This is a genomic window from Azospirillum sp. TSH58 (genome assembly GCF_003119115.1).
Lineage (GTDB): Bacteria > Pseudomonadota > Alphaproteobacteria > Azospirillales > Azospirillaceae > Azospirillum.
The window spans coordinates 442672-500179 of record NZ_CP022367.1 but is presented as its reverse complement, the minus strand read 5'-3'; the positions used below and the strand labels follow the sequence as shown (position 1 = coordinate 500179).

Below are 57508 nucleotides of genomic sequence, written 5' to 3'. Positions count from 1 at the left end.
TGCCTGGAGCGGTGGTGCCGTTCTGACCGAATAGCGCGCTTCGGCTCCGGCGGGCGGAATGGTGTCGACGAGTTCGAGGATGCGCCGGTCATTGAAACAGTCGACCCATTCCAAGTTCGCGGCCGGCTCACCTTTGGCCGGCCCGTAGTAGCTGGATCGGCTGATGGAAACCAGCTTGCACTGCCGGGTGATCGACAGCTGCGGATGCTCCGGCTCGATCAACTCCCGCCTCCGGTCGACGCTCATCGACCGGAGGCCTTGCGCAAAAAATCGCGCTCCACGACCAGCTGGCCGATCATCACGTGCAGCTTTTCCACCTCGCCCTGATGGCTGGCTTCGGCGACCTCCGCCTTGGCGGAGAACACTCCGGACATCCCCTCGATGGCCTGCTTCTTCCAAGCGTTGATCAGCGTCTGGTGCACCCCGTGCTTCGCGACAAGCTGTGACACCGTCAACTCGCCCCGGGATCGCCTCCAGCGCCACCTTCGCCTTGAACTCCGCCGAATACCGTTTCCGTTTCCCCGTCATCGGGCCCGTCCTTCCTGATGGGCGAACCAAGCTTATCCGACTGTCCGAGAAACGGGGACCAGCTCACCTGCAACCGCGCGCCAGGATCGGTAGCCAGGATGCTGGGCGGCTGTGAAACAGCATCCGATGGACAATTTTTCTAGTGAAATATGATGCGCCTTCTGCGTGTTGTGGCCGCTTGGCCGTCGGCTCAGTGTCGCCGGCAAAGGTCGTGTCCCGAGGCGTGGTGTAGGAGCCGGGGCGCTCATCTGGTCTCCGGCGTGTCTGGCCGGGACAGTCACGCGGTCGCAGCGGGCAACGTGAGGGCGAGATCATCGCGCAAGGGGGCGATGGTTTCCAGGGTCATGTAGCGTGCCCGCTGGACCGCCCATTCGTCGTTCTGTTCGAGCAGGATGGCGCCGATGAGCCGGGTGATCGCCGCCTCGTTGGGGAAGATGCCCACCACCTCGGTGCGCCGCTTGATCTCGCCGTTCAGCCGCTCCAGCGGGTTCGTGCTGTGGATCTTGGCGCGGTGCTCCTTGGGAAAGGTCATGAAGGCCAGCACGTCCTCCTCGGCCTCGTCGAGCAGGGTGGCCAACTTGGGCAGCTTGGGGCGGACCTGATCGGCCACCTGGCGCCACTGCGCCTTGGCGGCGCCGGCGTCATCCTGGGCGAACGCGGTGGCGATGAAGGCCGACACCACGCGCCGGCCGCTCCGCCCGGCATGCGCCAGGGCGTTGCGCATGAAGTGCACCCGACAGCGCTGCCACGTGGCGCGGAACACCTTGGACACGGCGGCCTTGATGCCTTCGTGGGCGTCGGAGATCACCAGCTTCACCCCGGCCAGCCCACGGCGCTTGAGCTTGCGCAGGAACTCGATCCAGAAGGTCTCGGCTTCCGAGGCGCCGATGTCCATGCCCAGCACCTCGCGCCGGCCGTCGGTGTTCACGGCCACCGCGATGGTCACGGCGACCGAGACGATGCGCCCGTTCTGGCGAACCTTCACGTAGGTGGCGTCGATCCACAGTACGGCCAATCGCCTTCGATGGGGCGCTCCAGGAAGGTCTTCACCCGCTCGTCGATCTCCTCGCACAGCCGGCTGACCTGGCTCTTGGAGATGCCGCTCATGCCGAGCGCCTTCACCAGATCATCCACCGAGCGCGTCGAGATGCCGTGGACGTAGGCTTCCTGGATCACGGCGGTCAGCGCCTTCTCGGCCATGCGGCGCGGCTCCAGGAAGCCGGGGAAGTAGCTGCCCTTGCGCAGCTTGGGGATGCGCAGCTCGACGGTGCCGGCGCGGGTCTCCCAATCACGCTCGCGGTAGCCGTTGCGCTGAACCAGCCGCTCGGCGGAGCGCTCACCGTGGGCGGCGCCGGTCAGGCCTTGCACCTCCAGTTCCATCAGCCGCTCGGCTGCGAAGCCGATCATCTCGCGCAAGACGTCAGCGTCAGGGCTCTTCTCCAGCAGCGCGCGAAGCGCCATCATCTCGTCGGTCATCGTGGTCACCCTTCGGTCGGGTTGAGGTGTGGTGACCAGACTCTACCGAAGACCCACGATGACCGCCCCGCTGTGGAAAACCGGCCCGCCTACGCCAGCTCTGGGGGCGCTTCGGCGGGCCGGCTCCCCACAGCTCCTACACCACGTTCAGGGACGTGACCCCGGCAAAAACGACGTTTGGTCGGCACGCTTCTCTCATCAGTGCGCATCGGGTGATGTCCAGCCGCCGATATGTGCGTAAACGGAATCCCGCAGTTGCGCGATCTCGCGGTTGAGCTTTCCCAAAGCGGCGGGTGACTCGCCGGAGGCGTGGAGCAATGCATCGCCCAGGCAACCGGCCTTGGGGCGCAAAGCCACTCCTTTGGCCGTCAGCGACACGATCACCTGCCTCTCATTGGTCGGATTGCGGGTGCGATGGATCAGCTCCGCAGCCTCGAGGCGTTTGAGCAATGGCGTCAGCGTGCTGGATTCAAGAGCAAGCTGCTGGGCGATGCTCCCCACCGTTTGTCCGTCTTCCCGCCACAGGATGTTGAGGACGAGATATTGCGGATAGGTGAGGCCAAGGGCATCCAGCAGCGGCTTGTAGGCCCGCTGGATGGCGATGCCGGCCGAGTAGATCGCGAAACAGAGCTGCTCCTCCAATGGCACCGGCGGGTTGTTCTCATTCGACATGGGTTGGCTCCCTTCGCAGTGCATCTTCCGTCGACATATATCGCGATAAATTTCCCTGGACAAGAGGAGGCGCCAGCGATACAAACAGTTATCGCGATAATCGTTATCGCAGTTTAAATGGAGGCGCACATGAAGAGCACGCTTCAAGCCCTGATCCTGGCCGCTTCGGTCGTCACCCTGCCGCAGTCGGCCGCGCAGGCGCAGCCGACAGGCCAGTCCGTCGATCAGACGGCTGTCAAGAATGTCGTCCTTGTCCATGGCGCCTTTGCCGACGGATCGGGATGGCGGAAGGTCTATCAGGACCTGACCACCCGCGGATACCGGGTCACGATCGTCCAGAATCCGCTCACCTCTTTCGACGATGATGTGGCGGCCACACGGCGCGCGCTCGATCGGCAGGATGGGCCCGCCGTTCTGGTCGGCCACAGCTGGGGCGGCACCATCATCACCGAAGCCGGTGTCCATCCCAAGGTGCGTGGTCTGGTCTATGTGTCTGCCCTGTCGCCCGACGCCGGCGAGACCACCGCGCAGCAATACAGCGGCTACACGACACCGCCCGAGTTCGTCATCGAGACGAGCGAGGACGGCTTCGGCTTCATCAAGCCCGATAATTTCGCCGCCGGCTTCGCGGCGGATGCGACGAAGGCCGACGTCGATTTCCTGACGGCGTCGCAGGTTCCGATCAATATGGCGAGCTTCGGCGTGACGCTCCGGCAGGCCGCCTGGCGGACCAAGCCCAGTTGGGCGGTGATCGCGACGGAGGACAAGGCATTCGATCAGCGGATGCTCCAGGACATGGCGAAACGCATCGGCGCGAAGGTCACGAACGTCCCGGCCAGCCATGCCGTCTACTTCACGCAGTCGGAGGTCGTCGCGACGGTGATCGACGAAGCGGCCCGGCAGTCGGGCGCGGTTTCGCCCTGAGGCACCGGCTTCGTCGGACCAATCTCTCCGCTCACCAATGGATCGAGGACATGAACCATTCCACCTCCGACGGCTTCGAGGAGTTCAACCGACCCATCCGCGACAATCAGACGCAAAGACTCTCCGACCTCAAGCCTGCCTATGACTTCATCGTCTGCGGTGCGGGCGCATCGGGATCCGTGATCGCGCGCCGTCTGGCTGACAGCGCCGACTGCTCCGTGCTCCTCATCGAAGCGGGGGGCAGCGACGAGGACGAGGCGGTGCTGAATCCGGCATTATGGCCCACGAATCTCGGCGGTCAGCGCGACTGGGGCTTCCAGGCCGAGCCAAACCCGCATCTGGACGGCCGCGCGCTTCCCATGTCCATGGGCAAGGTGCTCGGCGGTGGGTCGAGCATCAATGTCATGGTGTGGGCAAGGGGTCATCGCGCCGACTGGGATTACTTCGCGGAACAATCCGGCGATGCCGGCTGGAACTATGAGGCGGTTCTCGGCATCTACCGACGCATCGAGAACTGGCAGGGTGCGCCGGACCCGCATCACCGCGGCAGTTCCGGGCCGGTGTGGGTGCAGCCCGCACAGAATCCGAGTCCGATCGCCGACGCTTTCCTCGGCGCGGCCGGGTCCCTCGGCATTCCGCGCTATGACAGCCCCAATGGCAGGATGATGGAGACCGCGGGAGGCGTGGCCTACACCGACATGCTGGTGCGGGACGGACGGCGGAACTCGCTCTACCGCGCCTATGTCCATCCTGTGGCCGACAGACCGAACCTCACGATCCTGACCGATACGCTCGTGCGCCGCGTGCTCCTCGACGGGACGACGGCGACCGGCGTCGAGGTCGAACGAGGCGGCCGGACTCTGTCGATCATGGCAGGCTCGGAGGTCATCCTGTCCACCGGCGCCATCAACACGCCCAAACTGCTCATGCTGTCGGGGATCGGCGACAGGAGCCAACTCGACCGGCACGGCATTCCGGTCGTACGTCACCTGCCCGGCGTCGGCCGCGGCCTGCAGGATCATGTGTCGTTCGGCTGCACCTGGGAGTATCGGGAGCCGATTGCTCCACGCGCCAGCGGGAGCGAGGCGACCCTCTACTGGAAAAGCCGCCCCGAACTGGAGGCGCCGGACCTTCTGTTCTGCCAGGTCGAGTTCCCCGTTCCCAGCGAGCGCACGGCGGCGCGCGGCGTCCCCGATCATGGGTGGACGATGTTCGCCGGGCTGGCGCAGCCCTACAGCCGTGGCGAGGTGCGGCTGCGGTCGGCGGACCCGGCCGCGGCGCCTTTGGTCGATCCCAACATGCTGTCCGATCCGCGGGACTTGGAGACGGCGCGCGCCTGCGTGCGGCTATGCCGCGAGATCGGGAACGATGCGGCTTTCGCGCCCTATGTCCGGCGCGAGATCATCCCCGGGGTGGGAGCGGCGGTCGACGATCAATTCCTCCGCGACGCGGCGGTGACCTATTGGCACCAATGTGGGACGGCTCGGATGGGCATGGATGACTTGTCGGTCGTCGACGCGTCGCTGGCGGTTCACGGTATCGACCGGCTGCGCGTCGCGGACGGCTCGATACTCCCAAGGGTGACGACGGGCAACACGCAAGCACCGTGCGCGATCGTGGGCGAGCGTGCGGCTGACATCCTGCAGCGGCGGCACAGGTTGTAGACGCTTTTTCATCAAACCCTGGGCCATACGCTGCATGTCAAGCGTCCGACGGGCTGACGTGGCGGGCCCAGGTCCAAGCGCTACACCTGGACCCGGCACCCGTAAGCTGGAGTCGGAGTTTGGGGCGGGAGCCGAGAACAGGGAAACGATGACGGCTCACTCCGGAGCCCGCTGCGCCGGCTGCCAGCGCCGGATCAGCGGAACCTCAGACGTCGTTGCGGTCGTGGGCGACACGGAACCAATGCTCCGCATGTTGGCGACAGGTCTCGGCTTCGACGGCATCGCCGGACCGTTCGGCGTCGCTGGCGCGGGCAAGCCACTGGGCGTGCTTCTGCTGGGCGGAACCGTTCACCTTGGGTTGCGAGGGCGCCGGGGTCCCCTGCGCGGCGTGCCGTTGGGCTGACTTGCCGAACCGTGCTTGCCGACGGGCCCGATCACCCGCCGGATTGTCAAAAGGCATGGACATCGATCCTTGGATGGTCGGCGGACCGTGATCAGGAGCGGGGGATCATTCCCGGACGCTCAATCCCGGCCTTCTTTCGTCACGCCGGAAAACGCTCGGAAAGCTTCGGTCACATCATTCATGACCTGCGGGAAGAACGCAACGCGGCCGGCGAGCGGGCCTTCGCTGATCGGTGTGGGGCGGGGGAGGGGGCGCTGCAAGGGAAGCGGCTTGCCGGGGTCCCGCTCGTCGGCACGGGGCGGCTCGTAGAAGTGAAGGGCGAGCTGGCCGTTGGGTTCCGCGGCGTAGGGGAGGCCGGGCTCGGTCCGGCGTTCGGCGCCGGGAAGGACATATTGATCGCCCTGGGCGGTCCTTTCCGTCAGCGGCATCCAAGACACCCCCTTCACCGGTTGAAGCCTCGCTCAACCTATCAGCTTTCCGCCGCTCCGCTCCAGCGAATACGGCGGATTGCCGATGGCACGGCGGCGTCGGGCACCGGTGGCGCGGCTGTCCGTCCGGCCGTCGCCGCGGGACGGGGACGGGTCAGACCGTCGGGATCGTCCCGCCGTCGATGACGTGCTCCGCGCCGTGGATCGCGGAGGCGCGATCCGAGGCCAGGAAGGCGATGAGGTCCGCCACCTCCTCGGGCCGGGCCGGGCGTCCCAGCGGGATGCCTCCAAGAGCGTCGAGGATGCTTTGGCGCGCCGTCTCCGTCGTACCGCCGGTGCTGGCCGCGATGCGGGCCATCAGGTCGTCGGCGGCCTCCGTGTGGATCCAGCCCGGCGAGACGACGTTGACCCGCACCCCCTTCGGGCCGAGTTCCTTCGACAACGCCTTGCTGTAGGTCGTCAACGCCGCCTTGGCGGCCGCATAGGCGGTCGTGGAGTCGTGGAGTCGTGGAGCGGCAGCCGGCGCTGGATGGAGGAGACGTGGATGACCGCGCCGCTGCCGCGGGCGATCATCCCCGGCAGCAGAGCCCGGTCGAGCCGCACCGCGGCGAACAGGTTCAGGTCGAGCTCGGCGCGCCAATGATCGTCCGTCAGGGCGGCAAATCCGCCGCCGGGCGAGGCGGAGCCCCCCAGGACATGGACGAGCACGTCGACGCCGCCAAGGATCTCCATGGCCGCCTCGGCGAGTGTCAGGGCTCCCTCCGGCGCGCTCAGGTCCGCCACCACGAACCGGGCGCCCGCCGGATCGTCGGCGCCCTTGCGCGCGGCCGTCAGGACCTGGGCGCCGCCCGCCAGGAACCTCTGGACGGTCGCCCGGCCGGTGCCCTTGGTGCCGCCGGTGACGACGACGCGGCGCCCCTCGAACTCGATGGGATCGATGCGGGCGGCCATCAGGCGATCTCCAGAGCGGCAATCGCCCCGTCATCGAGCCGGAAGCGGAAGGTGAAGCGGATCGGGCTGCCGGTGAAATCGCCTGTGGTCAAGCCGTCCACCACGATACGGCCGTCCTCGTCGCGCCAGGCCTCGGGGGTGAAGATCGCCCGGCTGTCGAGCGTCGCCGCCCGGATCCAGGCCTTGATCGCCTCGCGTCCTTCGTGTCGTCCGCCATCGTCGAGGACGACCGCGCGTGGTGCGAACGCCGCGAGCATGCCGTCGGCGTCGAGCCGGGCGTTGGCCGCGACATAGGCGGCGATCGCGGGAGGAAGGTCGTGGGCCATGGGCTCTCTCCGGGAAGTGTTGCGCCGGAGAGAGGGTGCTATTAGGCTTTCCAGATGACAAGAACCGACGAAAAAGTAAGGTACTTACCGGAAGGTAAGCGTGCCTCCTACACGGCGCGATCGGCGGCCCAGAGTGTGCAGAACGTGCTCCGGGTCCTGGAGGGCCGGTGGAAGCTCGTGATCCTGTTCCAGCTGTTCGGCGGTCAGGTGCGGCGCTTCTCCGATCTTGAGCGGGCCATCCCCGGCATTTCCCAGAAGATGCTGATCCAGCAACTTCGCCAGCTCGAGAGCGACGGCGTGGTCGGGCGCATCGTCCACCACCAGGTTCCGCCGAAGGTCGAGTATCACCTGACGGAATGGGGCCAGTCCCTGTGCCCGGCTCTTGACGCCCTGCTGATCTGGGCGGAGGGCGCGCCCGCCGACCTCCGGTCGCAACTCATCCTGGAGGGTCGGGAGGGCGATGCGCATAAGCCGGAGGCCGACGCCACGTAGCCGGTGCCGGCCAGGAGCGGCCACGAACGTCGGCTCCTCCGGCCGAAGTCCCGGCGGGGCTGCGTCCTCAGACGCTCGATGCCGTCCAGGCGGTGCTGCCGTGCGGGGCGGTTTTCTGGCCTCCGGTCGCCACGGCCCGGCTGACGACCTCACCGTCGAAATTGACGAAGTACGCCGCGGTGCGGGCGAGCTGCTCCGGTGCCAGGCCGTTGGCCCTCAGTTCGTCCCACATCCTCTCCATCTCGTGCCCCGGCCGGCCAAGATAGGAATCGGTGATGCGGTCCATCAGCTTCTGCTGGTCGGCCGTCACGTAGGGCATGTAGCCGCGGTCGTTGACGGGCAGCGCTATCTGAAAGGCCGGCGGGTCGATCGTCCGGTTCTGGACGACCTTTTCCCGTTCGCGCCTGTACGCGTCCAGGTCCTTCTGCATGCGGGCAATCTCGTCGCTCTCGGACCGCTCGGCCGAGACGGGCGCCGCCGTGGGGGGCGGCGATGCGGAAGCGTTCGCCGACAACAGATCCGAGAAGTTGGGCGAGCCCGCGGATTGGCCGGCGCCCGGTATCCTGCCGCGATCCGAGACGGCGGTCTGGCCGGCGGCCCCATGGTAGCCAAGGACTTGCACGTTCCCCTCCACTGCGGTTCGTGGCCCTTGCCACGTGCCGCCGAGGAATAGCAAAGGTTGTGCCACGGCCGTGCTGGGCCGAACAACGCGGCAACGGGCTTCCGTCGGGTGCCTGTCGGACACCCATGACGCCGATGCGCTCGCCTTCCGCTTGGTCGGACTTTGCCCATGGGCACAAATTGCCCGGTCCGGTCGTGAAGCCGGACGATCGGCAACGTTCCGGTGCGGCCCAAATTGCCAGGACCGCCTCGACTTGCTATAGGAATCGACCTCATCCCGCTGGGGTCGGTCGTCCGCGATGCACACGTTCAGCACCACCGTGACCCGGCGTGCCCTTCTGATGCTGCTCGCCGCCGCGTTGACCCTTCTGGGGATCGTCGCGATGTCGGGATGGCTGGCCGACAGCACGCGGCAGTTTTCGAGGTCCGTCGGCCGCACGACCGCTTTGCGGGTCGCCGCCGGGACGCTGCTCAGCCAGTTGCAGGACGCCGAGATCGGCCAGCGTGGGTATCTGCTCACCGAGGACCGCCACTATCTCAAGCCCTACGAGGCGGCCATCACCGCGGTCGACGCCACGATCGCCCGGCTGCGCGACCTCGGCGACGGGAGTGCCGGCGAGTTGCGCATCGTCGACCGCCTTGCCGTCCTCGCCGCCGCCAAACGCGAGGAGTTGGCGCAGACCATCGCGCTGATGGAGGCCGGGCGCCGGGACGAGGCCATGGCCGTCGTGCGCACCGACCGCGGCATGATGCTGATGGACGAAGCCCGACGCTCGCTCGCCGACCTGATCACCCCCGCCGACGCGCAGCTCGACACCCAGCTCGCCGCCCTGATCGGGCAGGCCAGAGCGTCGGGCTGGGTGGCCAACCTGGGCGGCCTGTTCATCGTGCTGGTCGTCGGCGGCGCCGTTTGGATCGCGCTCCGCTACACGCGCGACCTCATGCGGGCGCAGCACGCGATCCAGGCGCTCAACGATTCCCTGGAGCAGCGCGTCTCGGAGCGCACGATGGAACTGCGGCGGGCCAACGACGAGATCCAGCGCTTCGCCTACATCGTCAGCCATGACCTGCGCGCGCCGCTGGTGAACGTGATGGGTTTCACAGGTGAATTCGAGGCGGGACTGGCGAGCGTGCGCGCCCATCTCGACCGCCTGCCGCCGGACGGCGGCGACGGCGTGGCGTCGGAGGCGCGCCGGGCGGTGGAGGAGGACCTGCCGGAGGCCATCGGCTTCATCCGCGCATCGACGACGAAGATGGACCGGCTGATCAACGCCATCCTCGCCCTGGCGCGCCAGGGCGGCCGGGCGCTGAACCCGGAACCCGTCTCCATGCAGGCTCTTCTGGAAAGCGTGGCCGCCAGCCTCCGCCATCAGGCCGGCGAACAGCGCTGCGCCATCGACATCGAGGGTCCCCTGCCGTTCCTGGTGGCGGACCGGCTTGCTCTGGAACAGGTGTTCGGAAACCTGCTCGACAACGCGATCAAGTATCTCGATCCGGCGAGGGCAGGGCGGATCGCCGTCCGCGGACGGGCCGAGGGGGACCGCCTGGTCTTCGAAGTCGCCGATAACGGGCGCGGAATCGCGCCGCAGGATCACGAACGGATCTTCGAGCTGTTCCGCCGTTCCGGCGTTCAGGACCGACCCGGAGAGGGCATCGGGCTGGCCTATGTCCGGACATTGGTCCGGCGCCTGCAGGGCGAGGTCACCGTCGAATCGGTTCCTGGACAGGGCAGCGTCTTTCGCATAAGCCTTCCCGGAACCCTTGCCCTGCCATCGGAGACGCTCGCTCATGGCGCGTGACACTGAGCCGGTGCGCATCGTCATGATCGAGGATGACGAGGGACACGCCCGGCTGATCGAGAAGAACATCCGGCGGACCGGCGTCACCAACGACATCGTTCCCTTCGTCGACGGCACGAGCGCGCTCGCCTACCTGTTCGGTCCGGACGGAACCGGGCGGGCAAGCATGAGGCGGGCGCTTCTCATCCTTCTGGATTTAAACCTTCCCGACATGACGGGGATCGATATCCTGGCGAGGCTCAAGGCCAACCCCCACACCAGACGCTTTCCCGTCGTGGTGCTGACGACCACCGACGACCGGCAGGAAATCCGGCGCTGCTACGATATCGGGGCCAATGTCTACGTCACCAAACCGGTGAACTACGACAGCTTCGCCGCCGCGATCCGGAAGTTGGAGCTGCTCTTTTCCGTCATGCAGATCCCGGAGGCCGAGGCATGACCGAGCCGGCCGTCCGCATCCTCTACATCGACGACGATGTCGCCATGGCGCGGCTGGTGCAGCGGAAGCTCGAAAGGCGCGGCTACGCCGTGGAGTGCGCCAAGGACGGCCAGGAGGGGTTGGAGCGGCTGGAACGGGGCGGCATCGCGGTGGTCGGCTTGGATCACGAGATGCCGGGGGCGACCGGGCTGGACATCCTGCCCCACCTGCTGTCGCGCGAGAACGCGCCGCCGGTCGTCTATGTCACCGGCGCCGGCGACACGCGGGTGGCCGTCGCGGCGCTGAAGGCCGGCGCGGACGACTACGTCCCCAAGGAGGTCGGCGACGGATTCTTCGACCTTCTGGTGGCGGCCATCGAGCAGGCCCGGGAGAAGGCGCATCTGCGCCGGGAGCGGCAACGGGCGGAGCGGGAGGTCCGTGCCGCGCGCGACCGTGCGGAGCTGCTGCTGCGGGAAGTCAACCACCGCGTCGCCAACAGCCTGGCCCTGGTCGGCGCCTTCATACAGATGCAGCAATCCGACCTGTCCGACCCCGAGGCCCGCGCCGCGCTGGGGGAGACCCAGGCGCGCATCATCGCCATCGCCGGCATCCACCGAAGCCTCTACACCTCCGACGACGTGCGCTCCGTCCGCATCGACCTGTATCTGGAAACGCTGCTCGCCGGGATGCACACCGCGATGGCATCACGGCGCCCGGACCGCTTCACCGTCGTCGCCGACGCGGTGTCGGTGCCCACAGACCAAGCCGTGTCCCTGGCGGTGATCGTGACCGAGCTGGTCACGAACGCCTGCAAATACGCCTATCCGGACGGCCGGACCGGCAGCATCCGTGTCCGGGCCAAGTCCGCCGACGGGGCTCTGTCGGTGAGCGTGGAGGATGACGGCGTCGGCTTCTCCCGCGACGACGCTCCGCGGGGAACCGGTCTGGGAACCCGGATCGTCCAGGCGATGGCGACCAGCCTGGGAGCGCGGTTGACGTACGACCGTCGGCAGGCCGGCACCTGGGTGACGCTGACGATGCCGCTGCAGCCGCTGTGACGGCGCCCACCGGGGTCCCGGCCTCACGGGCGGCCGGCACGGTTGTCCGGACCTCGCCCGCGACGTTTTCCCTCACCTTGATCCCTACGCGGCCCGGATGCCGGCGAGGAAGCGGTTGATCTCCTGATGGAGGTCGCCCGCCTGCCGCGCGAGATCGTTGGAGGCGTCCAAAACCTCCCCGGCCGCGGTCTTGGTGGTGTCGGCCGAACGCGCCACCCCGTCGATGATCGTGGTGACGGATTGGGTGGCCTTGGCGGCCTGGGCGGCGTTGGCGGCGATCTCGGCGGTCGCCGTTTCCTGTTCCCCCACCGCTTCGGCGACGACGCCGGAGATGCGGCCCATGTCCTGGATCACCGCGACGATCTGGGCGATGGCGGCGGCGGCGCCGTCGGTCACGGACTGCATGGTCCCGATCTGGCTGCCGATCTCGTCGGTCGCCTTGGCGGTCTGCGCCGCCAGATGCTTCACCTCGCCGGCGACGACGGCGAAGCCCTTGCCGGCCTCTCCCGCCCGTGCCGCCTCGATGGTGGCGTTCAGCGCCAGCAGGTTGGTCTGGGCCGCGATGTCATGGATCAGCTGGACCACCGTGCCGATGCGGCCGGCGGTCTCCACGACCACGCGCATCGTCTCGCCGGCTTCGGCCGTCGCTCCGACGGCCGCCCGGGTGATGCGGCCGGATTCGTCGATGTAGCGGCTGATGTCGGTGATCGAGGCGCTGAGCTGGTTGGCCGCCGACGCCACCGTGCCGACGCTGCTCGCCGTCTCGTCGGCCGCGGCGGTGACGCCGGTCGCCTCGCTCAAGGTGCGGTCGGCACCGACGCTCATCGCGCGCGCGGTCGCCTCCAGCCCTTCCGCCGCCGCGGTCACGGCCCGGACGATGCCGCCGACGCGCTGGTCGAACCCCTGCGTCATCCGTTCCAGCTCGCGCGCCCTCTCGTCGCGCAGCGCGCGGACCCGCTCCTGTTCGGCATGGAGCGCGTCGGCACGGATCAGCGCCTCCTGGAAGACCTGCATGGCCCCGGCCATCCGCCCGATCTCGTCGCTCCGCTCCCGCGCCGGGATCGTCAGCGCGCGGTCGCCCTCGGCGAGGCGCTGCATCGCCGCGCACATGGCGGTCAGCGGCCGGACGATGCCGCGGGCCAGCAGGATTCCGGCCACGCTGACGATCAGGAGAAGGGCCGCTCCCACACCGATCATCTGGTCGCGCATGGCGCGGACCGGAGCCAGGATTTCATCGACCGACGCCTCGGCGACCACCAGCCAGCGCAGCCCGCCATGGCTCATCGGGCGGTAGGCGGCCAGCGCCGGAGCGGCTCCCCCGAAGCGGGCGGCCTCCATGACGCCGATGTGGTCGGGGTCGGCCTTCGCCGCCGCGACGACCGGACCGTCATAGGACGCCAGGATGGTCCGGCCGCCGGAGAAGCGCGGCGTGCTGCGCAGACGGCCGTCCTCCCCGACCAGGAAGGTGTCTCCGGTTTCGCCCATGCCGTCGCTCGCCTGCATGATGCGGTCGAGCCTGCCCGCCTCGATGCGGAACACCAGAGTCGCCAGCAGGGTCTGGCGACCGTCCGGGAGGCGCATGGCGACCGGCGCCGCCAGGAAGGCGGAAGCGGCTTTGCCGGCGGCATAGGGCGAGAAATCGGCGATCGCCGCCTCGCCGTCCAGCCCGTCGGTCTTCACGCCGTCCACCAGACGGCGCAGCGCGCCGTCGGCCACAGGCTTGGCGAAGTCGTCGCCCTTGGCGGCGCTGTAGAGGATGGTGCCCTCCGGCGCCACCAGAAGCACGTCCTCCAGGCCGCGCCGCTGCATCAGATCGCTCATCCAGCCATGCAGGCGCAGATGCGCCGTGTCGTACATGGCGGTGTCGGCCGACTTCTCCAGCCTGTGGCGCTCGCCGGCCGGGTGAGGGTTGTCGTCGACGTAGCGTTTGCGCAGCAGGGCGGTGGGATCGCCCCGGTCGGATTCGATCCGCCAGCCGTTGGCGAGGGCCACGACGGCGTCGCGCATCGACCGCGTGTTGGCGGTCAGCACGACATCGTCCTCCAGTCCGTTGATGTAGGACCGCACGCTGGCGGCGCGGGCGTCGGCCAGCGCCACCAGTTTCTCGCCGGCCGCCACGCGCAGGCGGCTCGATGCGGCGGCGTAGGCGAACCCGCCGAGCAGGATCGCCGTGACCACCACCGCGCCGACCAGCGCGCCGGGGATCTTGTGGCGCAGCGGCAGATGGCGTCCGTTGCGGCGGGACATCAGCGATTTCCCTTCCCAGGCAGGCGGTGCAGCAGTTCCCCGACGATGCCGCGGCGGAACAGCAGCACGCAGACCACGAAGATCGCGCCGATCACCACCGGAACCGGCAGGCTGGTCGAGGCGAGGTAGCTTTCCAGCGTCACCACCAGCGCCGCGCCCACCACCGGGCCGAGCAGCGTGCCCATGCCGCCGAGCAGGGTCATCAGCACCACCTCGCCCGACATCTGCCACGTCACGTCGGTCAGCGAGGCGAGCTGGAAGACCAGCGCCTTGGTGCCGCCGGCCAGACCGGCGAGGCTCGCCGACAGCACGAAGGCCAGCAGTTTGTAGCGCTCCGTCCGGTAGCCGAGCGAGACGGCGCGCGGCTCGTTCTCGCGGATCGCCTTCAGCACCTGCCCGAAGGGCGAGTGGACCGCGCGCCAGATCAGGGCGAAGCCGCCGAGGAAGATCGCCAGCACCGTGTAGTACATGGTCAGCGGCTGGCTGAGGTCGATCATCCCGAACAGATGCCCGCGCGGCACGGCCTGGATGCCGTCCTCGCCATGGGTGAAGGGCAGTTGCAGGGCCAGGAAGAAGATCATCTGGCTCAGCGCCAGCGTGATCATGGCGAAGTAGATGCCCTGCCGGCGGATGGCGAGCAGGCCGAAGACCAGCCCCATCGCCCCGGCCGCCGCGGTGGCGGCGAGCAGGCCGGCCTCCGGCGCCCAGCCCCATTCCTTGACCGTGTGGGCGGCGACATAGGCCGCCCCGCCGAAGAAGGCCGCGTGGCCGAAGCTCAAGAGGCCGGCGAAGCCGATCAGCAGGTTGAAGGCGCAGGCGAACAGCGCGAAGCACAGCACCTTCATCAGGAAGACCGGGTACAGGGCGTAGGGCGCCAGGACCGCCAGAAGCAGCAGGGCTCCGGTCAGCAGGACCTTCGGCGAGCCGCTGCGCATGGCGAGGCCTTCGTGCAGCGTGTCCCTGGTTTGCAGGCTCATGGCTTATCTCTCCCGCCCGAACAGGCCGGCGGGCTTGACCATCAGCACCACAGCCATGATGACGAAGACGACGATGTTGGAGGCCTCCGGGTAGAAGACCTTGGTCAGGCCCTCCAGCAGCCCCAGGCCCAACCCCGTCACGATGGCGCCCAGGATCGAGCCCATGCCGCCGATCACCACCACCGCGAAGACGACGATAATCAGGTTCGATCCCATCATCGGCGAGACCTGATAGATCGGCGCCGCCAGCACCCCGGCCAGACCGGCCAGGGCCACCCCGAAGCCGTAGGTCAGCGACACCATCACCGGCACGTTGATGCCGAAGGCCTGGACCAGGGTCGGATTCTCGGTGGCGGCCCGCAGATAGGCGCCGAGCCGCGTCCGCTCGATGGCGAACCAGGTGCCCAGGCAGATCACCAGCGAAGCCGCGACCACCCAGCCGCGGTATGTGGGCAGATACATGAAACCGAGGTTGGTGCCGCCCTTCAGCAGGTCCGGGATCGGGTAGGGTTGGCCCGACACGCCGTACTGGTGGCGGAAGGCGCCCTCGAAGATCAGCGCGAGACCGAAGGTCAGCAGCAGGCCGTAGAGATGGTCGACCTTGTAGAGCCGGCGCAGCAGCGTGCGCTCCAGCGCCAGCCCGACCAGCCCGACCACCAGCGGCGCCAGCAGCAGCGCCCCCCAGTAGCTGACACCGGCGTAGGTCAGCAGCAGCCACGCCACGAAGGCGCCGACCATGTACAAGGCGCCGTGCGCCATGTTGACGACGTTGAGCATGCCGAAGATCACGGCCAGCCCGAGGCTGAGCAGCGCGTAGAAGGAGCCGTTGATCAGGCCGAGCAGAAGCTGGCCGAACAAGGCCTGCGGCGGAATGCCGAGCAGTTGGGACATCGGGCGTTCTTCTCCCGCTCACACGCCGAGATAGGTGTGGAGCTTGTCCATGTTGGCGTGGAGCTGGTCGTTGGGGATCATGTCCACCACATGCCCCTCCTCCATGACGTAGTGGCGGTCGGCGATGGTGGAGGCGAAGCGGAAGTTCTGCTCGACCAGCAGGATGGTGAAGCCGCGCTGCTTCAGCGCCCGCACGGCCACGCCGATCTGCTCGATGATGACCGGGGCCAGCCCTTCGGTCGGCTCGTCCAGCAGGATCAGGGTGGCGCCGGTGCGCAGGATGCGGCCGATCGCCAGCATCTGCTGCTCGCCCCCCGACAGGCGCGTGCCTTGCGTCGCGCCGCGGCCCTGGAGGTTGGGGAACAGCTCGTGGATCTGCGGGACGGTCATCCCGCCCTCCCGCACCACCGGCGGCAGCGTCAGATTCTCGTCCACGCTGAGGCTTGAGAAAATCCCGCGCTCCTCCGGCACATAGCCGATGCCGAGGCGGGGAATCCGGTGCGGCGCCATGCCGATCAGCTCCCGGCCCTGGAAGCGGATGGAGCCGGTGCGCTTGCCCATGATCCCCATGATGGCCCGCATGGTGGAGGTCTTGCCGGCGCCGTTGCGGCCGAGCAGCGTCACCACCTCGCCCTGGCGCACCGCGATGTCGACGCCGTGCAGCACATGGCTTTCGCCGTAGAAGCCGTGCAGGTCGGCGATGTCGAGCATCGCCGTCCCGGTTCGGGCGGTCGTCGCGCACATCCCGTCAGGCATGTCCGGTCCCCATATAGGCTTCCATGACCTGCGGGTTCCGCGAGACGGCCTCGTACGGCCCTTCCGCCAGGATCTCGCCGCGGCGGAGCACGGTGATGGTGTCCGACAGGTGGGCGACGACCGACAGGTTGTGCTCCACCATCAGGATGGTGCGGTCGGCGGAGACGCGCTTGATCAGCGCGGCGGTGCCTTCGATGTCCTCGTGGCCCATGCCGGCCAGCGGCTCGTCGAGCAGCATCACCTCCGGGTCGAGCGCCAGCGTGGTGGCGATCTCCAGCGCGCGTTTGCGGCCGTAGGGCAGCTCGGCGGCGGTGTGGCCGGCCCAGGGGGTGAGGTTCACCGCCTCGATCAGTTCGAGAGCGCGGCCCCGCAGGTCGCGCAGCGTCTCCTCGGACTTCCAGAAATGGAAGCTGGTGCCGAGCGGGCGCTGCAGCGCGACGCGGACATTCTCCAGCACGCTGAGGTGTGGGAAGACAGCGGAAATCTGGAAGGAGCGCACCATGCCGAGCAGCGCCACGTCGGCGGGCTTCATGGCGGTGATGTCGCGTCCTTTGTAGAGGATCTGGCCGCGCGTCGGCGTCAGGAACTTGGTCAGCAGGTTGAAGACCGTGCTCTTGCCGGCGCCGTTCGGGCCGATCAGCGCGTGGATCGTGCCGCGGCGGACCTGGAGGTTCACCTCCTTCACCGCGACGAAGCCCTTGAACTCCATCGTCAGGCCACGCGCTTCCAGGATGATGTCGCCGGTGTGCCCGGTCGTGTGTCCGGTGGTCATGTCTGTCCTTTCCCGGTGATGAGCCGGCCTCGCGCGGCCTCGGACACAGGCCGGCGACGCCGCCGGTGCCGCGTCGCCGAAGCGCCGCGCCCCGACGGCGTGTTTCGCCTACATCTTCTTGACGAGCGGGCATTCGCTTTCCGACAGCGGCCGGAAGGCGCGGTCGGCGGGAACGCTGCGGACCAGCTTGTAATAATCCCACGGCGCCTTGGATTCCGCGGGGGTCTTGACCTGGAACAGATGCATGTCGCGCAGCACCCGGCCGTCCTCGCGCACCGAGCCGTTCTTCGTCATGAAGTCGTTCACCGGGGTCGCCTTCATCGTCTTCATGACGGCGGGGGCGGCGTCCGTTCCGGCGGCCTTGATCGCCTTCAAATAATGGCTGACCGCGCCGTAGACGCCGGCCTGATAGAAGGTCGGCATCGCCTTGCGCTTCTCGAAGAACCGCTTGGAGAAGGCGCGCGTCTCGTCATCCATGTCCCAATAGAAGGGGGTGGTCAGCATGATGTCCTGGGTCGCCGACAGGCCCAGCGCGTGGACCTCGCTGATCGCCAGCAGCAGCGCCACGATGTTCTTGCCCGACTGGCCGAGCCCGAACTCCGCCGCCTGCTTGATCGCGTTCTGGGTATCGGCCCCGGCGGTGGCGAGCGCCACGACCTTCGCCGGCGACGCCTGCGCCTGGAGCAGGAAGGACGAGAAGTCGGCGTTGTTGGCCGGCACCCGGACGCTGCCCAGGACCTTGCCCTTCTGGCTTTCGACGACGGCGCCGGTGTCGCGCTCCAGCGCGTGCCCGAAGGCGTAGTCGGAGGTCAGGAAGAACCAGCTGCTCAACCCCGAGGCCACCACCGCCTCGGCCGTCACGTGGGCGAGCGCGTAGGTGTCGTAGGTCCAATGCAGCCCGTTCGGCGTGCAGGCCTTGCCGGTCAGGTCCGAACTCGCCGGGGAGGAGAAGATGGCGACGCGGTTGGCCTCCTTGGTGATCTGCTGCACGGCCAGCGCCACCGCGGAGTTCGGGACGTCGATGATGGCGTCCACCTGATCGACGTCGTACCAGCGCCGCGCCGTCGAGGCGCCGATGTCGGCCTTGTTCTGGTGGTCGGCGAAGATCAGCTCGACGGGCGTGCCGTTGACGGCGCCGCCGAAGTCCTCCACCGCCATCTGCGCGGCGGCGATCGAGCCCTGCCCGGTGCTGTCGGAGAGCTGGCCCGACAGGTCGGTCAGGATGCCGATCTTGATCTTGCCGTCGCTGTAGGCGGCGCCCTGGGCGTGGGCCGGCTGGGAATGGGCCTGGGCGAGCAGGCAGGCGGCGATGGCCGCCGTCACGGCGTAGCGTTTCACGATATCCTCCCAATGAGTCCTTGGACCCGAGATTTTCTTATGATGGTCAGCCGGCGTTCCGCGACCCGGCGGCGTGCCGGGCTGCGTGCTGGGCGGCGAGCCGGCCGAACACGGCGCCGCGCAGGACCGAGGTCGAGCCGGTGTAGACCTGATGGTAGAGCCCGACCGTCTCGCCCGCCGCGTAGAGGCCCGGCATCGGCTGGCCGTTGCCGTCGAGCACCCTGGCGTCCACGTCCACTTTCAGCCCGCCGAAGGTGAAGCAGTTGGCCGAGACGATGGGGAAGGCGCGGAACGGCCCCTTGACCAGCGGGCGCGCCCAGTTGGTCTTGGCCGGGGTCAGCCCGGTCGTCGCCAGACCGTCCACCCGCGTCGGGTCGAAGCGGCTGGCGTCGGCCGGGCAGGCGGCGTTGTAGGCGGCGACCGTCGCCTTGGTGGCTTCGGCCGGCAGGCCGAGCGTCTCGATCAGGGCGTCGAGCGTCGGAGCCTCGATGGCCGGCACGTCGCTGCGGATGCTGGTGCGCCAGCGCGGGATGTCCTCCACCTGATCGTCGAACAGGACGTAGGCGAGCCCGTCCGGCTGGTCGGCGACGACCCGCGTGATGTGGTCGTAGGTGGCGTCGGCGGTGCCCGGCGCCTCGTCGAGGAAGCGCTCGCCGCGCTTGTTGACCAGCACGCCGTAGGGCCAGATGAAGATCACCGCCTCGGGCTGGCGGGAGCGCGGATCGACCGGCTCGGCGTGGTAGGAGCCGAAATCGCCGGCCGGCGCCGCCCCGGCGTCGAGCGCCATGCGGATGCCCTCGCCCCGGTTGTAGTAGCCGCCGCGCGCCACCGGCCGCACATGCTTGGCGCGCTGGCCCATGTAGCGGGTCATCATCTCGGTGTTGCCCTGGTAGCCGCCCGAGGCCAGGACCGTCGAACGGCCGCGGATGGCGACGCGCAGGCCGTCCGGCCCGGTGGCGTGGACGCCGCCGATGCGGCCCTGCCCGTCGCGCAGCAGGTCGAGCGCCGTGGTGCGGTAGAGCACGCGGGCGCCGAGCGCCTTCGCCTCCGCCATCAGCCGCTCGATCAGCGCGAGGCCGCCGCCCTGGGCGGCGATGCGCTGGGTGTTCTGGGTCAGCAGGTAGATCGGCTGCGGCTCGAAGCGCAAACCGAACTCCTTGAGCCAGCCGATGGTCGTCGGCACCCGCTCGGCGAAGCGGGCGATCACCTCCGGATCGGGGAAGGGGTGGGCCTTCACATAGTCGGGCCAGTATTCGTAGGGTTCGGCGGCGGCGGCCAGCACGTTGGGATCGATGTTCAGCCCGGCGTTGGCGGCGAAATGCTCCTCGAAATCGTCGGCGATCTCGGAATCGTTCTTCATCCGCATGTAGGCTTCGGTCCAGCGCGAGTTGCCGCCGAAATCCTCCTCCGGCGCCCGTTCCAGCAGGGTGACCGACAGCCCGGCCTGCAGCGCCGTCACCGCCGCCGAAAGCCCGGCGATGCCGCAGCCGACGATCACCAGATCGCTGATATCGTTATCGCTGGGGTTGTCGCTGGCGGTGTTGTTGCCGGCCCGGCTCATCCTGGTTTCCTCCGTCATTTCATTCGTCTCCTGACGTGTCCCGCGTCATCCCGCGAGGCGTTTGTGGTTCTTGCCCGGTGCATGGCCGGCGGTGCCGTCGGCCACGATGATCCCGGCCTCCACCAGCCGCTCGACCGCCGCCGGGTCGTAGCCGGCCTCGGCCAGCACGGCGCGCGTGTCCTGGCCGACGCGCGGCGGATCGCTGCGGATCGCCAGATCCGCGTCCGCCACATGGATCGGCAGCCGGGGCAGGGCGGTCCGCACCCCGTTGGGCAGGGTGGTCGGCATCAGCCCGCCGGTCGCCCGCAGATGCGGGTCGTCGAACAGATCCTCCGGCCGGGCGATCGGAGCGAAGGGGATGCGGGCGCGCTCGCACACCGACACCGCCTCCTCCATCGACAGGCCGCCGAACAGCGCCGTCAGCAGCGGCAGCAGGCGCGGCCGGGCGGCGATGCGGTCGTTGTTGGTGCGGAACTGCGGATCGTCGCGCAGGTCCGGCCGGTCGATGGTGGCGCAGAAGCGCTCCCAATGGCTGTCGGTGGTGATGCCGACGAAGATCGGCCGTCCGTCGGCGGTGTGGAAGGTCTCGTAGACCGCCCAGGCCGACACGCGCTCCGGCATCGGCGGGATCGGCGCGTCCGACTGGGCGGCGTAGCAGAGATGCTGCCCCATCAGGAACACCGTGGTCTCGAACAGGGCGGATTCGACGGTCTGGCCGCGGCCGGTCCGCTCCCGCTCGCGCAGCGCCACCAGGATGGCGATGACCGCGAACATGCCGCCGGTGATGTCCACCACCGACGTGCCGGCGCGCAGCGGCCGCCCGCTCGGCCCGGTCATGTAGGCGAGCCCGGTCATCATCTGCACCACCTCGTCGAGCGCGAGGCGCCCGGCGTAGGGCCCGTCGAGGAAACCCTTCAGGCTGGCGTAGATCAGGCGCGGGTTGAGGCCGGCCAGCGTGTCGGCGCCCAGACCCAGCCGATCCATCGTGCCGGGGGCGAAATTCTCCACCAGCACGTCGGTCTCGGCGACGAGGCGGTGGGCGATCTCGCGCCCCTCCGGCGATTTCAGGTCGACGGCGACCGAACGTTTGTTGCGGTTGAAGTAGCCGAAGTAACCGGTGCCGAAGCCCTTGAGATGGCGGGTGGGCTCGCCGTTGGGCACCGGCTCGATCTTCACCACGTCGGCGCCGAGGTCGGCGAGGATCATGGCGCAGGACGGACCCATCACCGTGTGGCCGAAGTCGAGGACCTTGACGCCGGCCAGGGGCAGCGGGGTGTCGGCGGAGGGACCGGTCATGCGCCGCCTCCCGGAACCGGGCGCGGCGCCGCCCCGTCGTAGCGGTAGGGGATGGACGGCGGCATCGGCCCCTTGATCCGGCCACCCTGCTGCGACTGCTCCCAGGCGTGCGCCAGGATGCCGACCGAGCGCGACAGCACGAACAGCCCGCGCCCGAGCCCCGGCGGAAAGCCGAGTTCCGCGAACACCACGGCGGTGGCGCCGTCGATGTTCATCGGCACCCGCTTACCCTTGCGCGCGGCCAGCGCGTCCTCGACGGCGCGGCCGATGGCGGCGGCCTCCCCGGTCACCGCCCCCTCGCTCTTCGCCGCCTCCACCAGGGCCAGCAGCCGGCCGGCGCGCGGATCGACGGGATGGAAGCGGTGGCCGAAGCCGGGGATGTGCTCGCGCCGCTCCAGCCGCGCGGCGATCTCGGCGTCCGCCGCCGCGGCCACGGAGAGCCCCTCCGCCATGCGGGCGGCGATGGCCGCGTACAGCTCCATGCATTGCTGGCCGGCGCCGCCATGGACGTCGCCCAGCGCGTTGATGCCGGAGGCCATGGCGTTGTTCAGCCCGACGCCGCAGGTGGCGGCCATGCGGGCCGTGGCGATGGACGGCGCCTGCGGCCCGTGGTCCACCGCCGCGACCAGCGCGGCCCCCAGCAGCCGGCCCTGGGCCGGCGTCGGCAGGTCGCCGCGCAGCATCAGCCAGACCATGTCGGGAAAGCCGATCGTGCCGATCAGCTCCTCGATGGCGTAGCCGCGCACCCGGATCGAACCTGGATGGATGTCGATGATCGACGTCCGCCACCAGCCGGCGGCGGTTTCGATGGTCGCTTCGGACATCGGAATGCTCCCGGGGCCATGCCCCTGCAGGCCCGGCCTCAGCCGAGCACGAAGGGGTTGGCGCGGTTGGGCTTGGTGGTGATCCAGACGCTCTTGGTCTGGAGATACTCCTTGATCGCCTCCACGCCGCCCTCGCGGCCGAGGCCGGAGCGCTTGTAGCCACCGAAGGGCGTGGTGAAGCTTGTGGAGCGGTAGTTGTTCACCCACACCGTCCCGGCGCGCAGCCGGTCGACGCAGTGCATCGCGCGGTGCAGGTCGCGCGTCCACACGCCGGCCGCCAGACCGAACTCGACGTCGTTGGCGATGCGCAGCGCGTCCTCCTCGTCCTCGAAGGGGATGACGCAGAGCACCGGGCCGAACACCTCCTCCTGGGCGATGCGCATGTCGTTGCGGACGCCGGTGAAGATGGTCGGCGCGACGAACTGGCCCTGGCCGTATTCGGGACCCGACAAGGCATGGCCGCCGAGCGCGCAGACCGCGCCCTCCGCCTTCGCCATCTCGATCATCCGCAGGATCTTTTCCCATTGCGCACGGGTGGCGATGGGGCCGATCTGCGTCTCCATGTTCGACGGATCGCCGATGCGGGCCTCGCCCGCGGCCGCGACCAGCTTCTCCACGAAGGCGTCGTGGATGGTCCTCTGCACGAGCAGTCGCGAGCCGGCCATGCAGGTCTGGCCCGAGGCGCCGAACACGCCGGAGATGGCGCCCTTCACCGCCTGGTCGAGGTCGGCGTCGTCGAAGACGATGTTCGGCGACTTGCCGCCCAGCTCCAGCGTCACCTTCTTCAGGCCCGGCGCCGCCGCCTCGTTGACCCGCTGGCCGCCGATGTCGCCGCCGGTGAAGGCGACCTTGGCGGTCAGGCGGTGGCGGACCAGCGGCTCGCCGACCTCACCGCCGAAGCCGGTGACGACGTTGACGACGCCGCGCGGGAAGCCCGCCTCGTGCGCCAGCTTCGCCAGTTCCAGGATGGAGGCGGAGGTGTATTCCGACGGCTTGACGACGATGGTGTTCCCGGCCGCCAGGGCCGGGGCCATCTTCCAGGTGGTCAGAGCCAGCGGCGAGTTCCACGGCGTGATGGCGACGACCACGCCCAGCGGCTCGTACTTCACGTAGTTGAAGACGTCGGCCTTGTTGATCGGCACGACGGCGCCCTGAACCTTGTCGGCGAGGCCGGCGTAGTAATGGAACCACTGGGCGACGTTGCGCACCTGCCCGCTGACCTCGGCCATCAGCTTGCCGTTGTCGCGCTGCTCGATGGCGCCCAGCCGGTCGACGTTGCGCTCGATCAGCTCGGCCAGCCGGCGCAGCAGGGCGCCGCGCTGGGTCGCGGTCAGCCCCGCCCACTCCGGCGACAGGAAGGCACGGTGCGCCGCTTCGACCGCGCGATCGGCATCGCCCTGCGTTCCGCGCGGAATCTCCGCCCACGCCCGCCCCGAATAGGGCTCCGTCGATTCGAACCACTCGTTGGACACCGGATCGCACCAGTCCCCATCGATGAACAGCCTGTAGCGTTCCACCCTCTGCCTCGCAAAAGTTCTGTTAGATAGAACCATGTTTCATCTAAGAGAACATATGCTTACCAAATGCGTCAACACCAAACTGTTCGAAACCGAACTTTTAGCGGGCGCCTTGCGTCGGCCGTCCTTGACGTCCGATGGTGGTGTCGGGGAAAAATGCGCGCCGAGGCTGTCAATGGCCAAGCTTGCCAATGAAGGACGCGACATGACCGACGCAAAGCCCAAGACGACCACCGCCTCCGCTGGCGGGGTGGAGGCCGTCGACCGGGCGCTGAGCATCGTCGGCTGCTTCCAGGCGGGCGACCACGCGCTGAGCCTGACGGAGATCGCGGCGCGGACCGGGCTCTACAAGAGCACCATCCTGCGGCTGACCGTTTCGCTGGAGAAGGCCGGCTATCTCGTCCGCCACCAGGACAAGTCCTACCGGCTCGGCCCGGAGCTGATGCGGCTGGGGGGGCTCTACCAGCGCTCCCTGCGGTTGGAGGACCATGTCCGGCCGGTGCTGCGTCAGTTGATGCGCGAGAGCGGGGAAAGCGCGTCCTTCTTCCGCCGCGAAGGGGCGTGGCGGATCTGTGCGTTCCGCGAGGACTCCACGCAGGCGATCCGCGATCACGTCCATGAGGGCGACCGCCTGCCCCTCGACCGGGGGGCCGCCGGCCATGTGCTCATCCGCTTCTCCGGGACGGTGTCGGCGGCGGACTTCGCCGCCCTGCCTCTGCTCTCCTTCGGCGAGCGCGAGTCCGAGACCGGGGCCGCCGCCGTGCCGGTCTTTTCCCAGCGGGAGGGACTGGTCGGCGCCCTGACCCTGTCGGGCCCGCTGACCCGATTCACCGAGGAACGCGTGGCGGTGATGGTGCCGCTGCTGCTGGCGGCCGGCCAGCGGCTGTCGGAGACGCTGGGCGGGCATTACCCGAGCTGAGGGTTCTCCATGGGGAAGGACCCCGGTTTTGCAGGTCGTCGGGTGGCGGCTGTTCCATCACGGTGGCTTGCCAGTGCCGCCGCCTTGCGGTAGAAAGCGGTTCTGGTCGGCAGTTCACCAAGGCGTCGCCGCCCCGTTGAGGGGAGCTAAACCTGCCGCGACACCCTCTCGACCGACACCTCATCGCGTGCCGCGTCGGAAGTCGGCGACCACCGGCATCCCTTCGCGGATTGGCGCGTCGTGAGGATGATTCCATGCCCAGGACATCGCTGCCCTACAGCGCGGATGACATTTCCGCGCTCGCGCGCTCGTTGCGCGCGCAACTCGCCGGCCGGACCGAGCCGCCCGGCCATGTCGAATGGCTCAACATGCTGGCCAAGGCGGTCGGATGCCGGAACTTCCAGCATTTCCGGGCGCAGACGACTGCCCAGACGGTGGCCCAAACGGAGGCCCAAACAGCGGTTCAGGACGGTCTCGGCGCGACGGTCGACGTGGAGCCGCCGGTCGATCCGGTCAGGATCCGCAAGGTGACCCGCTGTTTCGACGCCGCCGGCGCCCTGCTGCGCTGGCCGCCCAAACGCTCCGAGCGGGATCTTTGCCTGTGGGTCCTGTGGTCGCGGTTCGCCGCCGGCCACGTGATGACCGAGGGAGAGGTGAACCGCCTTCTGCGCGACGCCCACCGTTTCGGCGACCACGCCCTGCTGCGCCGCGAACTGTGCGATGTCGGTCTGGTCGACCGCACGCGCGACGGGAGCGCCTATCGGCGCGTCGAGCAACGGCCGCCGCCGGAGGCGCTCGCCCTGATCCGCCGTCTGAAGGCGGCTTCCGCTGGTGAAAAGGCGACGGCATGAGCGCCGTTTCGCGGCCGCCTAGTCGCCGAGTGCGAAGGCGACCGCGGCGGCGGCGTGCAGCGCCGTCGTGTTGAACATGGGGAAATCCGGCCGGTCGGCCTGATCGACCAGCAGGAAGATCTCCGTGCAGCCGAGGATCACCCCCTGCGCCCCGTCGGCGGCCAGCCGGTCGATGATCTCCAGATAGTGGGCCTTGGACTCCGGGCGCAGGTCGCGCCGCACCAGCTCGTCGAAGATGATGCGGTCGACCGTCGCCTTGTCGGGGTCGGAGGGCACGATGATCTCGACGCCGAAACGCTCCGCGTAGCGGCGGCGCAGGTCGTCGGAGAGCATCGTCGCCATGGTGCCGAGCAGGGCGACCCGCGTCAGGCCGGCGGTCCGCATCGCCGCGCCGGTCGGGTCGGCGATGTGGATGAAGGGGGTGGCGCGCCCGGCCATGATCGGCTCGACCACGCGGTGCATGGTGTTCGACACGCACAGGATCACATCGGCCCCGGCGCGCTCCAGCGCGTCCACCTTGCCGGACAGGTAGCGCTGCGCGGCGTCCCAGGCATTCTGGCGGACGAAATGCTCGATGTTGCCGAAATTGACGCTGACGATGACGATCTCGCCGTTGTCCCAGCCGCCGAGCCGGGCGTTCAGCCCCTCGTTCAGCAGGCGGTAATATTCGGCGGTGGCCTGGTTGCTCATGCCGCCGAGGACGCCGATGGTCTTCTGGGGCAGGGGCCGGGCGGTGGGCGTCGTCATGTCGTGATCCCGTCGGTTGAGGGCGCGGATGATAGAGCGACCGCTCCCGATCGCCAACCGTTCAGGCCTTCTCCACGGTCCGCCCCTCCTGGGTGAACAGGTAGGGGACGAAGCTGCGATGGTGCTCGTCCACCGACAGCTGGCTGCCGATGGGCGGGAAGGCGCGCTGCTGGCAGTCGGTGCGCTCGCAGATGCGGCAGTTCACGCCGATCGGCACGGCGGCGGCCTCGTTGGAGGTGTCGATGCCGGCGGCGTAGACGATCTCGTTGGCGTGGGTCGCCTCGCAGCCCAGGCCCACGGCGAACTGGCGCGACGGCTTCAGATAGGCGCCGCCCCGTTTGGTCACCGTGCGGGCGATGCCGATGTAGGTGGTGCGGTCGGGCATGGTGGCGAACTGCACCAGGATCTTGCCGGGCTGGGCGAAGGCCTCGTGCACGTTCCACAGCGGGCAGGCGCCGCCGAAACGCGCGAAGTGGAAGCGCGTCGCCGAATGGCGCTTGGTGATGTTGCCGGCCATGTCCACCCGCACGAAGTAGAAGGGCAGGCCCCGCGCGCCCGGCCTTTGCAGGGTGGACAGCCGGTGGCAGACCTGCTCGAAGCTGGCGCCGAAGCGGCTCTGCAACTGCTCGACGTCGTGGCGCAGCGCGCGGGCCTGGGCGGCGAAGGCGCGGTAGGGCAGGACCAGCGCCCCCGCGAAGTAGTTGGCGAGCCCGACCCGGCAGATCGACCGCGCGTCCTCGCTGGAGAACTTCGCCTGGGCGACCCGTTCCTCGATCACGTCGCCGAAGCCGAGCAGGGCGATCTGGTGCGCCATGTGGAAGGCGCGGCTGGGGCCGTTCAGCAGGGCGGACAGGCGCAGCGTGCCGGTGCTGCCGTCGTAACTGCGCATGGCCGTCTCGCCATCGTCGGCGACGATCTTCACCCGCACGTCGTGCCGCCGCTTCAGATAGGCGGCCAGCTCGTTCAGCAGGGCGCCGGAGTGGATCTTCTCGGTGTCCCACAGCGTCTCCGCCGCCTCGTCCAGCGGGCCGATGTAGTTGTTGCAGTAGTGGAAATAGTCGCGGACCTCCTCGTAGGGGAACTGGGGTCCGGCGAAGGCGTCGCTCGGCTCCTGGTTGGACAGGCTGTCGGCCAGCGACTGCACCCGCTCGTGGAGCTTCTGGTAGGCCTGATGCAGGCTCAGCACGCGGCGGGCCAGCTCCGGGCTGGAGCCGACGGCGCTGCGCAGCTCGGCGTTGGTCAGGGGCGCCCCGGCGAACAGCGGGTCGGCCAGAGCCTCGCGCAGGTCGGCGACCAGACGGCTGTCCTCGTCCTCCACGAAATTGGACAGGTCGACCTCGAACACGGCGGAGATCTTCAGCAGCACCGGCAGGGTCAGCGGGCGCTGGTTGTTCTCGATCTGGTTCAGGTAGCTCGGCGACAGGTCCAGCGTCTTGGCCAGCGCCGCCTGGGTCAGCCCGCGCTGTTCGCGCAGGCGGCGGAGCTTGTAGCCGAGGAAGAGCTTCTGCATGGACCCGCCTATCACCCGAAGATTATATCGAAGTGCATATTCGCAATCTTGGCAAACCGTGCGCTGCGTTTGCAAAGATGTTCGCAACTTCGCACATTTTTCCCGCCCGGCCAATTGCCCTGTTGCAAATCTTGTGAATAATCCAGGCGTTCCGGTGAGGGGACCGCTGCCACAAGGTTCGCAAGGTCCTCCGCCGCTCGCCAAAGTGGGAAACGCCTGATGCAAGAAATTCTGGCCAAGTTGGACGCCATGCGCTCCGGTGCGCGGCTGGGCGGCGGTGAAAAGCGCATCGCCTCGCAGCACGCCAAGGGCAAGCTGACCGCGCGGGAGCGCATCGAACTCTTCCTCGACGAAGGCTCGTTCGAGGAGTTCGACATGTTCGTGCAGCACCGCTGCAACGACTTCGGCATGGAAGGCCAGAAGGTTCCCGGCGACGGCGTGGTCACCGGTCACGGCACGGTGAACGGGCGTCTCGTCTTCGTCTTCAGCCAGGACTTCACCGTCTTCGGCGGCTCGCTGTCGGAAGCCCACGCCGAGAAGATCTGCAAGATCATGGATCAGGCGATGAAGGTCGGCGCGCCGGTCATCGGCCTGAACGACAGCGGCGGCGCCCGTATCCAGGAGGGCGTGGCCTCGCTCGGCGGCTACGCCGAGGTGTTCCAGCGCAACGTCAACGCCTCGGGCGTCATCCCGCAGATCTCCCTGATCATGGGGCCGTGCGCCGGCGGTGCGGTGTATTCGCCGGCCATGACCGACTTCATCTTCATGGTGAAGGACAGCTCCTACATGTTCGTGACCGGCCCGGACGTGGTCAAGACGGTCACGCACGAGGTGGTGACGGCGGAGGAGCTGGGCGGGGCGATCACCCATTCCAGCAAGTCCGGCGTCGCCGACATGGCCTTCGAGAACGACGTGGAGGCGCTGCTCCAGCTCCGCCGCTTCATCGACTTCCTGCCGGCCTCCAACCGCGAGCGGGCGCCGGAGCGGCCGACCGCCGACCCGATCGACCGCGACGACCTGTCGCTCGACACGCTGGTCCCGGAGAACCCGAACAAGCCCTACGACATGAAGGAGCTGATCCTCAAGACGGTCGACGAGGGCGACTTCTTCGAGCTTCAGCCGGACTATGCCAAGAACATCATCATCGGCTTCGGCCGCATGAACGGCAGCACGGTCGGCATCGTCGCCAACCAGCCGATGGTTCTGGCCGGCTGCCTGGACATCGACAGCTCCAAGAAGGCCGCGCGCTTCGTGCGCTTCTGCGACGCCTTCGAGATTCCGATCCTCACCCTGGTCGATGTCCCCGGCTTCATGCCCGGCACCTCGCAGGAGTACGGCGGCATCATCAAGCACGGCGCCAAGCTGCTGTTCGCCTACGCCGAGGCCACCGTGCCGAAGATCACCGTCATCACGCGCAAGGCCTACGGCGGCGCCTATGACGTGATGGCGTCCAAGCATCTGCGCGGCGACATCAACTACGCCTGGCCGTCGGCGGAGATCGCGGTGATGGGGCCGAAGGGTGCCGTGGAGATCATTTTCCGCGGCGACATCGGCGACACCGCCAAGATCGAGGCGCGCACCGAGGAGTACCGGCAGAAGTTCGCCAACCCGTTCGTGGCGGCGTCGCGCGGCTACATCGACGACGTCATCATGCCGCACGGCACCCGCCGGCGCGTCATCAAGGCGCTGTCCATGCTGAAGAACAAGCAGCTCCAGAACCCCTGGCGCAAGCACGACAACATCCCGCTCTGAAGGCGCGCCGCCCCATGACGACCCTGTTCTCCAAGATCCTGATCGCGAACCGCGGCGAGATCGCCTGCCGCGTCATCCGCACGGCGCGCCGCCTGGGCATCAAGACGGTCGCCGTCTATTCGGACGCCGACAGGAACGCCCTGCACGTCGAGATGGCCGACGAGGCCGTCCATATCGGCGCCGCTCCCTCGGCGCAGAGCTACCTGCTGATCGACCGCATCGTCGATGCCTGCAAGAAGACCGGCGCCCAGGCCGTGCATCCCGGCTACGGCTTCCTGTCGGAGAAGCGCGAGTTCCAGGAGGCGCTGGCCGCCGCCGGGGTCGCCTTCATCGGCCCGGACGCCCACGCCATCCAGGCGATGGGCGACAAGATCGAGTCCAAGAAGTTGGCCAAGGCCGCGGGCGTCAGCACCGTGCCCGGCTATCTGGGCGTCATCGCCGACGACAGCGAGGCGGTGACCATCGCCCGCGACATCGGCTATCCGGTGATGATCAAGGCCTCGGCCGGCGGTGGCGGCAAGGGCATGCGCGTGGCCTGGAACGACGAGGAGGCCCGCGAAGGCTTCCGCTCCGCCCAGAACGAGGCGCGCTCCTCCTTCGCCGACGACCGCGTCTTCGTCGAGAAGTACATCCAGCAACCGCGCCACATCGAGATCCAGGTGCTGGCGGACGGGCAGGGCACGGCCCTCTATCTGGGCGAGCGCGAATGCTCGATCCAGCGCCGCCACCAGAAGGTCATCGAGGAGGCCCCGTCGCCCTTCCTCGACGCCGCGACCCGCAAGGCGATGGGCGAGCAGGCCGTGGCGCTGGCCCGCGCCGTGGACTACAAGTCCGCCGGCACGGTCGAGTTCATCGTCGATGCCGAGCGCAACTTCTACTTCCTGGAGATGAACACCCGCCTCCAGGTGGAGCATCCGGTCACCGAGCTGGTCACCGGCCTCGACCTCGTCGAGCTGATGATCCGCGTCGCGGCGGGCGAGAAGCTCACTCTGAAGCAGGAGGACATCCACCTGCACGGCTGGGCCATCGAATCCCGCGTCTATGCCGAGGACCCCTTCCGCAACTTCCTGCCCTCCACCGGCCGGCTGACCCATTACCGTCCGCCGTCGGAGGACCCGCACGTCCGCGTGGACACCGGCGTCTACGAGGGCGGCGAGATCTCCATGTACTACGACCCCATGATCGCCAAGCTGTGCAGCTGGGGGTCGACGCGCGACGCCGCCATCGCCCGCATGCGCGAGGCGCTGGACCAGTATTACATCCGCGGCGTCAGCCACAACATCCCGTTCCTCGCCTCTCTGATGGCCAACCAGCGCTTCGTCGAAGGCCGGCTGACCACCAACTTCATCGCCGAGGAATACCCGAACGGCTTCCACGCCTCCGACCTGCCGCCGGACGATCCGGCGATCCTGATCGCCGTGGCGGCGGTGATCCACCGCTGCCTGAACGACCGCGACATCCGGATCACCGGCAAGATGCCGGGCAACAAGGTCCGGGTGCGCGACGACTGGGTCGTCGTGATGGACGGCACGCAGCACCCGGTCCACGTCCACCCGGTGGAGGGCAGCCCGCAGCGCATCGGCTACACCGTCGATTTCGAGGGCAAGCACCATGTGGTGTGGAGCGACTGGAACCTGGGTGAGCCGCTGTTCCGCGGCACGGTGAACGGCGCGCATGTCTGCGTCCAGGTGGACCGCGTCGGCGTCGGCTACCGCCTGTTCCACTCCGGCAGCCAGGCGCTGGTCAAGGTGCTGACCCCGAACGCCGCGCGGCTCGACGCGCTGATGCCGGTGAAGGCGCCGCCGGACATGTCGAAGTTCCTGCTGTCGCCGATGCCCGGCCTGCTCGTCTCGGTCGCGGTGACCGAGGGGCAGGAGGTCAAGGCCGGCGAGGTGCTGGCCGTGGTCGAGGCGATGAAGATGGAAAACATCCTGCGCGCGGCGCAGGATGGCACGGTGTCCAAGGTGCACGCGACGCCCGGCTCCAGCCTGGCGGTCGATCAGAAGATCCTGGAGTTCGCGTGAGCCAAGCGGGCTCCGACATATAGGGAAAGGTAAGGACGATGGCTTTCGCAAACACGCTTTCGCAGCGTGCCGCTTCGCTTCTCGAGACGGTCGCCCCGCGGGGCGGCCTGCTCACCGCCGCCACCGCGGCGGTTCTGGGCAGCCTGCTGCTGGCCGCCTCGGCCAAGGTGCAGGTGCCCTTCTGGCCGGTTCCGATGACGATGCAGAGCATGGTCGTCATCCTGCTCGGCATGGCCTACGGCAGCCGCCTCGCCACGGCGACGGTCCTGCTGTACCTGCTGGAAGGCCTCGCCGGTCTGCCGGTCTTCGCCGGTCCGGGCGCCGGCCCGGCCTACATGGCCGGCCCGACCGCCGGTTACCTGCTGGGCTTCGTCCTGGCCGCCGGCGTCACCGGCTGGCTGGCCGAGCGCGGCTGGGACCGCAGCCCGGTCAAGGCCGTCGCCGCCCTGGCGATCGGTCACGCCCTGCTGTTCGTTCCGGGCGTGGCCTGGATGGCCGTCCTGTTCGGCGGCGAGAAGGCCGTCGCGCTGGGCCTGACGCCGTTCCTGGCCGCCACGGTCCTGAAGACCGCGCTGGGTGCCGCGATCATGCAGGCCGCCTGGAAGGTCGTCGCCCGCCGGTCGCAGGGCTGAGAGTAAGGGGGGCGCGCTTGCCCCCACCCTAACTCTCCCCCGCCCGGCGGGGGAGGGGATTGGTCTCCCTCCCCTGCGAAAGCGGGGGAGGGCCGGGGTGGGGGCAAGCGCCCCACCCATTGATTGATCGTTGCAAATCATTCGAACCAAGAAGCCGTGTCGAGGAGACGTCCCATGAGCGAATTCCCGAAGAAGACCCAGGCCGACTGGCAGACCCTGGCCACCAAGGACCTGGGCGCCAACGGGACGCTCGACGATCTGGTCTGGAAGACTCCGGAAGGGTTGGACGTCAAGGCCCTCTACACCGCCGACGATCTGGAAGGGCTGGAACTGGACAGCCTGCCCGGCTTCCCGCCCTTCACCCGCGGCCCGCGCGCCACGATGTACGCGGTGAAGCCCTGGACCATCCGCCAGTACGCCGGCTTCTCGACCGCCGAGGACTCCAACGCCTTCTACAAGGCGAACCTGAAGGCCGGGCAGATGGGCCTGTCGGTCGCCTTCGACCTCGCCACCCACCGCGGCTATGACAGCGACCATCCGCGCGTCGTCGGCGATGTGGGCAAGGCCGGCGTCGCCATCGACAGCGTCGAGGACATGAAGATCCTCTTCGACGGCATCCCGCTCGACAAGATGTCGGTGTCGATGACCATGAACGGCGCGGTGCTGCCGATCCTCGCCGGCTACATCGTCGCGGCGGAGGAGCAGGGTGTTTCCCAGGACAAGCTGAGCGGGACCATCCAGAACGACATCCTCAAGGAGTTCATGGTCCGCAACACCTACATCTATCCGCCCGAACCCTCGATGCGGATCATCGCGGACATCATCGAGTACACGGCGCTGAACATGCCGAAGTTCAACTCGATCTCGATTTCCGGCTACCACATGCAGGAAGCCGGCGCGACCGCGGTGCAGGAGCTGGCGTTCACCATCGCCGACGGCCTCGAATACGTCCGCGCCGCCATGTCCAAGGGGCTGCCGGTCGACAAGTTCGCGCCGCGCCTGTCCTTCTTCTTCTCCATCGGCATGAACTTCTTCATGGAGATCGCCAAGCTGCGCGCCGCGCGCCTGCTGTGGTCGACCCTGATGAAGCAGAAGTTCGACCCGAAGGACGCCCGCTCGCTGGCCCTGCGCACCCACTGCCAGACCTCCGGCGTCAGCCTGACCGAGCAGGACCCCTACAACAACGTCATCCGCACCACCATCGAGGCGATGGCCGCGGTGCTGGGCGGCACCCAGTCGCTGCACACCAACGCCTTCGACGAGGCGCTCGGCCTGCCGACCAAATTCTCCGCCCGCATCGCCCGCAACACCCAGCTCATCATCGCCGAGGAGTCGGGCGTCACCAACGTGGTCGATCCGCTGGGCGGCTCCTACTACATCGAAAATCTGACCCACAGCCTCGCCAACGCCGCGCTCGACCTCATCAACAAGGTCGAGGATCTGGGCGGCATGACCAAGGCGGTGGACAGCGGCATGCCCAAGCTGCTGATCGAGGAGGCCGCCGCCCGCCGGCAGGCCCGCGTCGACCGCGGCGAGGAGGTGATCGTCGGCGTCAACAAGTACCGTCCGGAGAACCCCGAGATGGTGGACGTGCTGGACATCGACAACACGGCGGTGCGCGAGTCCCAGATCGCCCGTCTCAATCAGGTCCGCGCCAGCCGCGACGACGCGAAGTGCCGCGCCGCCCTGGACGCGCTGACCAAGGCCGCCACGGAGAAGTCCGGCAACCTGCTGGCCCTGGCGGTGGAGGCCACCCGCGCCCGCGCCACGGTCGGCGAAATCTCCGACGCTCTGGAGAAGGCCTTCACCCGCCATGTGGCGGTCATCCGCTCCGTCTCCGGCGTTTACGGCGCCGCCTATGAGGGCGACGAGGGCTTCAAGAAGATCCAGGAGGAGGTGTCCGCCTTCGCCGCCGAGGAGGGCCGCCGCCCGCGCATCCTCGTCGTCAAGATGGGCCAGGACGGCCACGACCGCGGCGCCAAGGTGATCGCCACCAGCTTCGCCGACATCGGCTTCGACGTGGACATCGGGCCGCTGTTCCAGACCCCGGAGGAGGCCGCCCGTCAGGCGGTGGAGAACGACGTGCACGTCATCGGCGTGTCGTCCCAGGCCGCCGGCCACAAGACGCTGGTCCCGCAGCTGGTCGAGGAACTGCGCCGCCAGGGCGCCGGCGACATCCTGGTCGTCTGCGGCGGCGTGATCCCGCCCCAGGACTACGACTACCTCTACAAGGCGGGGGCCGCCGCCATCTACGGCCCCGGCACCAACATCCCGAAGGCCGCCTCCGACATCCTGGCCATCCTGCGCAAGCAGAAGGCCGCGGCGTAACTCCGCCAGCACTTTTCCCTCCCCCGCCCGGCGGGGGAGGGTTTAGGGTGGGGGTTCCGTCCAGAACGCCCCCCATCTCCCTTGCCCATCACCGCCGAAACCGACCTCTACGCCCCCGTCAAAGCTTTCCTCGAAGCCCAGGGCTACGAGGTGAAGGCCGAAATCCACGGCTGCGACCTCGTCGCGGTGCGTGGGGCCGAGCCGCCGCTGATCGTCGAGCTGAAGAAGCGCTTCACCCTGGACCTGCTGCTCCAGGGTGTGGACCGGCTCGCCCTCACCGACACCGTCTATCTCGCCGTGCCGCAGCCGGGGCGCAAGGCCAGCGGCCCGTCGCCCCACGACAGCGGGGTGCGCAAGCTGTGCCGGCGGCTGGGCGTCGGCTTGCTGATCGTCGACACCGGCCGGGCGGCGGGGCATGAGGTGGAGGTTCTGCTCGACCCCGTTCCCTACAGCCCGCGCAAGGACAGGGTGCGCACCGCCCGCCTGCTGGGGGAGCACGCGCGGCGCCGCGGCGATCCCAACCGCGGCGGCTCCACCCGCGTGCCCATCGTCACCGCCTACCGCCAGGACGCGCTGCGCTGCGCCCGGCTGCTGGCCGCCGGACCGCTGTCCCTGAAGGCGCTGCGCGCCGCCGGGGCGCCGAAGGACGCCGCGGCCATCCTCCAGCGCAACGTCTACGGCTGGTTCGAGCGCATCGCCAAGGGCACCTACGGGCTGAGCGAGGCCGGCGTGCAGGGGGTGGAGACCTTCGCCCACGCGCTGGCCGCGGAATGACGGCTCGTCACTCCACGAAATCCTCGCGGCTGAGGCCGTAGCGCTTCAGCTTGTCGTAGAAGGTCTTGCGGGGGATGTTCAACGCCTCGATGGCCGCCTTCACGCTGCCTTTGCAGCGGGCCAGCTCGCTTTCGATCAGGCTCTTCTCGAACAGGTCCACCTGCTCCGCCAGCGACAGGCCGCTGCGTCCCGCCGCCATCGCCGGAGCGGTGCCGCCCACCGCCGACAGCGTGTCGTCCAGCCCCAGCACGAAGCGGTCGGCGGCGTTGCGCAGCTCGCGGACGTTGCCGGGCCAGTCGTGGGCCACCAGCCGCTGCACCTGCGCCGGGCTGGGCGCGCGGGGCTCGCGGTTGTAGCGGGCGGCGGCCTGCACGACGAAATGCTGGAACAGCAGGGGGATGTCGTCGCGGCGGTCGCGCAGCGGCGGGATGGTCACCACGACGACGTTGAGCCGGTAATAGAGATCCTCGCGGAACTTGCCCTCGCTGGCGGCCTTGCGCAGGTCCACCTTGGTCGCGGCGACGACGCGCAGGTCCACGGGGATCAGCTCGTTCGAGCCCAGCGGCTCCACCACCCGCTCCTGGATGACGCGCAGCAGCTTGACCTGGAGCGAGAGCGGCATGCTCTCGATCTCGTCGAGGAAGAGGGTGCCGCCGCTGGCGTGCTCGATGCGTCCGACGCGGCGCTTGCCGGCCCCGGTGAAGGCCCCGGCCTCGTGCCCGAACAGCTCGCTCTCGAAGATCGCCTCGGGCATGGCGCCGCAGTTCAGGGCGACGAACGGGTGCTTGCGCCGGCCGCTGCCAGCGTGGAGCGCGCGGGCGACCATCTCCTTGCCGGTGCCGGTCTCGCCCAGCACCAGAACGTCGGCGTCGGTGTCGGCCACCGCGGCGATGGCGGTGCGCAGCCGCTCGATCCCCGGCGTCCGCCCGACGATGGGCGAGGCCTCCCCGGCGGGCAGCCCGGCCAGCCGGTCGCGCAGGCGCCGGTTCTCCAGCACCAGCCGGCGCTTCTCCACCGCGCGCCGCGTCACCTCGACCAGCCGGTCGGAGGGGAAGGGCTTTTCCAGGAAATCGTAGGCGCCGCGCCGCATCGCCTCCACCGCCATCGGCACGTCGCCGTGGCCGGTGATCAGGATGACCGGAAGTTCGGGGTCGAGCGCCAGGGCGCGCTCCATCAGCTCCAGCCCGTCGATCTGCGGCATGCGCACGTCGGTGACCAGGGCGCCCGGCCAGTCGCGGCCGAGATGGCGCAGCGCGCGCTCCGCCCCGTCGCAGGCGGTGACGTCGAAGCCCGCCAGCTCCAGCGCCTGCTGCCCGGCGAGGCGGACGGACCGCTCGTCGTCCACGAAGAGGACGGGGCCGCCCGGGGCGATGCTGCCGGTCGTCATGTCTGGATATCCCTGCGCTTGAGGCGGATGGTGAAGAGGGCGCCGCCCTCCGGGTGGTTGGCGGCGGTCAGGCTGCCGCCGAAATCCTCGACGATGCCGTGGCTGATCGACAGGCCGAGCCCGAGCCCGTCGCCCGCCTCCTTGGTCGTGAAGAAGGGCACGAAGATGCGCGGCAGGTCGGCCTCGGCGATGCCGGGGCCGCTGTCGCGGACGGTCAGCACCGCCTCCTCCCCCTCCTCGGCCAGGGCGATCCGGACATGGCGGCGGGGCGAGGCGCGCATGGCGTCGGCGGCGTTGCCGATCAGGTTGACCAGCACCTGCTGCAACCGCACGTCCTCGCCGGTGACCAGCAGAGGGCCGGGCGGCAGGTCGGTGTCCACCGTCACGGAATCGCGGCGCAGCCGGGCCTCCAGCAGGGCCAGCGCCTGCCCGACGGCGGCGGCGGCGGACACCGCGCCCAGCGTGCCCGAGGCGCGCCGGGCGAAGCCCTTCAGGCTGCGGGTGATGGCGGCCATGCGGTCGGTCAGGTCGGCGATCTCCGCCAGATTGTCGCGCACCGCGTCCGGCCGTCCGCGCTCCAGCAGCACCACCGCGTTGTCGGCGAAGCTGCGGATGGCGGCGAGCGGCTGGTTGATCTCGTGCGCCATGGCCGCCGACATCTGGCCGAGCGCCGCCAGCTTGGCCGCCTGGGTCAGCTCGTTCTCGGTGGCGCGCAGCTCCGCCGTGGCGGCGGCGACGCGGCGCTCCAGCTCGGCCCGCGCCTCCTCCTGCAGAGCCAGCCGCTCCACGAGGTTCAGGCGGCGCTGGGCCAGCGCGTGGCCGGTCAGGGCGGCAAGGGCCACCACCGCGGCGGCGAGCAGCCCGGCCTGCTGGGCGCGGGTGGCGACCGGGGCGAGGCTGGTCAGGGCGTGGATGGTCCAGTCGCCGCCGGGCACCGCGGCGGATTGCAGGAGGTAGCGCCGCTCACCGTTCCCTTCCCGCAGGGTGATGCGGTCGGACGCCCCGCCGAAGGCCCAGGGCAGGGTGGGGATCTCCTCGGTCGGGGGGGCCGCCGCCGCGGGCAGCGTGACCGGCAGGCGGCGGGGCAGGGCGTTGTAGCGCCAGCCCTCCACGTTGGTGATGAAGACGATGCCGTCGCGGTCGGAAACCAGAACCTTCTCCTGGCCGTGCGACCAGGCCCGCTCCAGCTCCTGGAAGCCGACCTTCAGGACCACGACGCCGGCCGGCCGGCCGTCTGTGCGGTTTTCCGCCACCACCCGCTGGGCGGTGTAGTAGCCGGGGACGAGCGAGGTGGTGCCGAGCGCGAAATGATGCCCTTCCCCCTGCTCCATGGCCGACTGGAAATAGGGGCGGTAGCTGAAATTCTGCCCGACGAAGCTGGGCGAGGCGTTCCAGTTGCTGGCCGCGACGGTGGTTCCCGCCGCGTTCATCACATAGAGGGCAGACGCCTTCAGAGTCGCGGCGATGGCCTCCAGCTTGCGGTTCAGACGGTCCACCCGCTCCGGGCTGGGGTCGCGCAGCAGGTCGGCGACCTCGCGGTCGCGGGCGAGCACCATCGGCACGGCGGCGTGCCGCTCCAACTCCGTCCGCAGGTTGGATTCATACAGGGACAGCTGCGCCGATCCCTGCTCGCGCAGGGATTCCCCGGCGTTGTCGGCCGCCAGACCCGCCGCCACCGCCGCGGCCAGCGGCATGCCGACCACCAGGACGGCCAGCATCACCCGCCGCGGACGGGCGAACAGGACGGGCAGCCGCCGGGCGACCCAGTCGCGGCTTTGCGAAAATGTCCAGCGGGTGGGGGCGATCCTAACCAACGGTCCTCAATTCATGCTGCGCCGCAACAAGAGATCGCGCGGAGGGGGCGATGTGCGGATTTTCGCACATGGATTCCGCCCCTGTCGTGCGGATTCTGACCCACGCGTTCCGTCAGAGCGCTGCGATTCCTCACTTTTGTTTTTGGCACGCCGCTTGCTTTGAGGAGGCCATGACGGGCCGGCCGCCGACCGCGAGACAAGAGCGGCAGCCCTTTTCAGGAACGCCACGAGGAGACGATCATGCACGCCCAAGGGCAGCCCCAGAAAAAGCCATTCTACACGAACCTGACCGTCCAGGTTCTGACCGCGATCACCATCGGCATTCTGCTCGGCCATTTCTATCCGGCTCTTGCGGTGCAGATGAAGCCCCTGGGCGACGTCTTCATCAAGATGATCAAGATGGTCATCGGCCCGATCGTCTTCCTGACCGTGGTCACCGGCATCTCCTCGATCGGCGACATGAAGAAGGTCGGCAAGGTCGGCGGCAAGGCGATCCTGTATTTCGAGATCGTCACCACCTTCGCCCTGGGTCTCGGCCTGCTGGTCGTCAATCTGGTGAAGCCGGGCGCGGGGATGAACATCCAGGCCGGCTCGCTGAAGGCCGACGCCGTCGCCAAGTACGCGACCGAGGCGCAGAACCACACCACCATCGACTTCCTGGTCAACATCGTCCCGGACAACGTGCTTGGCGCCTTCGTCAAGGGCGACATGCTGCAGATCCTGTTCTTCGCGGTGATCTTCGGCGTCGCGCTGTCCGCCATGGGCCAGAAGGGCAAGGTGGTCGAGGACATGTTCGAGAAGGTGTCGCACGCCCTGTTCGGCGTGATCGGCATCCTGATGCGCGTCGCCCCGCTGGGTGCCTTCGGCGCGATGTCCTTCACCATCGGCAAGTACGGCGTGTCGTCGCTGACCTCGCTCGGCCAGCTCATGGCGGCGGTCTACATCACGATGGCGCTGTTCGTCTTCGTCGTGCTGGGCAGCATCGCCCGCCTGTACAACTTCAGCCTCCTGACCTTCCTGCGCTACATCAAGGACGAACTGCTGATCGTGCTCGGCACCTCCTCGTCGGAGTCCGTGCTGCCGCGCATGATGGAGAAGATGCAGAAGTTCGGCTGCTCCAAGCACGTCGTCGGCCTCGTCATCCCCACCGGCTACTCGTTCAACCTGGACGGCACCTCGATCTACCTGTCGATGGCCGCGATCTTCATCGCCCAGGCCTTCAACATCGACCTGACGATCTGGCAGCAGCTCACCATCCTCGGCCTGCTGATGCTCACCTCCAAGGGTGCTGCGGCGGTCACCGGCGGCGGCTTCGTGACGCTGGCGGCCACCCTGTCGGCCACCGGCCACCTGCCGATCGAAGGTCTGGCGCTGCTGCTGGGTGTGGACCGCTTCATGTCGGAAGCCCGCGCCATTACCAACCTGATCGGCAACGGCGTCGCCACCATCGTGGTTGCCAAGATGGAAGGCGAGTTCGACGAGAGCAAGGCGGTCGCCGAATACCAGGAGCACTTCAAGGAGCCGGCCCTGGCCCGCATCTGACGCGGGTCCAGCCTCCCGTTCCAGGGGGTGAAAAGGAGGGGGCGGTCCGCCGCGGGCTGCCCCTTTCCCATTCCGGTGCCCGGGCAATTCGGGTATAAGCCGGAGGGGAAACAGTTCGTCGTTCGGCAAATTAACTGAAATCAAGTTAAAAGGGGAGAGGACGTATGTCCGGCGACTTCGACGCGATGGCGCTTGAGTACCACCGGAATCCGAAGCCCGGTAAGTTGGCGATCGTCGCCACCAAGCCCATGGCGAACCAGCGCGACCTCGCGCTGGCCTACTCGCCGGGCGTGGCCGCGGCGTCCAGCGCCATCGCCGCCGACCCGGCCCAGGCCGCGGAGCTGACGGCCCGCGCCAACCTCGTGGCGGTCATCACCAACGGCACGGCGGTGCTGGGGCTGGGCGACATCGGTCCGATGGCCGCCAAGCCGGTCATGGAGGGCAAGGCCGTCCTCTTCAAGAAGTTCGCCGGCATCGACTGCTTCGACCTGGAGCTGAACGAGAAGGACGTCGACGGTCTGGTCGACACCATCGTCCGCCTGGAGCCGACCTTCGGCGCCATCAACCTTGAGGACATCGCCGCCCCCGCCTGCTTCGAGGTCGAGCGCCGCTGCCGTGAGCGGATGAAGATCCCGGTCTTCCACGACGACCAGCACGGCACCGCCATCGTGGTGGGCGCGGCCGTCCTGAACGGGCTGAAGCTGGTCGGCAAGGACATCTCCACCGTCAAGGTCGTCTCCACCGGCGGCGGGGCCGCGGGCATCGCCTGCCTGGACCTGATGCTCAGCCTGGGCGTGAAGCGCGAGAACGTCTGGCTGGTCGACCGCATCGGCGTGGTCCACAAGGGCCGCAACGAGGAGATGAACCCCTACAAGGACGCCTACGCGCAGGAGACGGACGCCCGCGTGCTGAACGACGTCATCGACGGGGCGGACATCTTCCTCGGCCTGTCCGGCGCCAAGGTGCTGAAGCCGGAGATGCTGGTCCGCATGGCCGACAAGCCGCTGGTGCTGGCGCTGGCCAACCCGGAGCCGGAGATCATGCCGGACCTCGCCCGGCAGGCCCGCCCCGACGCCATCATCGCCACCGGCCGCTCGGACTTCCCGAACCAGGTCAACAACGTCCTCTGCTTCCCCTTCATCTTCCGCGGCGCGCTGGACGTCGGTGCCACGACGGTGAACGAGGAGATGAAGATCGCCGCCACCCACGCCATGGCCAGCCTCGCCCAGGCCGAGCCGTCGGACGTGGTGGCCGCCGCCTATGTCGGCGAGAACCTGCGCTTCGGTCCGGACTACATCCTGCCCAAGCCCTTCGACCCGCGTCTGGTGATCGAGGTGTCCTCGGCGGTCGCCAAGGCCGCCATGGAGTCGGGCGTGGCGACGCGGCCGATCGCCGATTTCCGCGCCTACCGCGACAGCCTCGGCCAGTATGTCTTCCGCTCCGGCCTCGTCATGAAGCCGGTCATCACCAAGGCGAAGGCGGCGCCCAAGCGCATCGTCTACGCCGAAGGCGAGGAGCCGCGCGTCCTGCGCTGCGCCCAGGTGGTGGTGGACGACGGCATCGCCCATCCGGTCCTGCTCGGCCGCGCCGACGTGATCGAGCGGACGATCACCGACATGGGCCTGCGCATCCGCATCGGCAAGGATGTGGAGGTGATCGAGGCCGCCCGTGACCTGCGCTGCCACAACTACGCCGAGGTCTACCGTCAGCTGATGGGCCGCCGCGGCGTGTCGCCGGCCAACGCGCTGAACGTCGTGCGCACCCAGCCGAGCGTCTTCGGCGCGCTGATGGTCCGCCGGGGCGAGGCCGACGGCATGGTCTGCGGCACCTCGGGCCGCTACGGCGACCACTTCAACCACGTCATGGACGTGATCGGCCTGCGCAAGGGCGTGAAGGTGGCCGGCGCGATGAACGGGCTGATCTCGCAGAAGGGCACGCACTTCATCTGCGACACCTACGTCAACCCCGACCCGACCGCCGAGCAGGTGGCCGAGATCGCCCGGCTGGCGGCGGAGGAGGTGAAGCGCTTCGGCATCGAGCCGAAGGTGGCGCTGCTCTCCCACTCCAACTTCGGCAGTGCGGACACCCCGTCGGCCCGCAAGATGCGGCTGGCCTACCAGCTCATCGCCGAGGAGAATCCCGACCTGGAGGTGGACGGTGAGATGCACGCCGACGCCGCCCTGTCGGAGGTTCTGCGCAAGGGCGTGCTGCCCGACAGCCGCCTGAAGGGCGAGGCGAACCTGCTGGTCATGCCGACCCTGGACGCCGCCAACATCGCCTTCAACATGCTGAAGATCATGGCCGACGCGCAGAATGTCGGGCCGATGCTGCTGGGCGCCGCGCGCCCCGTGCACATCGTCACCCCGTCGGTGACCACGCGCGGTCTGGTCAACATGACGGCGGTGGCGGTGGTCGACGCCCAGCTCGCCGCCCCGGTCAACGCCGCCCCGCGTCCCCCGGCGCTGCAGGACGGCGAGGACTGAGCAACCGCAACCGCGGGGCCGGACGGTGCTTGCGCCGCTCCGGTCCCGCGGGCCACTCTGCCGGGATGAGTCCCGACGACGTTTTCCGCGATGACCTGACCACCCTGGTGGCGCTGGCCGCCCGCCGCCACGCCGAAGGGCGGCTGGCCGAAGCGGTGACCGCTTACACCGACGCCCTGCGGCTGGACCGCCGCAACCCGGCGCTGCTCTGCGGCTTCGGGCTGGTGCTGCGCGATCTCGGGCAGGTGGAGGGGGCGGCCCAATGCTTCGAGGCGGCCTTCGCCCTTGATCCCGACTGCGTGGACGCGGCCGACAGCCTGGGCTCGCTCCGCGCCGGGCAGGGCCGTTTCGCGGAAGCCGAAGCCTGCCACCGCGCCGCCCTGGTCCGCAGCGCCAACCGGGCGACCTTTTGGAACAATCTGGCCAACGCGCTGAGCCGGCAAGGCCGCGCGGCGGCGGCCCTGGCGGCGTGGCAACGCGCCGTCCTGCTCGACCCGGCCTTGCCGGAGGGGCTGTCCAACCTCGGCGGCGGGCTGCGCGACGCGGAGCGGCTGGACGAGGCCGAGCGGGCGCACCGCCGCGCCCTGCGGCTGATGCCGGACGAACCGCAGGCCAACAACAATTTCGGCCACGCGCTGCAAGGCCGGCTCCGCCACGCCGAGGCGGCCCGCTGGTTCCGCCGCGCCCTGGCGCTCGATCCTTCCTATGCGGCGGCGCTGTGCAATCTCGGTCTGGCGGTGCAGCGTCTGGGCGACGGGGTGCTGGCGGAGCGTCTGTACGGGCGGGCGTTGCGCGTGGCGCCCGACCTGCCGCTGGCCCATTTCAACCGCGGTCTGCTGCGGCTGGAGCGCGGCGAACTGGCGGAGGGCTGGGCCGGCTATGGCTGGCGCTTCGCGTCCGGTCAGGCGGGCGGGGCGCGTCAGCCGCGGCTGCCCGCGTGGCGCGGCGAGGATCTGGCGGGCAAGCGCCTGCTGATCTGGGGGGAGCAGGGGGTGGGCGACACCATCCTGTTCTCCTCCCTCTGCGCGGAGGCCATCGCCCGCGCCCGCTCCGTGGTGATCGAAACCGACCGGCGGCTGGTGCCCCTGTTCGCCCGCTCCTTCCCCGCCGCGCTGGTGCGCGCCCAGCGGAGCGACGCGGGCGCCGTGCCCGATTGCGATCTGCACACGCCCATCGGTTCCCTGGCACGGGTCCTTCGCCGCGAACTGTCCGCGTTCAGCGGTGCCGCCGACGGCTGGCTGGTGCCCGACCCGGTTCGTGTGGCGCTCTGGCGGGAGCGTGTGGCGGCGCTCGGCCCCGGCCTTCGCGTGGGGATCGGCTGGCGCAGCGCGCTGATGACCGAATCGCGCCGTGCCGCCTACAGCCGGCTCGACCAGTGGGAGGCGCTGTTCGCCGTGCCGGGCGTGGTCTTCGTCACGCTCCAGTACGGCGCGTGCGAGGCCGAGCGGGTCGCGGCGGAGGAACGGTTCGGGATCGCCATCCACCGCTGGGACGATCTCGACCTGACCGACGATTTCGACGGGACGGCGGCGTTGATGACGAACCTGGATCTGGTGATTTCGCCCGCCACGGCGGTGGGAGAGCTGGCGGCGGCGCTCGGCGTGCCGGTCTGGCGCTTCGGCGGGCGCGACTGGACCCAGCTCGGCAGCGCGGTGCGCCCCTGGTTTCCGGCGCAGCGCCTGTTCCAGCCACGGGGCGGGGAGGACCTCCATGGCGTGCTGAACCGGATGGCCGCACAACTCGCCCGGCGCCCTATCTGAAATTTCGGCGAAAAACAATTCGCAACTTTACATTCTTTGCGGTAAAGTGAGGGTCGAGCGATCCATTCGCGCTTCCCCATTCGGGGGCGCGCCTGATGGGAGGGGGTGTCATGTCAGACGCAATGGCCGGCGTTGGTCAGATGGTCGCGGACCTCAACAAGTCCGTGTCCGCCGCCGTCGAACGCCTGAACGCCCAGCGCGAGGCCGAGGCCGCCGCCAGCGCGAACGTGCAGGAATTCCGCAAGGACGTCCGCAAATCCTCCGTCAACACCCCCGGTTTCGCCACGGACATGGGCGTTCTCGCCAAGAACGTGACCCGCCTGAACGTGGTCGGTGCGCTGGGCGCCGACGACCCCGTCGATTTCTACAAGTTCCGCGTGACCACCAAGGGCGAGGTGACGCTGGGGCAGGTCGGCGACGAGGGGCTGCGCGTCCAGGTGATGTCCAAGTTCGGCACGGTCGTGGCCGACAGCGACAAGAGCTCCGGAAAGAATTACGACGCCTTCAAGGGCATGATGCAGGGCGAGTATGAGCTTGACCGCGGCGACTACACCCTGCGCCTGACGCGCGAGAAGGGGCAGTCGGCCAAGGATCCCAAGAACTACGCGATCCAGCTCAGCATGGGCAAATACACCCAGGATTACGACACGGTCGTCAAGGCGCCGAAGAAGGGCGAAAGCCCGTTCAACCTCTCCACCGGCCAGCAGGCCATGCTGGACGGGCTGAGCCAGGCGGCGGCGAGCCTGAATTCGATCCCGACCGGCCAGACCGGCACGCAAAAGCTGCTGGGCAGCTTCAATATGTTCGTCTGATCGAACCCTGTCCTTCACCGACGGCCGAAGCCCTTTCCCCACCCATGGGGGAAGGGCTTTTTCCATCTGGGCTTTGCGATCCACCCCGGTCGGTGCTCCTCCGCCGGCGCACCGCGCAATCGGCGGACCTTTCGCCCGTGGAAAATGTTAAGCCAACGCTATGATCGCACCGGACCACCCGATCCTGCTCTGCCACGACTGCGACGCGCCGCACGCCCTGCCGCCGGCCTTGCCCGGCCATCGCGCGGAATGCCACCGCTGCGGGGCGGTGCTGCGCCATTTCCGGACCGGCGGGCTGGGGCACGCGGTGGCCCTCGCCATCGCCTCGGCGATCCTGTTCGTCACCGCCAACCTGTTCCCGATCCTGACCTTCGAGCTGGAGGGGCGGGCGCAGACGGCGACCCTGCTCAGCGGTTCGGTGGCGCTGTGGGACGGCGGGTACGAGGTGCTGGGCGTCCTGGTCTTCTTCGTGCTGTTCCTGGCGCCGCTGGCCCAGGTGCTCGGCACGCTCTATGTGGTGATGCCGCTCGCCGCCGGGCGGACGCCGGCGCCGGGCGCGGCCTGGACCTTCCGGACGGTGGCGCGGCTGCGCCGCTGGGCGATGGCGGAGGTCTTCCTGCTCGGCCTGATCGTCGCCTACGTGAAGCTGTCCGATCTGGCGGAGCTGGAGCCGGGCGCGTCGCTGGCCGCCTTGGTCGCCTTCATCCTGGTGCAGGTCTGGGGGGAGGCGTCGCTCAGCCCCTTCGATGTGTGGGAGCGGATCGCGCCGCAGACCCGCGTCGCCCAGGCCGCCAACGCCGACCCGGAACGGCTGACCGCCTGCCACGATTGCCGTCAGGTGGTGGCCGGATCGGAGGGCGCGTGCCCGCGCTGCGGCGCCCGGCTGCACCGCCGCAAGCCGAACAGCCTGCCGCGCGGCTGGGCGCTGATCTCCGCGGCGACGATCCTCTACATTCCGGCGAACCTGCTGCCGATCATGACGGTGGTCTATTTCGGCGCCGGCCAGCCCGACACCATCCTGTCCGGTGTCGAGGCACTGATCGCGGCGGAGATGTGGCCGGTGGCCCTGCTGGTCTTCTTCGCCAGCATCACCGTGCCGGTGCTGAAGCTGATCGGGCTGGCCTATCTGCTGTGGACGGTGCAGCGGGGGTCGCCGAAGCGGCAACGCGACCGCACGCGGCTCTACCGGCTGATCGAAGGGGTTGGGCGCTGGTCCATGGTGGACATCTTCATGATCTCGCTTCTGGCGGCCCTGGTCCAGCTGGGCGCCATCGCCACCATCCACGCGGAGCTGGGCGCCGTCGCCTTCGCCGCGGTCGTCATCATCACCATGCTGGCGTCGGAGTCCTTCGACCCGCGGCTGATCTGGGATGCGCCGCCCCGGCGGGCGCATCGGCAGGATTCCTCCAATGACTGATCCGAATTCCACGGCGGAGCCGGCCAGCCCGGTGATCCGCCGCCGCCGCGGTCTGCCGCTGATCTGGCTGGTGCCGCTGGTCGCCGCGCTGATCGGGGGCTGGCTGGCCTGGAGGACGCTGAACGAGCGCGGCCCGACCATCACCATCACCTTCGACACGGCGGAGGGGCTGGAGCCCGGCAAGACCCGCGTGCGCTACCGCGACGTGGATGTCGGGACGGTGCAGGGGGTGGCGGTTTCGCCCGACCTGTCGAACGTCATCGTCACCGTGCGCATGGTGAAGGGGGCCGCCTCCTACCTCAACGACCGGACGAGCTTCTGGGTGGTCAAGCCGCGGCTGGGCTTCGGCGGCGTGTCGGGCCTCGGCACGCTGGTCTCGGGCGCCTACATCGGCATGGACCCGGGAACCGGCAACGGCGAGGCGCTGACCGCCTTCCGCGGGCTGGAGGAGCCGCCGCTGATCCGGTCCAGCTCGCCCGGCCGGCGCTTCGCGCTGCGCGCCGACCGGCTGGGCGGGCTGGGGCCGGGGGCGCCGATCTACTACCGCGGCATCCAGGTCGGCGAGGTGGTCGGCTACGAGTTCTCGCAGGACTGGCAGTCGCTGACCATCCCGGTCTTCATCCACGCCCCTTACGACCGGATCGTCCGGCCCAACACCCGCTTCTGGAACGCCAGCGGCCTGTCGGTGTCCATCGGGCCGGAGGGGCCGACGGTGGCGCTGGAATCGCTCCAGTCGCTGGCGACGGGCGGAGTGTCCTTCGAGACTCCCGGCCTCGGCGGCCCCGGTGACGGCGGCGAGATCGCGGCCGAGGGAACGGCCTTCCCCCTCTACGAGAGCCGCAACGCCGCCAGCGACGCGCGCTTCACCCGGCGGGTGCCCTTCCTGGTGCATTTCGACGGGTCGGTGCGTGGCCTGCATCCGGGGTCCGCGGTGGAGTTCCGCGGCATCCGGGTGGGCGAGGTGACCGACATCCGCCTGGACGTGGACCCGGTGACCGGCGAGGCCCGCATCCCGGTGACCCTGAACATCGAGCCGGAGCGGCTGGGGAGCGACCTGCCGGCGGCGCATGACACCGAGACCGCCTATGCCCGCATGAGGGTGCTGGTGGAGCAAGGGTTGCGGGCGCAGCTGCGCACCGGCAACCTGCTGACCGGCGAGCTGATCGTGACGCTCGACCTGTTCTCCGACGCGCCGAAGGAAACGTTGATCAGCGGCGGCCCCTATCCGGAACTGCCGTCCCAGCCGAATGTGCTCGACACGGCGACCAAGACCGCCACCGACCTGATGAACGAGCTGGCCCGCGCTCCCATCGCCGAAACGGTGGTGGAACTGCGCTCGACCATCCAGAAGGCCGGCGCCCTGATCGGCTCGCCGGAGATCGCCCAGGCCATCGGCTCGCTCAGCCGGTCGCTGGCGGAGCTGGAAAAGACGACGCAGGCGCTGGGCAGCGAGGGCGAGCCGACCATCCGCGCCCTGCGCGACGTGGCGGAGAACACCTCCAAGCTGGTCCGGCAGGCCGAGAAGACGCTCAGCAGCACCGATGGGCTGGTCAACTCGTCCCGCCCCGCCGTCAGCGACCTGCAGGGGCTGGTCCGCGAACTGACCGCGGCGGCCCGCTCCATCCGTGGTCTGACCGACTATCTCGAACGCCATCCCGAAGCCCTGATCCGGGGCAAACGCGGTTGAGGACTCCCATGGCTCTGATTGCTCTCGCCCGTCGCCTTCTGCTGTGCGCTTCCGCCGTGGCTGTGCTGGCCGCCTGCAGCACGCCGCCCAGCCGCTTCTACCATCTGGACGCCGCGCCGGACGCCACGCCCCAGGACGCTGCAAGGCCGGGCAACGCTCCGTTGCGGACCGGCGAGGCGCAGCGGCGGGTGATCGGGCTGGAGGGCGTGAAGGTCCCCGGCTATCTCGACCGGTCCGAGCTGGTGATGCGGGCGCCGGGCAACCGGCTGGTCGTCAAGGAGTTCGACCGCTGGGGCGGTCCCCTCGACGAGATGGTGACCCGCAAGCTGCTGCGGAACCTGGAGACGGACCTGCCGGGGGCGGAGGTGGTCGGCCTGCCGCTCCAGCGCGATTTTCCGCTGTCCCAGGTGGTGGAGGTGACGCTGGACCGCTTCGACGCGGCGGAGGACGGGCCGGCGGTCCTTGAGGCGCGCTGGCGGGTCTTCGACCAGGGCGGCGATCGGCTGCGCCGGCTCGGCCACACCGCGGTGCAGGAACCGGTCGCCGCGGTCGGCGACCCCGGTGCCGTCGCCGATGCGCTCGGTCGTACCCTGGACCGCTTGGCGCAAGATATTGCAAGCGCGCTGCGCTGATCCTGGTCGTCTGTTTTAAATTCGGCGAGCCAAGTGAAAATATTCGATTTTCGGTGGATTGTCTCAAATGCTGCGCTGCAAAAGCGCGACGTTTTTTCAACTTTCGTGACAGGACGTGACTTGGACGGTGCCCTGCGTATTTCGCAGAGATTGATTGATTGGGATCAATGTGGCTGGGGAGCTTTGGGCGCCTACTGATCGGGCAAGCGCGATGCTTGGCCGGGCGGGTCCGTCCGGTCCGGCGCCGCGCAACGTGGCGCGGCCCCCGCCGGGGAGGGTAGGGACCGCCGCAGACCAATAGAGGCGCGTCATGGATTCTCTGATGTTCGAACCGAAAATCCCCGTTGCCGAAGCCGAAACGCCGGACCCCTGGCGCGGTTTTGCGCCCGGTTCCTGGCGGACCACGGTCGATCTGCGCGATTTCATCGTGAAGAACGTCCGCCCCTACGACGGCGACGGCAGCTTCCTCTCCCCGGCCAGCGACCGCACCCTGTCGCTGTGGAACAAGGTGCGCGATCTCCTGAAGGAGGAGCGCGCGGCCAAGGGCGGCGTGCTGGACGCCGACACGGAACTGGTGTCCTCCATCGTCAGCCACGCCCCCGGATACATCGACCGGGAGCTTGAGGTCATCGTCGGGCTTCAGACGGACAAGCCGCTGAAGCGGTCGATCATGCCCTTCGGCGGCTGGCGCATGGTCAAGACGGGCCTGGAGGCCTACGGCTTCACCCCCTCGCCGAAGCTGGACGACGTGTTCCCGGCGCTGCGCAAGACGCACAACGACGGCGTCTTCGATGTCTACACCGAGGAGATGCTGCGCTGCCGCAAGTCGGGCGTCATCACCGGCCTGCCGGACGCCTACGGGCGCGGCCGCATCATCGGCGACTACCGCCGGCTGGCGCTCTACGGCGCCGATTTCCTGATCGCCGACAAGAAGGCGCAGTACAAGAGCCTGGAGGTCGACCGCATCGACGAGCACACGCTGCGCCTGCGCGAGGAGATCACCGAGCAGATCCGCGCGCTCCGCGACCTCGTGACGATGGCGGCCTCCTACGGCTTCGACGTGACCCGCCCGGCGGCCAACGCCTTCGAGGCGGTGCAGTGGACCTATCTGGCCTATCTGGCGGCGGTGAAGGAGGCCAACGGGGCGGCCATGTCGCTCGGCCGTGTCTCCAGCTTCCTCGACGTCTACATCGAGCGCGACCTGCGCGAAGGCCGCCTCGACGAGGCGGGCGCGCAGGAGCTGATCGACCAGTTCGTCATCAAGCTGCGGATGGTGCGTTTCCTGCGCACGCCGGAATACGACCAGCTTTTCTCGGGCGACCCGACCTGGGTGACCGAGTGCATCGGCGGCATGGCGCTCGACGGGCGCACGCTGGTGACCAAGGGCAGCTTCCGCATGCTGCACACGCTCCAGAATCTGGGCCCCGCGCCGGAACCGAACCTGACGGTTCTGTGGTCGGAAAGCCTGCCGGAGGGCTTCAAGGCGTTCTGCGCGGAGACGTCGATCAAGACCTGCTCCGTGCAGTACGAGAACGACGACCTGATGCGGCCCTTCTGGGGCGACGACTACGGCATCGCCTGCTGCGTCTCGGCCATGCGCATCGGCAAGCAGATGCAGTTCTTCGGCGCCCGCGCCAACCTCGCCAAGACGCTGCTCTACGCCATCAACGGCGGCCGTGACGAGGTGTCGGGCGAGCAGGTCGGCCCGGCCTTCGCGCCGATCACCGGCGACGTGCTCGACCACGACACGGTGGTGGCGCGGCTGCTGCCGATGATGGAATGGCTGGCGCGCGCCTACATGAACACGCTCAACGCCATCCACTTCATGCACGACAAGTACATGTACGAGCGGCTGGAGATGGCCCTGCACGACCGCGACGTGCTGCGCACCATGGCCTGCGGCATCGCCGGGCTGAGCGTGGTCGCGGACAGCCTGTCGGCGATCAAGCACGCCACGGTCAAGGTGGTGCGCGACGAGCGCGGTCTCGCCACCGACTTCGTGATCGAGGGCGACTATCCGGCCTTCGGCAACAACGACGACCGGGTCGACGGCATCGCGGTGTGGCTGGTCGAGACGTTCATGGGCCTGCTGCGCAAGCAGAAGGCCTACCGCGACGCGGTGCCGACGCAGTCGGTGCTGACGATCACTTCGAACGTCGTGTACGGCAAGAAGACGGGCAACACGCCGGACGGGCGCAAGGCCGGCCAGCCCTTCGCGCCGGGGGCCAACCCGATGCACGGGCGCGACCGCAAGGGGGCGATCGCCTCGATGGCATCGGTGGCCAAGCTGCCCTACGCGCACGCCCAGGACGGCATCAGCTACACCTTCACCATCGTGCCCGGCGCGCTGGGGCCGACCGAGGGCGAGCGGGTGGCGAACCTCGTGGGCATGCTCGACGGCTATTTCGGCCAGGGCGGCCACCACATCAACGTGAACGTCTTCGACCGCGAGACGCTGCTGCACGCCATGGACCATCCGGAGCTGTACCCGCAGCTGACCATCCGGGTGTCGGGCTACGCGGTGAACTTCATCAAGCTGACCCGCGAGCAGCAGATGGACGTCATCAGCCGCACCTTCCACGGCGCGCATTGAGTCCCTGAAAGTCCCCTCTCCCCTTTGGGGAGAGGGTTAGGGTGAGGGGGCGCCCGTCAGGGCGTCAACGCAGCCTCAATGCAGTGCATTTCCGGCCTTGCGGCCGCCCCCTCATCCCATACCCTTCTCCCCAGAGGGGAGAAGGGCTTCTACACCGTCCCCTGCGTGTCCTCCCTGATCCCCAGCGCCTGCATCCGCTCGTAGAGCGAGGCGCGCGAAATCCCCAGCAGCTTGGCGGCCTTCGCCTTCACCCCGCCGGTGCGGGACAGGGCACCGACGATGGCCGCGCGTTCCGTCTCCTTCAGCACGTCGCTCAAGGGACGGTCTCCACTCTCCGCCGGGCGCTCGCCCGGGCCGGCGGGACCCGCCGCGCGCGGCAGGGCGCCGCGGATGTGCTCGGCGGTCAGGGCCGTGTCGTCGGTCATGGCCGACACCCGCTCCAGCACGTTGCGCAGCTCCCGCACGTTGCCCGGCCAGTCGTAATCCTCCAGCACGGCGATGGCCCCGGCGGTCAGTTCCCGCGATGGGGCGGCGGTGGTGAAGGCCAGCTCGTCGAGGATGCGGTCGGCGATGCTGCCGATGTCGTCCGTCCGGTCGCGCAGCGGCGGCAGGGTGATCGGAACCACGTTCAGACGGTAATAGAGGTCGGCGCGGAATTGCCGCTCGCGGACCAGGGCGTCGAGGTCGCGGCTGGTCGCCGCGATGACGCGCAGATCGACGCGCACCACCTTGTTGGAGCCGACCGCCTCGAACTCCCGCTCCTGAAGCACGCGCAGCAGCTTGGCCTGGAGCGGCAGCGGCATGTCGCCGATCTCGTCCAGGAACAGGGTGCCGCCGTCGGCCAACTGGAACTTGCCTTCGCGCATCTTGCGGTCGGCGCCGGTGTAGGCGCCGGGGGCGACGCCGAACAGCTCCGATTCCAACAGATTCTCCGGGATCGCCGCGACGTTCACCCCGACGAAGGGCGCACCGGCGCGCGGGCTGGCGGCGTGGATGCCGTGGGCCAGCAGTTCCTTGCCGGTGCCGGTCTCGCCCAGCAGCAGCACGGTGCTGTCGAGCTGCGCCGCGCGGCGGGCCAGCCGCTTGACCTCGCGCATGGAATCGCTGTTGCCGATCATCTGCGACAGGGAGTATTTCGCGCGCCGCTCCTGCGCCAGCTCCTGCCGGGTGCGGTTCAGCTCCTCCTGGAGCTTCTGGTACTTCGACATCAGCGGGCGCAGCCGGTCGGCCCGGTCGAACAGGGCGAAGCCGATGGCGCCGATCAGCGTCCCGTCCTCCTCGCGCAGCGGCAGGCGGGTCACCACGATGGTCCGCTCCCCGATGTCCATGAGGTCGAGCAGCATGGTCTGCCCGCTCTCCACCACATGGCGCATCTGGCTGTTGGGGATGACCTCCTCCACCGGGCGGCCCAGCGCGTCGTCCGGGTTCCCGGAATAGCCCAGCAACTCCAGATAGCGGTCGCCGATCCAGGCGATCCGCGCGTCCCGGTCGACCACGATCAGCCCGACGCAGGCGTCCGCCAGATGGTGGAACAGCGACTCCACGGCCCTGGCCCGCAGATGTTCGAAGTTCGGTTCGAGGCTCATGCCTTCTTCCTTCTTGGTGGGGAGCTTGGTGGAGGGCTTCGCGGACCTAGCATCAAGTGGGGGCACCATACCAGGGAATCCAGTTGGGGGATGCGCCGCCCATACGCACGACGGTGATCCTATGCCGAATTACGCCGTGTGCCGGGGGGCACGCTGTTGTATGGTGCGGTACGACCTTGACCGACCGAAGACTTCCCACTGGCATGCTGCCGAAGGCCGATTCGAACGACCCGAACATGCCGGACCATGAGCAACTTCTGCTTGCCGTCGCGCGCAACCGCGATTCCACCGCCTTCCGCGCGCTGTTCGACCATTTCGCGCCGCGGATCAAGGCCTACATGCGCCGGCTCGGCGCCGACAGCAGCGCGGCGGAGGAGCTGGTCCAGGACGTCATGATGGCGGTGTGGCTGCGGGCGGACCGCTTCGACCCGGCGTTGGCCAGCGCCTCCACCTGGATCTACACCATCGCCCGCAACCGCCGGATCGACCGCGTCCGGCAGGAGCGGCGGCCCGAGCTTCAACCCGATGACCTGACGCCGGACGGTGGGGAGGAGCCGACGCCCGACCACCAGTTCGAAGCCGCCGAGACGGCCTTCCGCCTGCGCGCGGTGATCGGCAACCTGCCGCCGGAGCAGGCCGACGTGCTGCGGCTCGCCTACTACGAGGACAAGGTTCACACGGAAATCTCCGCCGAACGCGGCATCCCCCTGGGGACCGTGAAGACGCGCCTGCGGCTGGCCCTCGGCCGCCTGCGCCGGGCGTTTGGTGAGGGGGCATGACCGTGCCGGCCCATCATCCCGCCCCCGAACTGCTTCTCGATTACGCCGCCGGCAGCCTGCGCGCGGTGCAGTCGCTGCTGGTCGCCGCCCACCTCGCCTACTGTCCGGACTGCCGGGCGCAGGTCGCCGAGCTGGAGACCTGCGGCGGCGTCCTGCTGGCGGATCTGCCGCCCGAGCCGGTGTCCGACACCCTGTTCGGTACCCTGATGACCCGGCTGGGCGATGCGGGCGCCCCTCCGCCGCCGCCCGTCGCCGTCCCGGCCGGAAAGAGCCTGTTCCCCGGTCCGCTGCGCCGCGCCATCGGTGCGGAACCGGACGCGCTGGAGTGGGTGCGCGTCGTTCCCGGCGTCCATCTGTCCGCCTGGGCCGTCAGCGCCGGAACGGCCTCGGCCTGCCTGCTGCGCATGGCCCCGGGAGCGCGGGTTCCGGCCCACCGCCACACCGACAGCGAGATGCTGCTGGTGATGAAGGGCGGCTTCTCCGACGAGTTCGGGGCTTACCGCGTCGGCGACGTGGCGTCCTATGAGACCGGCTCGCCGCACCACGCCGTGGCCGATGCGGAGGGGGAGTGCCTGTGCCTGCTGGTGCAGGACCAGCCCCTGGTGTTCACCGGGCCGCTCGGCTGGCTGCTCAACCGCGGGTTCCGCTTCTGATCGGCGTGAGACCGGGGCAAGAGAGACCGTGGCAAGGGACGGCATCGTCGTCGGCTTGGTGGAATCCGGTTCGGCGCCCGAACAAGGCCAGCAAACCGTCGCCCAGCGCGCCGCGCCAGGCGAACCCGTCGTGCCCGGCGGCGTAGTCGCGGTACGCAACGGCGTAGCCCTTGGCTTCCAGCACGTCCCGCAGATGGCGGGAGCTTTCGAGGATGCCGATCTCACCGTCGCCACCGGTTTCGAACAAGCCCGCGCTGAGGAAGAAACGCACCGGGCGGCGATCGCGCGACGCCACCAGAGAGGCCATATGCTCCGGGCGGTCCGGCGGCGCCTCGGCCGGATGCCACCAGAAGGAGCCGGACATGGACAGCGCGTTTCCGAACCGGTCCGGATGGGCCAGCGCCGCGGACACCGCCGCCAGCCCGCCGTAACTGGACCCGGCCAGAACGGTGCGGTCGGGCCGGGACCGGATGCCCGCCCGCTCCCTCAGCCAGGGAAGAAGCTCGTCGGCGAGCATCGCCGCGAAAGCGGGATTGGCCGGCAATTCGCGTTCCCGCGCCTCGGCGGTGGGGTTGGCGATGAAGACGGCGACGGTCGGCGGCAGGCGGCCGTCGCCGGTCAGCCGGTCGAGCATGGTTGGAACCGGCGCGCGCCGACCGAGATAGTCCGGCCCGTCGAACAGCAGCAGCAGGATCGTGTCCTTGGCCGCCGGATCGGTGCCGGGCGGCGCATAGACCGCGACGTCCCGCGTGTTGCCGAGGATGCCGCTGGTGAAACGTTCGGCGACGAGCCGGCCCGCCGGTTCGGCCCAGCCGCCTTCCAGGCCGGGTTGGGGCGGGGCGCCGGGCAACTCCACCAGGGAGACCTGATTGTAGGCATCGGGCGCGTCGGGTGGCCAGGGGCGATGGTTCAGCGGATCGGCCTGAAGCCGCGCCAGGATCGCCATCCGGCATTCGCGGCAGGTTCCGGGGAAGTTCGGCACGTCCGGCGCGATCTGGTAGGACAGGCGGGTGGAGGCGGAGACGGTGAAGCTCTTGTACCAGACGTCGCTGCCGCCGAGCCGTTCGAGGTTTTCATGGTTGGAGGTCGGCCCCCCGAGCAGGCGCACGTTGTGGCGGGCCCCCCGCGCCAGGAAGGTCATTATGACCCGGTCCGATCCCGACGCGTCCTTCAAAGGTTCCACCAACGGCGTGCCGCGCCGGGCGATGTCCCGCCAGAAGGCATCGGTCCCGCCGCCGCGCTTCACCGTTTCCGCCAGGGCGGCGATGGTCGGGCTCAGATGCCCCTGAAGGACGGGATGCTGGTCCGCCACGGCGATGCGGCGGGTCAGCGCCAGCCGATAGCCGCCGGTCCCGCGCAGCGTGACCCGCAGCGCCGCCATGCCGGGCCCGGCGACGAACCGGAAGGCTTCCCGCCCCGCCGTTCCGTTCAGCAGAAGCCGGACGGGGCGTCCCTCCTGGTCGATCAGCCGCAGCTCCGCCGCGTCCGTTCCCGAATCGAGCACACCTTCGACATAGTCGCCGTCGTCGAGGTCCAGGGCATGGACGCCGCCGCTCTCCGTGCCGGACACGGGACCGTCAAGGACCAGCGGGGAGCCGTACGGCACCCCCGCGCAGGCGTTCAGAACCATCATCACCAGTCCCACGAGTGTCAGACGCTTCAATCGCCCGGCCTTTCTCATCCGCCCACCGCGGCACGGACCGGTTCCGCGTCGGCGGCGACCGCCTCCGCGATCACCCGGTCGAGCAGGGGGCCGACGATCCGCAGGGACGCCGGGGCGATGATGTCCTCGTGCGAGCAGTGGGACAGGCGGTGGACGGACAGGCTCCCAACGCGGCCCGCCCAGCTTCCCTCGGGGTCGATCTCCGGCGGGATCGACTTCTCCGCCACGAACAGCGTCAGTTCGCCGTCGTAAACGGGGGTGCGCGCCTTCGAGAGAACCCGCACCGCGTCCTTGTAGTTGCCGAAGATGTGGCCGAACATCTCCACCTTCTCCCGCCGCAGATCCTCGTCCATCACGTCGGCCAGGGCGTCGCCCAGGAACTGTTCCTGCTCGCGTTCGGCCGCCCGGTCGGCGTCGGTGCGGCCCAGCCCGCTCCAGTCGTGCGCCTCCGCCGGGTAGGTGTCGAGCAGGCCGAGGAAGTCAACCCGCTCCCCCATCCGCCGCAGCCGCACCGCCAGGCCGTAGGCGACCGTGCCGCCCAGCGAATAGCCCAGCAGATGGTAGGGGCCCTGCGGCTGCACCTCGCGCAGGATGGCGAGCTGGCGGTCGCACAGCTCGTCGAGGTCGGCGCTGAGCGCCAGCGGGCCGTTGGGGCGCGGCGATTGCAGCCCGACGATGGGCCGGTCGCCGCCCACGTAACGCGACAGCACGCTGTACTGCCAGGACAGGCCCGAGCCCGGATAGAGGCAGATCAGTGGCGGCCCCGACCCGTGGCGCAGGCGGATCACCGGCGCGAAGCCCAGATTCTCCGGCTCGTCCCGTTTGCCCGCTTCGGCCAGTTGGGTTTCGGCCAGTTGGGCGGCCAGACGGGAGACGGTGGGGGCGACCATGATCTGGCTGACCGCCACCGGCCGCCCGATGTCGCGGCGGATGCGCGCCGCCAGCCGCATCGCCAGCAGCGAATGGCCGCCGATGGCGAAGAAATCGTCGTCCGCGCCGATCCGTTCCAGGTCCAGAAGTTCGGCGAAGAGGACCGCCAGACGGCTTTCCAGCCCCGGCGCCGGTGGACGGCCCGACGAGTCCGCCTTGGCGCCCGCGATGGGCAGGGGCAGGGCCTTGCGGTCCAGCTTGCCGTTCGGCGAGAGGGGGAGGGCGTCCAGCGTCACGTAGGCGGCGGGCAGCATGTGCGGCGGCAGCGTGTCCTGCAGGGCGGCGCGGATGGCG

At 69.0% G+C, this 57508-nt stretch carries 46 protein-coding genes and 3 pseudogenes (2 of these 49 running past the window's edge); 24 read left to right on the top strand and 25 right to left on the bottom strand.

Annotated elements, in window-relative coordinates; translation table 11 throughout:
- Positions 1-26 carry the final stretch of a di-heme oxidoredictase family protein gene (locus TSH58p_RS23860; RefSeq protein WP_109069091.1) on the top strand. It extends 1888 nt beyond the left edge of the window, so the window shows 26 of its 1914 coding nt (coding positions 1889-1914); the start codon falls outside the window, past its left edge; it ends in the stop codon at positions 24-26.
- 82 nt (positions 27-108) lie between these two features.
- On the opposite strand, the pseudogene TSH58p_RS23855 reads toward TSH58p_RS23860, so the two are convergent.
- From TSH58p_RS23855 to TSH58p_RS23845, 3 genes and pseudogenes are all read right to left on the bottom strand, one after another.
- Positions 109-528 (bottom strand): annotated as a pseudogene (locus TSH58p_RS23855) (transposase); the annotation flags it as partial.
- Positions 529-805: 277 nt separating this feature from the next.
- Positions 806-2004: pseudogene (locus TSH58p_RS23850) on the bottom strand (IS256 family transposase).
- Between the two features lie 198 nt (positions 2005-2202).
- Positions 2203-2676, bottom strand: a complete 474-nt coding sequence (locus TSH58p_RS23845; RefSeq protein ID WP_109469465.1) for a MarR family winged helix-turn-helix transcriptional regulator — start codon at positions 2674-2676, stop codon at positions 2203-2205.
- 129 nt (positions 2677-2805) lie between these two features.
- Here TSH58p_RS23845 and TSH58p_RS23840 point away from each other — a divergent pair, with 129 nt between their 5' ends.
- Entirely contained in the window at positions 2806-3600 is a 795-nt protein-coding gene (locus TSH58p_RS23840) for an alpha/beta fold hydrolase (RefSeq protein WP_199230259.1), read from the top strand.
- Between the two features lie 50 nt (positions 3601-3650).
- Positions 3651-5264 carry a GMC family oxidoreductase gene (locus TSH58p_RS23835; RefSeq protein WP_109469463.1) on the top strand — a complete coding sequence of 538 codons (1614 nt, stop codon included), beginning with the start codon at positions 3651-3653 and terminating at the stop codon, positions 5262-5264.
- Between the two features lie 205 nt (positions 5265-5469).
- On the opposite strand, the gene TSH58p_RS23830 is transcribed toward TSH58p_RS23835, so the two are convergent.
- The 4 genes and pseudogenes from TSH58p_RS23830 to TSH58p_RS23815 form a co-directional block, all read right to left on the bottom strand.
- Complete coding sequence (locus TSH58p_RS23830) at positions 5470-5724, bottom strand: DUF4167 domain-containing protein (RefSeq protein ID WP_109469608.1); 255 nt, start codon at positions 5722-5724, stop codon at positions 5470-5472.
- Between the two features lie 62 nt (positions 5725-5786).
- Positions 5787-6095 carry a hypothetical protein gene (locus TSH58p_RS23825; RefSeq protein WP_109071200.1) on the bottom strand — a complete coding sequence of 103 codons (309 nt, stop codon included), beginning with the start codon at positions 6093-6095 and terminating at the stop codon, positions 5787-5789.
- A gap of 154 nt (positions 6096-6249) precedes the next feature.
- Positions 6250-7046: pseudogene (locus TSH58p_RS23820) on the bottom strand (SDR family oxidoreductase).
- The gene (locus TSH58p_RS23815; RefSeq protein WP_109071201.1) at positions 7046-7372 is read right to left on the bottom strand and encodes a nuclear transport factor 2 family protein; all 327 of its coding nucleotides are present in this window, start codon (positions 7370-7372) and stop codon (positions 7046-7048) included. The pseudogene TSH58p_RS23820 and the gene TSH58p_RS23815 overlap by 1 nt, the downstream one beginning before the upstream one ends.
- A 54-nt stretch (positions 7373-7426) precedes the next feature.
- On the opposite strand from TSH58p_RS23815, the gene TSH58p_RS23810 reads away from it, so the two are divergent.
- Positions 7427-7864, top strand: a complete 438-nt coding sequence (locus TSH58p_RS23810) for a helix-turn-helix domain-containing protein (RefSeq protein ID WP_109071202.1) — start codon at positions 7427-7429, stop codon at positions 7862-7864.
- Positions 7865-7931: 67 nt separating this feature from the next.
- On the opposite strand, the gene TSH58p_RS23805 is transcribed toward TSH58p_RS23810, so the two are convergent.
- A complete protein-coding gene (locus TSH58p_RS23805) occupies positions 7932-8486 on the bottom strand; it encodes a hypothetical protein (protein WP_109071203.1) in 555 nt (184 codons plus the stop codon).
- Between the two features lie 298 nt (positions 8487-8784).
- Between TSH58p_RS23805 and TSH58p_RS23800 the strand changes: the two genes are divergently transcribed.
- The 3 genes from TSH58p_RS23800 to TSH58p_RS23790 are packed head-to-tail and all read left to right on the top strand — an operon-like array spanning position 8785 to position 11760.
- Positions 8785-10284, top strand: coding sequence for a CHASE3 domain-containing protein (locus TSH58p_RS23800; RefSeq protein ID WP_109071204.1), 1500 nt, complete (start codon positions 8785-8787; stop codon positions 10282-10284).
- The gene (locus TSH58p_RS23795; protein ID WP_199230178.1) at positions 10274-10723 is read left to right on the top strand and encodes a response regulator; all 450 of its coding nucleotides are present in this window, start codon (positions 10274-10276) and stop codon (positions 10721-10723) included. Before TSH58p_RS23800 ends, TSH58p_RS23795 begins: the two co-directional genes overlap by 11 nt.
- Positions 10720-11760 carry a sensor histidine kinase gene (locus TSH58p_RS23790; protein WP_109071205.1) on the top strand — a complete coding sequence of 347 codons (1041 nt, stop codon included), beginning with the start codon at positions 10720-10722 and terminating at the stop codon, positions 11758-11760. The genes TSH58p_RS23795 and TSH58p_RS23790 overlap by 4 nt, the downstream gene beginning before the upstream one ends.
- An 84-nt stretch (positions 11761-11844) precedes the next feature.
- Here TSH58p_RS23790 and TSH58p_RS23785 read toward each other — a convergent pair whose 3' ends face one another.
- The 10 genes from TSH58p_RS23785 to TSH58p_RS23740 all read right to left on the bottom strand — a co-directional run bounded on the left by TSH58p_RS23785 (position 11845) and on the right by TSH58p_RS23740 (position 23939).
- On the bottom strand, positions 11845-14007 hold the full coding sequence (locus TSH58p_RS23785) for a methyl-accepting chemotaxis protein (protein WP_109071206.1): 2163 nt from the start codon (positions 14005-14007) through the stop codon (positions 11845-11847).
- Positions 14007-14942: a branched-chain amino acid ABC transporter permease gene (locus tag TSH58p_RS23780; protein ID WP_247895565.1), complete on the bottom strand. Its 936-nt coding sequence runs from the start codon at positions 14940-14942 to the stop codon at positions 14007-14009. Before TSH58p_RS23780 ends, TSH58p_RS23785 begins: the two co-directional genes overlap by 1 nt.
- A gap of 45 nt (positions 14943-14987) precedes the next feature.
- Entirely contained in the window at positions 14988-15875 is an 888-nt protein-coding gene (locus tag TSH58p_RS23775; protein ID WP_109072588.1) for a branched-chain amino acid ABC transporter permease, read from the bottom strand.
- Between the two features lie 18 nt (positions 15876-15893).
- Positions 15894-16631 carry an ABC transporter ATP-binding protein gene (locus tag TSH58p_RS23770; RefSeq protein WP_109072587.1) on the bottom strand — a complete coding sequence of 246 codons (738 nt, stop codon included), beginning with the start codon at positions 16629-16631 and terminating at the stop codon, positions 15894-15896.
- Complete coding sequence (locus TSH58p_RS23765) at positions 16624-17403, bottom strand: ABC transporter ATP-binding protein (protein WP_109072586.1); 780 nt, start codon at positions 17401-17403, stop codon at positions 16624-16626. Before TSH58p_RS23765 ends, TSH58p_RS23770 begins: the two co-directional genes overlap by 8 nt.
- Before the next feature lie 108 nt (positions 17404-17511).
- Complete coding sequence (locus TSH58p_RS23760) at positions 17512-18741, bottom strand: ABC transporter substrate-binding protein (protein ID WP_162600083.1); 1230 nt, start codon at positions 18739-18741, stop codon at positions 17512-17514.
- A gap of 46 nt (positions 18742-18787) precedes the next feature.
- Positions 18788-20320, bottom strand: a complete 1533-nt coding sequence (locus TSH58p_RS23755; protein ID WP_199230242.1) for an FAD-dependent oxidoreductase — start codon at positions 20318-20320, stop codon at positions 18788-18790.
- Between the two features lie 27 nt (positions 20321-20347).
- Positions 20348-21598: a CaiB/BaiF CoA-transferase family protein gene (locus TSH58p_RS23750; RefSeq protein WP_109072585.1), complete on the bottom strand. Its 1251-nt coding sequence runs from the start codon at positions 21596-21598 to the stop codon at positions 20348-20350.
- Positions 21595-22422 (bottom strand): citryl-CoA lyase, encoded by an 828-nt coding sequence (locus TSH58p_RS23745; protein WP_109072584.1) that lies wholly within the window; start codon positions 22420-22422, stop codon positions 21595-21597. Before TSH58p_RS23745 ends, TSH58p_RS23750 begins: the two co-directional genes overlap by 4 nt.
- A 38-nt stretch (positions 22423-22460) precedes the next feature.
- Positions 22461-23939, bottom strand: a complete 1479-nt coding sequence (locus TSH58p_RS23740; RefSeq protein ID WP_109072583.1) for an aldehyde dehydrogenase — start codon at positions 23937-23939, stop codon at positions 22461-22463.
- Between the two features lie 205 nt (positions 23940-24144).
- Here TSH58p_RS23740 and TSH58p_RS23735 point away from each other — a divergent pair, with 205 nt between their 5' ends.
- Together TSH58p_RS23735 and TSH58p_RS23730 are read left to right on the top strand one after the other, a co-directional pair.
- Positions 24145-24858: an IclR family transcriptional regulator gene (locus TSH58p_RS23735; RefSeq protein WP_109072592.1), complete on the top strand. Its 714-nt coding sequence runs from the start codon at positions 24145-24147 to the stop codon at positions 24856-24858.
- A gap of 254 nt (positions 24859-25112) precedes the next feature.
- Positions 25113-25709, top strand: a complete 597-nt coding sequence (locus tag TSH58p_RS23730; protein WP_109072582.1) for a DUF2087 domain-containing protein — start codon at positions 25113-25115, stop codon at positions 25707-25709.
- Between the two features lie 18 nt (positions 25710-25727).
- Here the strand turns inward: TSH58p_RS23730 and TSH58p_RS23725 are convergent, their stop codons facing one another.
- Entirely contained in the window at positions 25728-26456 is a 729-nt protein-coding gene (locus tag TSH58p_RS23725) for an aspartate/glutamate racemase family protein (protein ID WP_109072581.1), read from the bottom strand.
- 61 nt (positions 26457-26517) lie between these two features.
- Positions 26518-27966: a short-chain fatty acyl-CoA regulator family protein gene (locus TSH58p_RS23720; protein ID WP_040134811.1), complete on the bottom strand. Its 1449-nt coding sequence runs from the start codon at positions 27964-27966 to the stop codon at positions 26518-26520.
- A 219-nt stretch (positions 27967-28185) separates the two neighbouring features.
- Between TSH58p_RS23720 and TSH58p_RS23715 the strand changes: the two genes are divergently transcribed.
- The 5 genes from TSH58p_RS23715 (at position 28186) to TSH58p_RS23695 (ending at position 35476) form a co-directional block, all read left to right on the top strand.
- Complete coding sequence (locus TSH58p_RS23715; protein ID WP_109072580.1) at positions 28186-29718, top strand: acyl-CoA carboxylase subunit beta; 1533 nt, start codon at positions 28186-28188, stop codon at positions 29716-29718.
- Between the two features lie 23 nt (positions 29719-29741).
- Entirely contained in the window at positions 29742-31742 is a 2001-nt protein-coding gene (accC, locus tag TSH58p_RS23710; protein WP_109072591.1) for an acetyl-CoA carboxylase biotin carboxylase subunit, read from the top strand.
- Between the two features lie 38 nt (positions 31743-31780).
- On the top strand, positions 31781-32374 hold the full coding sequence (locus TSH58p_RS23705; protein ID WP_109072579.1) for a biotin transporter BioY: 594 nt from the start codon (positions 31781-31783) through the stop codon (positions 32372-32374).
- Between the two features lie 174 nt (positions 32375-32548).
- Entirely contained in the window at positions 32549-34702 is a 2154-nt protein-coding gene (gene scpA / locus TSH58p_RS23700) for a methylmalonyl-CoA mutase (RefSeq protein WP_109072578.1), read from the top strand.
- A gap of 81 nt (positions 34703-34783) precedes the next feature.
- Positions 34784-35476, top strand: coding sequence for a DUF2161 domain-containing phosphodiesterase (locus TSH58p_RS23695; protein WP_109072577.1), 693 nt, complete (start codon positions 34784-34786; stop codon positions 35474-35476).
- Positions 35477-35483: 7 nt separating this feature from the next.
- Here TSH58p_RS23695 and TSH58p_RS23690 read toward each other — a convergent pair whose 3' ends face one another.
- Both TSH58p_RS23690 and TSH58p_RS23685 read right to left on the bottom strand, forming a co-directional pair.
- Positions 35484-36863, bottom strand: coding sequence for a sigma-54 dependent transcriptional regulator (locus TSH58p_RS23690; protein ID WP_109072576.1), 1380 nt, complete (start codon positions 36861-36863; stop codon positions 35484-35486).
- Positions 36860-38677 (bottom strand): ATP-binding protein, encoded by a 1818-nt coding sequence (locus TSH58p_RS23685; protein ID WP_247874292.1) that lies wholly within the window; start codon positions 38675-38677, stop codon positions 36860-36862. The genes TSH58p_RS23690 and TSH58p_RS23685 overlap by 4 nt, the downstream gene beginning before the upstream one ends.
- Before the next feature lie 240 nt (positions 38678-38917).
- Between TSH58p_RS23685 and TSH58p_RS23680 the strand changes: the two genes are divergently transcribed.
- The 8 genes from TSH58p_RS23680 (at position 38918) to pflB (ending at position 51603) form a co-directional block, all read left to right on the top strand.
- Positions 38918-40219: a dicarboxylate/amino acid:cation symporter gene (locus TSH58p_RS23680; RefSeq protein ID WP_109072575.1), complete on the top strand. Its 1302-nt coding sequence runs from the start codon at positions 38918-38920 to the stop codon at positions 40217-40219.
- 164 nt (positions 40220-40383) lie between these two features.
- Complete coding sequence (locus TSH58p_RS23675; protein WP_109072574.1) at positions 40384-42702, top strand: NADP-dependent malic enzyme; 2319 nt, start codon at positions 40384-40386, stop codon at positions 42700-42702.
- 65 nt (positions 42703-42767) lie between these two features.
- Complete coding sequence (locus tag TSH58p_RS23670; protein ID WP_109072573.1) at positions 42768-44462, top strand: tetratricopeptide repeat protein; 1695 nt, start codon at positions 42768-42770, stop codon at positions 44460-44462.
- 110 nt (positions 44463-44572) lie between these two features.
- Entirely contained in the window at positions 44573-45274 is a 702-nt protein-coding gene (locus tag TSH58p_RS23665) for a hypothetical protein (protein WP_109072572.1), read from the top strand.
- 160 nt (positions 45275-45434) lie between these two features.
- Positions 45435-46691 carry a paraquat-inducible protein A gene (locus TSH58p_RS23660; RefSeq protein ID WP_109072571.1) on the top strand — a complete coding sequence of 419 codons (1257 nt, stop codon included), beginning with the start codon at positions 45435-45437 and terminating at the stop codon, positions 46689-46691.
- Positions 46684-48378 (top strand): intermembrane transport protein PqiB, encoded by a 1695-nt coding sequence (locus TSH58p_RS23655; protein WP_247874291.1) that lies wholly within the window; start codon positions 46684-46686, stop codon positions 48376-48378. The genes TSH58p_RS23660 and TSH58p_RS23655 overlap by 8 nt, the downstream gene beginning before the upstream one ends.
- 8 nt (positions 48379-48386) lie before the next feature.
- Entirely contained in the window at positions 48387-49010 is a 624-nt protein-coding gene (locus TSH58p_RS23650) for a membrane integrity-associated transporter subunit PqiC (protein ID WP_247874290.1), read from the top strand.
- Positions 49011-49320: 310 nt separating this feature from the next.
- A complete protein-coding gene (pflB, locus tag TSH58p_RS23645) occupies positions 49321-51603 on the top strand; it encodes a formate C-acetyltransferase (RefSeq protein ID WP_109469461.1) in 2283 nt (760 codons plus the stop codon).
- A gap of 149 nt (positions 51604-51752) precedes the next feature.
- Here pflB and TSH58p_RS23640 read toward each other — a convergent pair whose 3' ends face one another.
- A complete protein-coding gene (locus tag TSH58p_RS23640; protein WP_109469460.1) occupies positions 51753-53189 on the bottom strand; it encodes a sigma-54-dependent Fis family transcriptional regulator in 1437 nt (478 codons plus the stop codon).
- 203 nt (positions 53190-53392) lie between these two features.
- Between TSH58p_RS23640 and TSH58p_RS23635 the strand changes: the two genes are divergently transcribed.
- A complete protein-coding gene (locus TSH58p_RS23635; RefSeq protein ID WP_109469459.1) occupies positions 53393-53968 on the top strand; it encodes a sigma-70 family RNA polymerase sigma factor in 576 nt (191 codons plus the stop codon).
- Positions 53965-54621: a ChrR family anti-sigma-E factor gene (locus tag TSH58p_RS23630; RefSeq protein WP_109469458.1), complete on the top strand. Its 657-nt coding sequence runs from the start codon at positions 53965-53967 to the stop codon at positions 54619-54621. Before TSH58p_RS23635 ends, TSH58p_RS23630 begins: the two co-directional genes overlap by 4 nt.
- Here the strand turns inward: TSH58p_RS23630 and fes are convergent.
- Positions 54599-56284 carry an enterochelin esterase gene (gene fes, locus TSH58p_RS23625; RefSeq protein WP_247895561.1) on the bottom strand — a complete coding sequence of 562 codons (1686 nt, stop codon included), beginning with the start codon at positions 56282-56284 and terminating at the stop codon, positions 54599-54601. The genes TSH58p_RS23630 and fes overlap by 23 nt on opposite strands.
- Before the next feature lie 14 nt (positions 56285-56298).
- Positions 56299-57508, bottom strand: the end of a protein-coding gene (locus TSH58p_RS23620) for a non-ribosomal peptide synthetase (protein WP_109071753.1). The gene runs 5975 nt beyond the window's last position; the window shows 1210 of its 7185 coding nt (coding positions 5976-7185); the start codon falls outside the window, past its right edge — the gene reads right to left on this strand; the stop codon is at positions 56299-56301.

Excerpts from the sequence above, each read along its gene's own strand:
- TSH58p_RS23815 (WP_109071201.1), bottom strand. The coding sequence starts at position 7,372 with ATGGCCCACGACCTTCCTCCCGCGATCGCCGCCTATGTCGCGGCCAAC.
- TSH58p_RS23825 (WP_109071200.1), bottom strand. The coding sequence starts at position 6,095 with ATGCCGCTGACGGAAAGGACCGCCCAGGGCGATCAATATGTCCTTCCC.
- TSH58p_RS23660 (WP_109072571.1), top strand. The coding sequence starts at position 45,435 with ATGATCGCACCGGACCACCCGATCCTGCTCTGCCACGACTGCGACGCG.
- TSH58p_RS23640 (WP_109469460.1), bottom strand. The coding sequence starts at position 53,189 with ATGAGCCTCGAACCGAACTTCGAACATCTGCGGGCCAGGGCCGTGGAG.
- TSH58p_RS23765 (WP_109072586.1), bottom strand. The coding sequence starts at position 17,403 with ATGACCACCGGACACACGACCGGGCACACCGGCGACATCATCCTGGAA.
- TSH58p_RS23790 (WP_109071205.1), top strand. The coding sequence starts at position 10,720 with ATGACCGAGCCGGCCGTCCGCATCCTCTACATCGACGACGATGTCGCC.
- TSH58p_RS23635 (WP_109469459.1), top strand. The coding sequence starts at position 53,393 with ATGCTGCCGAAGGCCGATTCGAACGACCCGAACATGCCGGACCATGAG.
- TSH58p_RS23670 (WP_109072573.1), top strand. The coding sequence starts at position 42,768 with ATGAGTCCCGACGACGTTTTCCGCGATGACCTGACCACCCTGGTGGCG.
- TSH58p_RS23705 (WP_109072579.1), top strand. The coding sequence starts at position 31,781 with ATGGCTTTCGCAAACACGCTTTCGCAGCGTGCCGCTTCGCTTCTCGAG.
- TSH58p_RS23720 (WP_040134811.1), bottom strand. The coding sequence starts at position 27,966 with ATGCAGAAGCTCTTCCTCGGCTACAAGCTCCGCCGCCTGCGCGAACAG.
- TSH58p_RS23680 (WP_109072575.1), top strand. The coding sequence starts at position 38,918 with ATGCACGCCCAAGGGCAGCCCCAGAAAAAGCCATTCTACACGAACCTG.
- TSH58p_RS23730 (WP_109072582.1), top strand. The coding sequence starts at position 25,113 with ATGCCCAGGACATCGCTGCCCTACAGCGCGGATGACATTTCCGCGCTC.
- TSH58p_RS23810 (WP_109071202.1), top strand. The coding sequence starts at position 7,427 with ATGACAAGAACCGACGAAAAAGTAAGGTACTTACCGGAAGGTAAGCGT.
- pflB (WP_109469461.1), top strand. The coding sequence starts at position 49,321 with ATGGATTCTCTGATGTTCGAACCGAAAATCCCCGTTGCCGAAGCCGAA.
- TSH58p_RS23665 (WP_109072572.1), top strand. The coding sequence starts at position 44,573 with ATGTCAGACGCAATGGCCGGCGTTGGTCAGATGGTCGCGGACCTCAAC.
- TSH58p_RS23735 (WP_109072592.1), top strand. The coding sequence starts at position 24,145 with ATGACCGACGCAAAGCCCAAGACGACCACCGCCTCCGCTGGCGGGGTG.
- TSH58p_RS23785 (WP_109071206.1), bottom strand. The coding sequence starts at position 14,007 with ATGTCCCGCCGCAACGGACGCCATCTGCCGCTGCGCCACAAGATCCCC.
- TSH58p_RS23830 (WP_109469608.1), bottom strand. The coding sequence starts at position 5,724 with ATGCCTTTTGACAATCCGGCGGGTGATCGGGCCCGTCGGCAAGCACGG.
- TSH58p_RS23650 (WP_247874290.1), top strand. The coding sequence starts at position 48,387 with ATGGCTCTGATTGCTCTCGCCCGTCGCCTTCTGCTGTGCGCTTCCGCC.
- TSH58p_RS23835 (WP_109469463.1), top strand. The coding sequence starts at position 3,651 with ATGAACCATTCCACCTCCGACGGCTTCGAGGAGTTCAACCGACCCATC.
- TSH58p_RS23630 (WP_109469458.1), top strand. The coding sequence starts at position 53,965 with ATGACCGTGCCGGCCCATCATCCCGCCCCCGAACTGCTTCTCGATTAC.
- TSH58p_RS23800 (WP_109071204.1), top strand. The coding sequence starts at position 8,785 with ATGCACACGTTCAGCACCACCGTGACCCGGCGTGCCCTTCTGATGCTG.
- TSH58p_RS23755 (WP_199230242.1), bottom strand. The coding sequence starts at position 20,320 with ATGACGGAGGAAACCAGGATGAGCCGGGCCGGCAACAACACCGCCAGC.
- TSH58p_RS23690 (WP_109072576.1), bottom strand. The coding sequence starts at position 36,863 with ATGACGACCGGCAGCATCGCCCCGGGCGGCCCCGTCCTCTTCGTGGAC.
- TSH58p_RS23715 (WP_109072580.1), top strand. The coding sequence starts at position 28,186 with ATGCAAGAAATTCTGGCCAAGTTGGACGCCATGCGCTCCGGTGCGCGG.
- TSH58p_RS23775 (WP_109072588.1), bottom strand. The coding sequence starts at position 15,875 with ATGTCCCAACTGCTCGGCATTCCGCCGCAGGCCTTGTTCGGCCAGCTT.
- TSH58p_RS23745 (WP_109072584.1), bottom strand. The coding sequence starts at position 22,422 with ATGTCCGAAGCGACCATCGAAACCGCCGCCGGCTGGTGGCGGACGTCG.
- TSH58p_RS23795 (WP_199230178.1), top strand. The coding sequence starts at position 10,274 with ATGGCGCGTGACACTGAGCCGGTGCGCATCGTCATGATCGAGGATGAC.
- scpA (WP_109072578.1), top strand. The coding sequence starts at position 32,549 with ATGAGCGAATTCCCGAAGAAGACCCAGGCCGACTGGCAGACCCTGGCC.
- TSH58p_RS23780 (WP_247895565.1), bottom strand. The coding sequence starts at position 14,942 with ATGCGCAGCGGCTCGCCGAAGGTCCTGCTGACCGGAGCCCTGCTGCTT.
- TSH58p_RS23655 (WP_247874291.1), top strand. The coding sequence starts at position 46,684 with ATGACTGATCCGAATTCCACGGCGGAGCCGGCCAGCCCGGTGATCCGC.
- TSH58p_RS23840 (WP_199230259.1), top strand. The coding sequence starts at position 2,806 with ATGAAGAGCACGCTTCAAGCCCTGATCCTGGCCGCTTCGGTCGTCACC.
- TSH58p_RS23750 (WP_109072585.1), bottom strand. The coding sequence starts at position 21,598 with ATGACCGGTCCCTCCGCCGACACCCCGCTGCCCCTGGCCGGCGTCAAG.
- TSH58p_RS23770 (WP_109072587.1), bottom strand. The coding sequence starts at position 16,631 with ATGCCTGACGGGATGTGCGCGACGACCGCCCGAACCGGGACGGCGATG.
- TSH58p_RS23845 (WP_109469465.1), bottom strand. The coding sequence starts at position 2,676 with ATGTCGAATGAGAACAACCCGCCGGTGCCATTGGAGGAGCAGCTCTGT.
- TSH58p_RS23675 (WP_109072574.1), top strand. The coding sequence starts at position 40,384 with ATGTCCGGCGACTTCGACGCGATGGCGCTTGAGTACCACCGGAATCCG.
- TSH58p_RS23725 (WP_109072581.1), bottom strand. The coding sequence starts at position 26,456 with ATGACGACGCCCACCGCCCGGCCCCTGCCCCAGAAGACCATCGGCGTC.